This window comes from Mesorhizobium sp. M0862, from assembly GCF_040319795.1.
Lineage (GTDB): Bacteria > Pseudomonadota > Alphaproteobacteria > Rhizobiales > Rhizobiaceae > Mesorhizobium.
Genome location: NZ_JAMYOJ010000009.1, coordinates 55,447 through 110,311 on the forward strand (window position 1 = coordinate 55,447; position 54,865 = coordinate 110,311).

Genomic DNA, 54,865 nt, shown 5'->3' on the forward strand with positions numbered 1-54,865 from the left:
CATGCTCAATTGAACCGGTAATCTTGTGCGATCTCTTCGCCAAGCTTGGTGTTGTCTTGAATGAACCTGGCCAGGAATTCGTGCAGGCCGGCGTCGAATATGTCCTTGATCGACCCTGCCTGCAGCATCGCCTGTGTCCTGTCGACGGTGGCGTGGCAGGCATGACGGTCGCCATAGTCGTCGCCGAGGAACTTCAGATGCTCGGCGAGAAAACGATAACAGAAGGTCAGCGAGCGCGGCATGCGCACATTGAGGATCAGATAGTCGGCAATGTTGGTTGGTTTGTAGTCGGCCTCATAGACCCAGCGATAGGAACGGTGCGCCGACACCGAGCGCAGGATCGATTCCCACTGGTAGTTGTCGAGGCTCGAGCCGACCCAGGAGATCGACGGCAGCAGCACGTAGTATTTCACGTCGAGGATGCGTGCCGTGTTGTCGGCCCGCTCGACATAGGTGCCGAGCTGCGAGAAGTCGAAGATCTCGTTGCGCAGCATCGTGCCGTAGAACGAGCCGCGGATCAGCGCCGTCTCGCGTTTGATGGCGTCGAGCACACTCGGCAGGTCGCGCTCGTCGATCGGCTTTGCCAGCATGCGCTTCAGGGCCATCCAGGCTTCGTTGATGCTCTCCCAGGTCTCGCGCGTCAGCGCGGTGCGCACCATGCGGGCATTGTTGCGAGCGGTCTCGATCGCCGACATCGTGCTCGACGGGTTCGAGGTGTCGCGCAGCAGGAAGTCGGCGACGTTGGCGGCGGTATAGTCCTTGTATTTCTGCGTGAAGGTGACGTCGGAGCCGGCGCTGAGCAGCACCGAATTCCACTCTTCCGACGCGCTCTGGGTGCGGGTCAGCGCCATGCGAAGGCCGGCATCGACCAGACGCGCCATGTTTTCCGCCCGCTCGATATAGCGGTTCATCCAGTAGAGCCCGTTGGCGGTGCGGCCGAGAAGCATGTGAAGTGGCCCTTCGGGCTAGTGAGTAGGGAATAGTGAGTAGGGATTAGTAAGCATTTGAATCTCTGTGGAATATGGCATTTCTTGTCCCTCTACTGCCTACTGCCTACGGCCTACTGCCTACTGCCTACTGCCCTATTCCCTACCTAATCGTCCAACACCCACGTATCCTTCGTGCCGCCGCCTTGCGAGGAATTCACGACCAACGACCCCTCCTTCAGCGCCACCCGCGTCAAGCCGCCGGGAACGATCTGGATTCGGTCGGAGACCAGAACATAGGGCCTGAGATCGACATGGCGCGGCGACAGGCCTTTTTCGGTCAGGATCGGGCAAGTCGACAGCGCCAGCGTCGGCTGGGCGATGTAGTTGGAGGGCTTCGCCTGCAGCTTCTTGGCGAAATCCTGGCATTCCTTCTTGGTCGCAGCCGGGCCGACCAGCATGCCGTAGCCGCCGGAGCCGTGCACTTCCTTGATGACCAGCTCATGGATGTGTTCGAGCACGTATTTCAGGCTGTCGGGCTCCGAGCAGCGCCAGGTCGGGATGTTGCCGAGGATGGCCTTGCGGCCGGTGTAGAACTCGACGATGTCGGGCATGTAGGAATAGATCGCCTTGTCGTCGGCGATGCCGGTTCCCGGCGCGTTGGCGATGGTGATGTTGCCGGCGCGGTAGACGTCCATGATGCCGGGCACGCCAAGGGCCGAGTCCGGCCGGAAGGTCAGCGGATCGAGGAAGGAATCGTCGACGCGCCGGTAAAGCACGTCGATCTGCTTGTAGCCTTCGGTCGTGCGCATGGCGACGTGGCCGTCTACAACGCGCAGATCCTGGCCTTCGACCAACTGCACGCCCATCTGGTCGGCGAGGAAGGCATGTTCGAAATAGGCGGAGTTGAAGCTGCCCGGCGTCAGCACGGCAATGGTCGGTGCGCCCTTGGTGCTTTGCGGCCGCACTGCCGCCAGCGACTGGCGCAGCAATTGCGGATAATTCTCCACCGGCCGCACCTTGATCTGCTGGAACAGTTCGGGAAAGAGCTGCATCATCGTCTCGCGGTTCTCCAGCATGTAGGAGACCCCCGACGGCGTGCGCGCATTGTCCTCCAGCACGTAGAACTCGTTCTCCGAGATGCGGACGATATCGACGCCGATAATGTGGGTGTAGACGCCGGCCGGTGGCCGCACTCCGATCATTTCCGGCAGGAACGCCTCGTTCCTGGCGATCAGCTCCCTCGGCACGCGGCCGGCGCGCAGGATTTCCTGGCGGTGGTAAATGTCGTCGAGGAAAGCGTTCAGCGCCTGCACGCGCTGCTCGATGCCTTGCGTCAGCCTTCGCCATTCATTGCCGGAGATGATGCGCGGCACGATGTCGAAGGGGATCAGCCGCTCGGAGGCTTCCTGCTCGCCATAGACGGCGAAGGTAATGCCGGTCTTGCGGAAGACGCGCTCGGCGTCCTGCATCTTTTCGGTAAGCCTGGCCGGGTCCTGCTCCTTCAGCCAGCGGTCGTAAGCCGTATACGGTTGTCTAAGCCCGGAAACTTCCGGAAGCATTTCATCGAACGCTGCCAATCGCATACTCCCCTGTGACGCCATTTCACTGGCGTCGTGGGAGAAAATCAAGCGCAATCGGTGATTTGGAGGATATCGGCGATCAGTATGTTCCGACTGCCCAAAATTCGGGCAGTCGGAACAGGACCTTAATCAGGCTCTGCCTTGTCGCCGGGCAAGTGCCTGATGCGGCCATAGCAGTTCACCGTTTCATGGAAACGGCGACCTGCCATGGCTTTTTGCTTTGACGCAATTCCGGACGGAAAACCGCTTCACACTTTTCCTGGAATTGCTTTAGAATGCGCGGAAAGTGACGACCGTGAAGGTGTCCTTGATTCCGGGAATAATCTGCACTTTCTCGTTGACGAAGTGGCCGACATCTTCCTCGTCGTCGACGTAGAATTTGGCAAGCAAGTCGTAATTGCCGGCGGTCGAGTAGATCTCCGAGGCGATTTCGGCATCGGCGAGCGCGCTGGCGACCTCATAGGACTTGCCCAGATCGCACTTTATCTGCATGAAAAACGTCTTCATTGCCGGTCCCGATCAAGCTTCAGCACTCAAGCGGCCCTTGTGGCAGACTGCCGCCCGGCTTTCAAGCATCAGGCGGAGCGGGCCTTGGCGACGGCTTGCCTCAGTTCAGACACCGGCATGCCGCGCCGGTACAGGTTGCCGCCGATGACCAGGGCTGGCGTGCCGCGCAGCTTGAACGCCGTCGCCTGGGTTTCAGTGCGGACAAGGGCAGCGTCGATGTCGGGTTCACGGATGGCGAGGTCGGCACGCACCATGGCCACATCGACACCGACGGAAGAAAGGATGTCGTTGGTGCGGCGTTCCGAAAGGCCGCGCTGGTTGGTCATCAGCGCATCGACCGCCGCGGCATAGTGTTCGCCGCTCAACAGCGCCACCCGCGCCGCGTCGCGCGACACGTCGCCGAAGATCGGCCAGTCCTTCATCACAAGCCGAACGCCGCTGTCCTCTTCCATCAACTTCTTCAGCTCGACGAAGACGAGCTTGCAGATCGGGCACTGATAGTCGACGAATTCGGCGATGGTGACGTCGCCATCGGGGTTGCCGAGCGCTGGAATGGCGGGATCGAAGGCGACTTCCGTGACGGTCGGCCCAGTGCTTGCCCAGGCGGGCAAGGGAGCCAAAACTGCGAGGCTTGCCGCGCCCTTCAGCAAAACGCGCCGGTCGATCGGCTGCTTGAACATGGTCGTCCCCTGGTTGCGCGAACGGGTCCCCACCCGTCCCTACGATGCGCGCCCCGCGTTAAAGGAGGCTTAAGCATGATCTTGTGGCACTTGCGTGGCAAATATTGCGGTTGCTGAAACCGTGAGGCTCCGCCAAGCGTATGGTATGATGCGTCCCGGGACAGGTTTTGTTGAGGACAATGGAGACAGGCCATGCGCCGCACCGCATTCGCAGTCGTTTCATTGCTGTTCGCGTTGTTCGTCTCGGCAGCCCTTGCCGGCGACGCCGAAGTCAAGGCCGGCCAGGCCGTCATCGATGGTCAGTTGAAGGCGCTCATCGCCAATGATGGCGCCAAGGCGTACAGTTTCGCCGCTCCGAATGTGAAGCGCATCTTTCCGACCGTCGACACCTTCATGAACATGGTGACCAACGGCTATCCGCCGGTGCGCCAGCCGCAGAGCTATTCCTTCGGCAAGGTCGAGCAGATGGGGCCAACTTCGATAATCCAGCAAGTGCTGATCGTCGGACCCGACGGTAAGGACTATGAGGCGGTCTACACGCTGGAACAGCAGCCCGACGGCAGCTTTCAGATCACCGGCTGCAGCTTGCGCGCAGCGAATTCGCTCAGTACCTGAGGCCCGGCTACAGCACCGGAATATCACCCCTCGCCCATCCCTCTGAAATGTCTGATGTGCGCGCCTCGAAGGCCTTTGCCTCGATCGCGGCGCGAACGTCCTGCATCAGCTTCTGATAGTAAGACAGGTTGTTCCACGTCAGAAGCATCGCGCCCAGCGCCTCCTGCGAGCGCACGAGATGATGCAGATAGGCGCGTGAATAGTCGCGTGCCGCCGGGCAGTCACTCTCCTCGTCCAGCGGCCGCGGATCGTCCGCATGGCGGGCATTCCTGAGATTGACCTTGCCGCGCCTGGTATAGGCCAGGCCATGGCGGCCGGCGCGGGTCGGCATCACGCAGTCGAACATGTCGATGCCGCGCGCCACCGATTTCACGATGTCGTCCGGCGTGCCGACGCCCATGAGATATCGAGGCTTGTTGTCAGGCAATTCCGGACAGGTGATCTCCAGCATATCCAGCATCACCGCTTGCGGTTCGCCGACGGCCAGGCCGCCGACCGCATAGCCCTTCAGCTCCATCGCGCTCAGCGCCTGCGCCGAACGCACCCTGAGAGCTGCGTTGTCGCCACCCTGGACGATGCCGAACATCGCCTTGCCGGGCTGATCGCCGAACGCTGTCTTGCAGCGCTCGGCCCAGCGCAGCGACAGCTCCATCGCGCGCTCGATCTGCTTGAGGTCGGCCGGCAGCGCTGTGCATTCGTCGAGCTGCATCTGGATGTCGGAATCGAGCAGGCCCTGGATCTCGATCGAGCGCTCCGGCGACATCTCGTAGGCAGCGCCGTCAATGTGCGAGCGAAAGGTGACGCCCTTCTCGGTCAATTTTCTGAGCTTCGACAGCGACATGACCTGAAAACCGCCACTGTCGGTCAGGATCGGCTGCGGCCAGCGGGCGAATTCATGCAACCCACCAAGCCGCGCCACGCGCTCGGCGCCGGGGCGCAGCATCAGATGATAGGTATTGCCCAGGATGATGTCGGCGCCGACGCCGCGCACCTGGTCCATATACATGGCCTTGACCGTGCCGCCGGTGCCGACCGGCATGAAGGCCGGCGTGCGGATTTCGCCGCGCGGCATGGTGATGGAACCGCGCCGCGCCTTGCCGTCGGTGGCGAGGATCTTGAAGGTGAATGTCTCAGCCATTGAATTCCTTGTCATGGACAGGCGCGCCTGGCGCCTGCCTGTCGAGCGACTGGCGGTATTGGATGCAGCCGCGCATGAATTTCGGCCATGGCGGCACGGCAATCGATGGATCGGTCCTTTCCGGCAGCAGATCCCACAAGTTGGGGGGATGCCAGTGGCCGGTGGCATCTCGATGCTGGCGAATGCCGGCACGCAATTTCTTCACTTCGGCGATCAGGCTTTCGCGATCAAAGGCCTGCAGGTCATCGTCCATCGCTCATCTCCGCTCGATAAAGCAGGCTTGCATCTCCGTAGGAATAGAACCTGTAATCGTTCCCGATGGCATGAGCATAGGCCGCACGCATCGTATCTAGGCCGCTGAAGGCCGAAACCAGCATGAACAGCGTCGAACGCGGCAGATGGAAATTGGTCATCAGCAGGTCGGCGGTCTTGAACCGATAGCCCGGCGTGATGAAGATGTCGGTCGGGCCGGACCAGGCGGTCAGCGAGCCATCAGGCCGTGCCGCGCTCTCCAGCAGGCGCAGCGAGGTCGTGCCGACAGCGATGATGCGCCCGCCCCGCGCCTTGGCGCCATTCAGAGCGTCGGCTGTTGCTTCGCTGACCGAGCCGGTCTCGGCATGCATCTTGTGGTCAGCGGTGTCGTCCGCCTTGACCGGCAGGAAGGTGCCGGCGCCGACATGCAAGGTGACGAAGCGGCGTTCGATGCCTTTTGCATCCAGCGCGGCAAACAGCTCCGGCGTAAAATGCAGGCCTGCGGTGGGGGCAGCGACTGCGCCCTCCTCCTTGGCATAGATTGTCTGGTAATCCGTCAGGTCGCGTGCGTCGTCGTCGCGCTTGGAGGCGATATAGGGGGGCAGCGGGATGTGGCCGACGGCGCGCAGCGCTTCGTCGAGAAATGGGCCGGAGAGGTCGAAGCCGAGCAACGCCTCGCCGGCGTCGCCCTTCTCGATGACCGTGGCGTCGAGTTGGCCGAGAAAACAGGAATTGCCGTCATGGCCGAAATGGATGCGGTCGCCGGCGGCGATGCGCTTGCCCGGCCGCATGAAGGCCAGCCAGCGGTCCGGCGCCATGCGCATATGCAGCGTGGCGTCGACCTGCGCCTGCGCTTCGCCGCGCCGCCTGATGCCTCTCAACTGGGCAGGAATGACCTTGGTGTCGTTGAAGACCAGCACGTCGCCCGTTCTGAGCAAGGACGGAAGGTCGCGCACCGCGCGGTCCGCAAAGTCTTCGCCTGGCCTGACCACCAGCATTCTGGCGCTGTCGCGCGGCTCGGCCGGGCGCAGCGCGATGCGCTCCTCCGGCAGGTCGAAGTCGAAGAGATCGACGCGCATCAGTAGAGCCGGACGAGCAGCGCTCCGGCCAACAGCAGCACCGCGCCGGCGATGCGGCCGAGCGAAATCTCGCGCACCGCCACGCCGAGAAAGCCGACGCGATCGATCAGCATGCCGGCCAGCAACTGGCCGGCAACCAGGAACGCCATCAACGCGGCTGCACCAATGCGCGGCGTAAGAATGGTTGACAGGGTAACATAGAAACCGCCGAGCATGCCGCCGGCGATGAACAGCCAAGGCGCCGGCGCCTTCCAGTCGAGCGAGATGTCCTGCAGCCGCACAACGGCAATGGAGATGATACCAAGCACGATCGCGCCCGACAGGAACGAAAACGCAGCAGCCGCGACCGGGAGCCCCAGGCCGCGCGCCAGCTGCGAGTTGATCGGCGCCTGGACGGCGATGAAGGCGCCTGACAGGATGCCGAGCAGCGACCAGACCAAGCCCATCATCTTCGTTTGTCCTTACCTGACGTCGGCCGCGACCTTCAGCGACACGATCTTGTCGGGATCGACCACCGGCTCGCCGCGCTTGATCTTGTCGACATTGTCCATGCCTTCGATGACCTGGCCCCAGACCGTGTACTGGCGGTTGAGGAAAGCGGCATCGTCGAAGCAGATGAAGAACTGCGAATTGGCCGAGTTCGGGTTCTGCGAACGGGCCATCGAGCAGGTGCCGCGACCATGGTTGGCGTTGGAGAACTCAGCCTTCAGGTCCGGCTTTTCCGAGCCGCCCATGCCCGCGCGGGAGGGGGCAAAAGTGGGCTTGGTCGAATTGCCGAACTTGACGTCACCGGTCTGCGCCATGAAGCCTTCGATGACGCGGTGGAAAACCACGCCGTCATAGGCGCCTTCGCGGGCCAGTTCCTTGATCCGGGCGACGTGGCCCGGGGCCAGGTCGGGGAACAGTTCAATGACGACCTTGCCCTTGGTCGTTTCCAGGATGAGCGCGTTCTCGCGGTCCTTGATCTCAGCCATGTCGGATATCCTTTATCTCAGAAAACAGAATGATTTGATAGGTTTACTTGTCGGCGGCGATGCGTACCTTGATCATGCGGTCGGGCTCACTGACCGTGCCGTTGTCCGCCTCGTTGCCCTTCTTGATCTTGTCCACCAGCTCTATGCCGCTGACGACATTGCCGACGATGGTGTACTGGCCATCGAGGTTCGGCGCCGGCGCGAACATGATGAAGAACTGCGAATTGGCGGAGTTCGGGTCCTGCGAACGGGCCATACCGAGCGTGCCGCGCTTAAAATGTTCGCTCTGCGAGAATTCCGCCGGCAGGTCGGGCAGGTCTGAACCGCCGGTGCCGACGGCCTCGGGGCTGAACCCCTTCTTCATGTTGCCGAACTTGACGTCGCCGGTCTGCGCCATAAAGCCGTTGATGACGCGGTGGAATGCGACATCGTTATAAGCGCCTTCGCGCACCAGCTTCTTGATCTGGGCGACATGCTTGGGTGCCAGGTCGGGGCGTAGCGCGACGGTGACGTCGCCGTTCTTCAAGGTGATGACCATGGTGTTTTCCGGTTCGGCGGCGAAGGCCGAAACGGATGCGGTCACGAGACCGGCAAGCACGACGAGGAACGAGGCGAGCTTTTTCAGCTGCATAAGGGATCTCCGAAGGTCTTTGTTAGGGTGCATGTCGTTGCCCCAAAACCGGCATCCACTTTTGGGCGACATGCACTATTTCGCGAATTTGGCGGTGAGCGCGCCGGCAACGGCGGCCGGTACGAAGGGACGGATGTCTCCGCCCATCGAGGCTATCTGGCGCACAAGTGTGGCGGTAATGGTGCGTACCGATGGACTGGCGGGCAGAAAAACCGTCTGCAGTTCCGGCGCCATGGTCTCGTTCATGCCGGCCATCTGCATCTCGTAATCGAGATCGGTGCCGTCGCGCAGGCCGCGGATCATGATCGAGGCGCCATGCTTGCGGGCCGCGTCGATGACCAGCCCGTCAAAGGCGACGACCTTGATCCGGGCTCCGTCGCGGCCGAATTCGGCGTTCGTCGCGGCCTCGATCAGCTTCACCCGTTCGTCGAAGGAAAACAGCGGCGTCTTGCCGGGATGGGTGCCGATCGCCGCATATACCGTGTCGGCGACAGCCAGCGATGCCTTCAGCACATCGAGATGGCCGTTGGTCAGCGGGTCGAAGGAGCCGGCATAAAGGGCGATGCGATCGGTCATGGGAGGTGCTTCTAGCGGGGCATTGGGCGGAAGGCAAATGCGATTGGGAACATCTGCGTGAACCTTTTCGCAGACATGAACGACAGATGAATGCCTTGATCACGAAGACTTCACGCCGCGTTCGCTAGTTTGCACTTCGGAAGATGAAACCAAAACCCGATCTAACCGTTGGATAGGCGCAGGAGAACACGCACATGCTGATCTACATGCTCGCCACCGCAATGACCGTCGCCATGCTGATCGCCACCGCATTCGGATTGCATAGCGAGGCAGAGCGCGTCCGTGTCCGCACAAAGCGGTTCGAAGGTTTCGGCGCTCGCTGGCCCCACCATCGCCCCTGATTTATTGCTAGTTTCTTGTTTGCGCCGGCCCATCGGGCCGGCGTTGTTGCTCAAACCTATTCGGTGCTGTCCGGTACGGCATCTCCGGCGCCGGCCTCAATGACACCCTCTTCGACATCCTCGTCGGCCTGCGGCTCCGAAATCCGTTCGACCGAAACCACCTTCTCGCCTTCGGCGGTGTTGAAGATGGTCACGCCCTTGGTCGCGCGGCTGGCGAAACGGATACCGTTGACCGGCACCCGGATGACCGTGCCGCCATCCGAAACCAGCATGATCTGGTCGTCATTGCCGACCGGGAAAGTCGCCACCAGCTGGCCGATCTCGGCCACCTTCGACACGTCGGTGGCGCGGATGCCTTTGCCGCCGCGTCCGGTCAGGCGGAAATCGTAGGATGACGAGCGCTTGCCGTAGCCATATTCGGTCACCGTCAGCACATACTGCTCATGCGCCTTGAGCTCTTCGTAACGGCTGTCGGAAAGCTCAGTCTCCTCGCCAATCTCCTCATTGGTGAGTGCAATCTCTTCTTCCTCGCCGGTCACCTCGGCGGCAAGCCGCCGCTCCAGTGCTGCCCGCTTGAGGTAGGCGGAGCGTTCCGCCGGTGAAGCATCGACATGCTCGATGACCGACATGGAGATGATGCGGTCGGTCTCGGCCATGCTTATGCCGCGCACGCCGACCGAATTGCGGCTCTGGAAGACGCGCACATCGCCAACGCGGAAGCGGATGCACTGGCCGGAGCTGGCGGTCAAAAGCACATCGTCATTGTCTGTGCAGGTCTCGACGCCGAGAATCTCGTCGCCCTCCTCCTCCAGCTTCATGGCGATCTTGCCATTGCGGTTGACCTGGACGAATTCGGACAGCTTGTTGCGGCGCACGGTGCCGCGCGTGGTGGCGAACATGACGTCGAGTTCGCCCCAGCTGGTCTCGTCCTCGGGCAGCGGCATGATGGTGGTGATGCGCTCGCCCTGCTCCAGCGGCAGCATGTTGATCAGCGCCTTGCCGCGCGACTGCGGATTGCCGATTGGCAGCCGCCAGACCTTTTCCTTGTAGACGATGCCGCGCGAGGAGAAGAACAGCACCGGCGTATGCGTGTTGGCCACAAACAGCCGGGTGACGAAATCCTCTTCCTTGGTCGACATACCGGAGCGGCCCTTGCCGCCGCGGCGTTGCGCCCGGTAGAGCGACAGCGGCACGCGCTTGATGTAGCCGGAATGGCTGACGGTGACGACCATGTCCTCGCGCTGGATCAGGTCCTCGTCTTCCATGTCGGCGCCGCCGTCGGTGAGCTCGGTGCGGCGCGGCGTGCCGAACTCGTCGCGCACGGCGGCAAGCTCGTCCTTGACGATCTGCTGGATGCGGGCGCGGGACGACAGAATGTCGAGGTAATCCTTGATCTCGTCGCCGATCGTGTTCAGCTCGTCGGCGATTTCGTCACGGCCGAGCGCGGTCAGGCGCTGCAGGCGCAGTTCGAGGATTGCGCGCGCCTGTTCCTCGGAGAGGTTGTAGGTGCCATCCTCATTGAGGCGATGGCGCGGATCGTCGATAAGCAGAATCAATGACTCCACGTCCCCGGAGGGCCAGCGCCGCTCCATCAACTGCTCGCGCGCCGTCTGCGGATCGGGCGCGGTGCGGATCAGCTTGATCACTTCGTCGATGTTGGCGACGGCGATGGCGAGGCCGACCAGCACGTGGGCGCGGTCGCGCGCCTTGCGCAGCAGGAATTTCGTGCGCCGGCTAATCACCTCTTCGCGGAAGCTGACAAACGCCTTCAGCATGTCGGTCAGGTTCATCACTTCCGGCTTGCCGCCGTTCAGCGCCACCATATTGGCGCCGAAGGAGGTTTGCAGCGGCGTGAAGCGGTAAAGCTGGTTGAGAATGACGTCGGCGACAGCGTCGCGCTTCAGCTCGATGACGACGCGGTAGCCCTGGCGGTCGCTTTCGTCGCGAATGTCGGAAATGCCTTCGATGCGCTTGTCGCGCACCAGCTCGGCCATTTTCTCGATCATCGAGGCCTTGTTCACCTGGTACGGGACTTCCGTGATGATGATCGATTCACGGTCGTTGCCGCGCTGCTCGACATTGACCTTGCCGCGCATGACGATGGAGCCACGACCCGTCGCATAGGCGCTGTAGATGCCGGAACGGCCGAGCACGATGCCGCCGGTCGGGAAATCGGGACCCGGAATGATCTCCATCAGCGCCGGCAAATCGATCGCCGGATTGTCGATGATGGCGATGGCGCCGTTGCAGATCTCGGCCAGATTATGCGGCGGAATATTGGTGGCCATGCCGACGGCAATGCCGCCGGAACCGTTGACCAGAAGGTTGGGGAAGCGAGCCGGCAGCACCTTCGGCTCGGTGTCGGAGGCGTCATAAGTCTCCTGGAAATCGACGGTTTCCTTGTCGATGTCCTCCAGCAGCTCATGTGCGACCTTGGTCAGCCGCGATTCGGTGTAGCGCATCGCCGCCGGCGGATCGCCGTCGATGGAGCCGAAATTACCCTGCCCGTCGATCAGCGGAACGCGCAGCGACCAGTCCTGCGCCATGCGCACCAAGGCGTCGTAGATCGAGGCGTCGCCATGCGGATGGTATTTACCCATCACGTCGGCGACCGGGCGGGCCGACTTCACATATTTGCGGTTCCAGTGATAGCCGCTCTCATGCGCCGCATAGAGAATGCGGCGGTGCACCGGCTTCAGGCCGTCGCGCACATCGGGCAGCGCACGGCTGACGATCACGCTCATGGCATAAGAGAGGTAGGAGCTCTGCATCTCCTCGATGATGGAGATGGGCTCGATGCCGGTGGGGCCGCCGTCGGCGCCGCGCGGGGGTTTTTGGTCGGTCAAATCGGATCACAATCTAATCAGGAATCATTGACCGCTTATATAGGAAGCACGGCCGAAACTCCAATATTCGTGGTGCTTTTCCAATGACGATTTCAGCGGTAAATTCAAATGGATACCTCTGATTGCGACGATTTGGCCATAACGCATTCGCCGCCGCCAGGGGCAAAAGCCTGCGAAGGACAGTTTTCCAAGCCAGAACGTATCAGGAGGCAGGCGGACGCATTAGCGGGTAGCCATCCGCCGGGCGCGATAGTCGCCGGGCGTTTCGCCCATGACGCGCCGGAAACGGCGGTTGAACGTCGACAAATCGTTGAAACCGGCCTCGAAGGCGATTGCCGAGATGGCATCGCCTGACATGCGCAGCCGCACCGCCGCGCGGTGCAGCCGGGTTCTCAGCAGAAACTGATAGGGCGTCATGCCGGCGACCTGCCGGAAGGTGCGCAGGAAATGATACGGGCTGGTCGCCGTCGCGCAGGCAAGCTCGGAAAGCGAGACCGGCCTGTCGGCATTGAGCTCGATCTGCCGCACCGCCTCGGCAACCCGTTTCTGGTCGCGGCGGCTCGGCGGTCGAACGCCAGGCACCGCATCGCTGGCGACGGGCAGTGCTGCGCCGGCAACTGCCAGTGCTGCACCGGCAATTCGCAGGCCAAGCTCTTCAAAGGCGTCGATGTCGACCATCTCGCGCGCCGCTTCCGCCTCGGCCAGCAGCGATGCGAGCGCCGGCAAAGGCGGCATATGCGGCACGCCGAAGGCGAGCTTGCTCGCGCCGGGCACGTCGCTGGCGATGCGGTCGAGATAGGCCGGAGCGAAGTGGAAGGACAGGCAACGGTCGCCGGCGCCATGCTCATGCCCGCATTCATAGCAGGCGCCGACATTGCCTAGCAGGATTGCGCCCGGCGCCAGCATGGCGGCGCCTTGCCTGGTGCGGTAGCGGAAGGTGCCGCTGGTGACAGCGGCAACGCAGAAGGTGTCGTGCGCCTCCTCGAACGGGCGGTCGCCGGCGCCGGCCGTGCACAGCACGTCGGACACATGCCAGCCCTGCCCCGATGCCAGGTTTTGTTCGCTCGTCGTCATGGCTTGAAAGATAGCAATTTTTCCCAAGCGCGACACCCTGCCGGGGCCTATCGCTTGCAGCCTCCTGACACAACGAAGGCAGCAAGTATGATCGGTACATCCTCCTTTGCCGAAGCGCTCCACAGCGACGGCCCCAACCCCGGTCTGGCTGACAAGCTTGATCTCTACGGCCGCTTCGTCGGCGCCTGGACATTCGATGCCACGCGCCATCTCGAGGACGGCACGGTTCTCACCGGACGCGGCGAGGTGCATTTCGGCTGGGTCCTGGAAGGCAGGGCGATCCAGGATGTATGGATCCTGCCCGCGCGGGATGCCGGCCCCTCGCCTTCTCTCGGCAAATGGACTTTCTATGGCACAACGCTGCGGGCCTATGATCCCGGCTCGGATGCCTGGCACATCTTCTGGAGCGACCCGCGCAACCAATACTACAGCCGCCAGCTTGGTCGCGCCGAAGGCGACACGATTGTGCAGGTCGGCGCCGACGGCACTGGTTCCTCGGTCCGCTGGAGCTTTTCGCGCATCACGAAAGACAGCTTCCGCTGGCTCGGCGAGCGTTCGCACGACGATGGCAAGACATGGCGTCTCGAAGTCGAGTTCCTGGCGCGCCGCGTCGCCCACGACTGATGACGCAACATATTGCAAAAAGGTGACCAAAAGCATGCTTGACCATGTCTCGATCGGCGTCCGCGACACCAACGTTTCGAAGCCCTTCTACGATGCCGCGCTAAAGCCGCTCGGTTATTCCTGCCTCAGCCAGTCGCCAGGCTCACTGGGTTATGGTGCGCAAGCCGTCGCGCTGTGGGTGAACGACGCGGAGCGGCCAGTGCCATCGGACGAGAAGTCCGGTCTGCATTTCTGCTTTGCCGCGCCGACGAGGCAGAGTGTCGTCGCCTTCCATGCCGCCGCCTTGCGTGCAGGCGGCAGCGACAATGGCGCGCCGGGCCTGCGCGCCGAATATGGCGAGAACTATTACGCTGCCTTCGTCGTCGATCCCGACGGCTATCGCCGGGAGGCCTATTGCAACGCTGCCGCCTAACACTGACGCCGTCTCCGGTATCGCCATGTCAGACGGTTCCCACCGGTCGGGCTTTGCTCTACCACTATGGTGGCGCAGGGGTCCGGCCCGGCGGGAGGGGTCAGCGATGCCGAGTTTCGACAGCCTGTTCAACGCCTTCGTCACCATTCTGGTGACCATCGACCCGCCAGGTCTCGCGCCGCTCTTCCTCGCGGTGACACGCGGCATGAACCGCGAGGAACGTCAGCAGGTTTCGGTGCGCGCCTCGATCATCGGCTTCCTCGTGATGGCGTTGTTTGCGGTGGCCGGGGCGTCCATCCTGTCGGTGTTCGGCATCACGCTGCCGGCTTTCCGTGTCGCCGGCGGGTTTTTGCTGTTCTTCATCGCTTTCGAAATGGTGTTTGAGCGCCGCCAGGACCGCAAGGAGAAGATCGGCGACGTCGCCATCACCAAGGACATGATCCACAACATCGCGGCCTTCCCGCTGGCGATCCCGCTGATCGCCGGCCCCGGTGCGATTTCGGCGACTGTGCTACTGTCGGGCTCGTTTCAGGGTTTTGCAGCACAAGCGGCGCTGGTCGGCATCATCTTCGTCTGCCTTGCCATCACCTATCTGGTGTTCGTGCTGTCGGAGCGCATCGACCGCATCCTCGGCCAGACCGGCCGCTCGATCCTCACCCGCCTGCTCGGCGTCATCCTGGCCGCGCTTGCGGTTCAGTTCGTCGCGGATGGCATCAAGGCGCTGATGGCGGGGTAAGCGGCAGCCCCTACTCCACCGCCGTATCGACGACCTCGAAATCGTGAGTGATGACAGCCGTCTTGGCCAGCATGGCCGAGGCCGAGCAGTATTTCTCGATCGACAGGTTGATGGCGCGCTGGACCTTGTCGCGCGACAGCGCGTGGCCCGTGACGATGAAATGCATATGGATGCGGGTGAAGACTTTGGGGTCGGTTTCGGCCCGGTCGGCGTCGAGTTCTACAACACAGTCCTCGATCGCCTCGCGGCCTTTTTCGAGGATGTGGACGACATCATAGGCCGAGCAGCCGCCGGTGCCGATCAGCACCAGCTCCATCGGGCTCGGACCTGGCGTCTTGCCTTCCGGCCCGGGGGCGGTCCCCAGCACCAGTTTGTGGCCGCTGCCGGACTCGCCGACGAAGGTGCGCTCCTCGACCCATTTAATCCGTGCTTTCACGGCAATCTTCCTTTCAGAAAGCGTCACTGGCCGAAGACGACCGTGTGCATGATCCGCCCCGGCAGCAGCGTGAACACGCCGGCGCCGATCAGGGCGAAAACATACAGCGATATCATCACCCTGCGATGTTTGGCGACCCGATGCATATGCGCGTGCCAGACCGCAAGCGGCACGGCGATCAACACTAAAATCGACAAGAGATGGATCGGGCTGAACGGACCGACGAGGCGTATCTGCTGGATCCAGAAACTGGAGATGGCGACGACCATCATCAGCGCCGCCCAGGCATAGCCGACGACACGATGACGCGTCGTGCCTTTCGGCAGCGCCAGTTGCGTAGCGCCAACGGCCAGCGCGGCAAGGGCCGCGAAGGCGTGCCATGGAATGGGAGGGCGCGCCGATAGAAGCGGTCCGAGCGACATCGCACCCTCTCCTCAGATATCGCTGACTATCGTCAGCTCAGAACGGGATTTCGTCGTCCAGTTCGCGCGACGAGCCGCCGCCACCGCCGCCCTTGGAACCGCCGCCACCGCTATTGCCGCCGCGGTTGAAGCTCTCATTGGGGCCAGACTGGCCGAAATCCGAGCCACGGCTCGCGCCGCCGCCGGCATAGTTGCCGACCTGACCGCCGCCCTCGCCGCGAGAATCGAGCATCTGCAGCTCGCCGCGGAATTTCTGCAGCACGACTTCGGTCGTGTACTTGTCGGCGCCGGTCTGGTCTTGCCATTTGCGTGTCTGCAGCTGGCCTTCGACGTAAACCTTCATGCCCTTCTTCAGGTACTGCTCGGCGACCTTGGCGATCTGGTCATTGAAAATGACCACGTTGTGCCATTCGGTCTTTTCCTTGCGCTCGCCGGAGTTCTTGTCGCGCCAGCTTTCCGACGTGGCGATGCGGATGTTGACGACCGGATCACCGGAATTCAGGCGGCGGATTTCAGGGTCCGCGCCGAGGTTACCGACCAGAATGACCTTGTTGACGCTACCCGCCATGACACTTCTCCGTGCTCATCCGAAACAAATTTCAAGTCGTTCACCTTACAGGCCGCGCACAATCCTGGCTTGCCGCGGCTGGCTTTTCCCACAAGGTTTTTGTTCCCTTTTCGTTCCTATACTGTTAACCACGGATTGTCAAGGAATGGCAGCAATCGCCGACGCGGGCGCGTGGATTTAGCTGACACGCAGGGGCGAGAAGCGGTGTCGTCAGCGCCGTTTTTTAGCTGGTGGCAACGGACCGGAAAAGCCGCTCCACTCCATGCCCATGCATGGGCGCGCTGTGCGATCACGGTTGGCGCCGACATCAGCCCGACTGCAGGTTCAGATTTCAGAGCCGGGTCATTCAGCAATTTCCCGATCGCGCGCCCGTGCCACCACACCTGAGCGACGAGCGCCGCTACCACCGCGATCAGGCCCCAGGTCCCCAATCCTTCGCCGAAGATGTAAATCCCGTATGGCGGGGATAGCGCCGTACCCAGCTTGGCCAACAAGATCACGGCCACGAAACCGATGACGGCGATCGCTCCTATACCGAGTACGAGGCGGCGATAGAGCCTCAGAGCCTCGTTGAGGTTCTCGGCGGACGAAAGATCGACGTTGGAATTCATAAATACTACTCCTGCCTCGCGATGATCGGCCCATCTTGTTCCCCACGGCTTAGAGGCCCGGCAGGATCCAATCAATACGCGGCATTCAAAACACCCCTTGCCAAATCGATAAGTATCGACTTATGCTTTTGCCATGATCGAAGCAGAGATTTTTCGCGCCCTGGCCGACCCGACGCGACGCGCCGTCTACGAGCGGCTGACTTCCGGCGAGATGAGCGTGTCGGAGTTGCGCACCGGCATGAGCGTGTCGCAGCCGGCGGTGTCGCAGCACCTTGCCGTGCTGCGCGGCGCAGGCCTGGTCAGCGAAAGACGCGCCGGCCGCAACGCCTACTATCGCGCCGATCCGCAAGGGCTCGAGCCGCTGCTCGGCTGGATCGAACGCTACCGCGCATTCTGGCCGGAGCGCATCGAAAGACTGAAGGCCGTTTTGAAGGACATGGACCAATGACCGACGAAAAGCAGACGCAGACCGCCAAGGATGCCCTCGCCTTCGAATGCGATCTGCCGGACGCACCGGAAAAAGTGTGGCGGGCACTGACCGTGCCGGACCTCTTGGCGGAATGGATGATGCCGAACGACATCAATCCGGAAACCGGCAGCCGCTTTGCCTTTGCCGGGCCTGAGAAGCCGATCGAGTGCGAAGTGCTCGATGCCGAACCGGGGCGCCTGCTGCGCTATTCCTGGCGCGAGCGTTCCGGCGACGCCAACCGCGAGGAGCTGGAGAGCATCGTCACCTTCACACTCGCCCGCACCGTTTCCGGCGGCACGCATCTGCGCATCGTCCATGACGGGTTTGTCCTGACGCCTGCGGTCGCGATGGCCGGCGCCGGCTGCCGGCTCTGGCTGCGCGCATACAAGCCCAAACCGCCTGTCGCCGCCAACGCGCCACGCCTGTTGCTGCGCGCTGCCTGACCCGGAAAAATCAAAACGGAGACAATGAGATGAGCGGCTTTGCCAATCTGGTGCCGATGGTGATCGAGCAATCGAGCCGCGGCGAACGTGCCTTCGACATTTTCTCGCGGCTGCTGCGCGAGCGCATCATCTTCGTCAATGGCGAGATCAATGACGGCATGTCGGCGCTGGTCTGCGCCCAGCTCCTGTCGCTGGAATCGGACAATCCCGACAAGGAGATCTCGCTCTACATCAACTCGCCGGGCGGCGTGGTGACCAGCGGCTTCGCCATCTACGACACGATGCAATATGTCAGCTGCCCGGTGTCGACCGTGTGCATGGGCTTTGCCGCGTCGATGGCCTCCTTCCTGCTGATGGCGGGAACGCCGGGGCGGCGCATCGCGCTGCCCAATGCCAGCATCGTGCTGCACCAGCCTCTGGGCGGCTTCCAGGGCCAGGCCTCCGACATCCAGCGCCATGCCGAAGGCATTTTGCGCACCAAGCGGCACATGGCCGACCTCTACGCTCACCATTGCGGCCGCACCCACGAAGAGGTCGAACGCACACTCGACCGCGATTTCTTCATGACCGCGAAGGAGGCCAAGGACTGGGGCCTCGTCGACCACGTCTTCGACACCCGCAAGCAGGCAGCGGCCTGATCGGCGGATTGAATGCAGGCCGGTGTTCCCTCAATTTCAACGCCGCTGGTCTGGCCTCGCCTTGAGCGCGGCACTATAGTCTTGCCATGCGCTACCACCTGAACAGACTGACCATAGCCATTGCCATCACGGCGGCGACATCGAGCATGGCCTTTGCCGGGGGCAGCACCAGCACGTCGCGGAAAGGCGCCCTGCCCGGCGTGACCGGCGACTACCGCATCGCCAAGCCCGCGCCGCAGCCGGAGCCGGACGACGCGCTGTCTGCCGGCGAGAACGGCACGTTCAAGATCGGCGGCACCGATGTCAGGATTTCCGGCAGCATCACTGTCGATGTCGGCACGGGTGGGATCAAGCCGCCGCGCCGGTAGCCCCTTCTCCCAGCTACTATACGGGAGAGAAAGCCTGCGCCGACGACTTCCTCGCAAAAGAACAGCCCCGCCGTTGCTTCCGCTAACGGTCGGGGCTTTTTTTGGATTCCAAATCCAAACTGCCGGTAGTGTTATACCGACTTTGATTTCGGATGCTTCGCGGCGTTCAGCCGACGATCCGACTAGCCGTCTCTGATTTTTGTGGGATTCGGCAGGTCACGGTTTGTCGGGTGGTTTGTTGGATTGTCGCGATGCGTCCATTTGGACACATACACTTCAATGCCTCGAAACTACCTGGCACTTATGCCCGCCGCGGCTCCACTAGCAGGTGGAGCCTCAAGGGACTATCCGGTGGCGTCATGCTCCGCTCCTATGTCCGTTGCGACAGGTGTCAATCCGAAGCACAAATCGCAAAAACCTGCGGCGTCTCGCAGGCCGCTATGGGCGGCGAGGCCATCAAAGACGGCCGGCTCCGTTGACTCCGGCAGAGTGCGCCCCTGATTCGACGGCGTCAACCTTGAATAGCCGGTTACGGAAAATGTGATCGTCGGGAGCTTACGTTAGGGTCAGTTTCTGAAACACCCTTGTCAGTTTCTGCACAGCTTTGTCAGGAGCGTGTTCGGTCTTTGTTCTTTCCGCTTGCCCGTTCGCGCGAAAGACGGTTAAACGGCTTTGGTCGAGAAGTGTGGCGTCTCTCGACGTGGCGGCAAAAATACCTACATAGGGAATGGCCGGGAAAACCCGCCGATCCCACTGACACCAGACCTGAGGCGGCGACCGGCGATGGCCGACCATAAATACCTTTCCATTCGCGGGGCACGCGAACACAACCTAAAGAATGTCGATCTCGACCTGCCGCGTGACAGCCTGATCGTCATGACCGGCCTGTCGGGCTCCGGCAAATCGTCGCTTGCTTTCGACACCATCTATGCCGAGGGCCAGCGCCGTTACGTCGAGAGCCTGTCGGCTTATGCGCGCCAGTTCCTCGAAATGATGCAGAAGCCGGATGTCGACCAGATCGACGGCCTGTCGCCGGCCATCTCGATCGAGCAGAAGACCACGTCGAAGAACCCGCGTTCGACGGTCGGCACCGTCACCGAGATCTACGACTACATGCGCTTGCTGTTCGCGCGCGTCGGCATCCCCTATTCGCCGGCGACCGGCCTGCCGATCGAGAGCCAGACGGTTTCACAGATGGTCGACCGGGTGCTGGCGGTCGAGGAAGGCACGCGCCTTTTCCTGCTGGCGCCGATCGTGCGCGGCCGCAAGGGCGAATATCGCAAGGAACTGCTGGAGCTGCAGAAGAAGGGCTTTCAGCGCGTCAAGGTCGACGGCGTCTTCTATGAGATCGCCGATGTGCCGGCGTTGGACAAGAAGTACAAGCACGACATCGACGTCGTCGTCGACCGCATCGTCGTGCGCGGCGACCTGGCAACACGGCTTGCCGATTCCATCGAAACGGCGCTGAAGCTCGCCGAAGGGCTGGCGGTGGCCGAGTTCGCCGACCGGCCGCTCGACGCCAGCCAGACCGGCGAGGACTCGGTCAACAAATCGAAGAACGAGACGCATGAGCGCATCCTGTTCTCGGAAAAATTCGCCTGCCCGGTTTCCGGCTTCACCATTCCGGAGATCGAGCCCAGGCTGTTCTCGTTCAACAACCCGTTCGGCGCCTGCCCGACCTGCGACGGCCTCGGCAATCAGCGCGCCATCGACGCCAGCCTGATCGTGCCGGACGAAAACGTCTCGCTGCGCGACGGCGCCGTCAGCCCGTGGGCGAAATCGACCTCGCCCTATTATGCGCAGACGCTGGAAGCGCTGGGCAAGGCATACGGCTTCAAGCTCGGCGACAAGTTCAAAGACCTGACCGAAGAGGCTAAGGATGCCGTCCTGCGTGGCACCGGCGAGCGCGAGGTCACCTTCCAATATGATGACGGCCTGCGCTCCTACAAGACCACCAAGACGTTCGAGGGCGTCATTCCCAATCTCGAACGGCGGTGGAAGGAAACCGAATCCGCCTGGATGCGCGAGGAGATCGAGCGCTTCATGTCGGCGACGCCCTGCCCGGTCTGCAAGGGATACCGGCTGAAGCCGGAAGCGCTGGCGGTGAAGATCGCCGGCAAGCATATCGGCCAAGTCACAGAGCTGTCGATCCGCAAGGCCGACCAGTGGTTCACCGAACTGCCGCCACATCTCAACGACCAGCAGAACGAGATCGCGGTGCGCGTTCTCAAGGAAATCCGTGACCGCCTGCGCTTCCTCAACGATGTCGGCCTCGACTATCTGACGCTGTCGCGCAATTCCGGCACGCTGTCGGGCGGCGAGAGCCAGCGCATAAGGCTGGCGTCGCAGATCGGCTCCGGCCTCACCGGCGTGCTCTATGTGCTGGACGAGCCGTCGATCGGCCTGCACCAGCGCGACAATGCCCGCCTGCTCGACACGCTCAAGCAACTGCGCGACATCGGCAACACGGTGATCGTCGTCGAGCATGACGAGGACGCCATCCTGCATGCCGATTATGTCGTCGACATGGGTCCGGCCGCCGGCATTCATGGCGGCGAGATCATCGCCCAGGGCACGCCGCAGCAGGTGATGGCCAATCCCAACTCGATCACCGGTAAATATCTGTCGGGCGCGCTCGAAGTCGCCACGCCCGGTGTCAGGCGCGAGGCCAAGAAAAACCGCCGGCTGAAGATCGTCGGCGCGCGCGGCAACAATCTCAAGAACGTCACTGCCGAAATCCCGCTCGGCACTTTTACCGCCGTCACCGGCGTGTCTGGCGGCGGCAAATCGACCTTCCTGATCGAGACGCTGTTCAAGGCGGCGTCGCGCCGCATCATGGGCTCGCGCGAGCATCCGGCCGATCACGACCGCATCGAGGGCCTCGAATTCCTCGACAAGGTCATCGACATCGACCAGTCGCCGATCGGCCGCACACCGCGTTCGAACCCGGCCACCTACACCGGCGCCTTCACACCGATCCGCGACTGGTTCGCCGGTCTGCCCGAAGCCAAGGCCCGCGGCTACCAGCCGGGGCGCTTCTCCTTCAACGTCAAGGGCGGCCGCTGCGAAGCCTGCCAGGGCGACGGCGTCATCAAGATCGAGATGCACTTCTTGCCCGACGTCTACGTCACCTGCGACGTCTGCCATGGCAAGCGCTACAACCGCGAGACGCTGGATGTCGTGTTCAAGGGCAAGTCGATCGCGGACGTCCTGGACATGACGGTCGAGGAAGGTGTCGATTTCTTTGCCGCCGTGCCCGGCGTGCGCGACAAGCTCGACACGCTGAAGCAGGTCGGCCTCGGCTACATCCATATCGGCCAGCAGGCGACGACGCTGTCGGGCGGCGAGGCGCAGCGCATCAAGCTCGCCAAGGAATTGTCGCGCAAGGCAACCGGCAAGACGCTCTACATCCTCGACGAGCCGACCACCGGCCTGCACTTCCACGACGTCGCCAAGTTGCTGGAAGTGCTGCACGAGCTGGTCGACCAGGGCAACACGGTGGTGGTCATCGAGCATAATCTCGAAGTCATCAAGACCGCCGACTGGGTGCTCGACCTCGGCCCCGAAGGCGGCGATGGCGGCGGCGAACTGGTTGCACAGGGCACACCGGAAGCCATCGTGCGCGAAAAGCGCAGCTACACCGGCCACTTCCTGAAGGAGCTTTTGGAGCGGCGGCCCGGAGGCAAGCGCGAAGCGGCGGAGTGACTGGCAGACCGGCCGGGCGCCTGGAGAGCTTTGAATGACAGTCCGACAGGCGCTTGCAGGTGATCTCGACGGAGTCGTTTCGCTGACGGAAGCCGCCTATGGGCATTACACCGCCTTGTTCGGCGCGCCGCCGATCCCAGTCACCGAGGGCTATGCGCCACGCATCGAGCGAGGCGAGGTCTGGCTGCTGGAGAGCGACGCTGAGCTCGCCGGGCTGATCGTTATTGAGCGCCACCCCGATCATGCGATGATCTTCAGCGTCGCGGTCTCCCCCGCTTTTCAGGGGAGGAAACTCGGTACCGCGCTGCTCGACTTCGCCCAGGAACAGGCGCGGCTATGGGGTGTGCCGGAGGTGCGGCTCTACACCAATTCGCGCATGGAGCGGAACATCGAGATCTATACGGCCTATGGCTTCCACGAAACGGGCCGCCGAGCCAATCCCCACCGTCCCGGATGGACCGTGGTCGACATGATCAAACCGGTTGGAAAAATAGCCTGACCGCATTTTTAGAACTGGGAGGAAGACGATGATCAGCCAAGGAACAATCCGCGCCGGGATGGGCGGCTGGACTTTCGAACCCTGGGATACGTCTTTCTACCCGGACAAGCTTTCCAAGGCCAAGCAGCTGAGTTACGCCACCCGCCAGGTACCGAGCATCGAGGTCAACGGCACCTACTATTCCAGCTTCAAGGAGCCGACCTTCGTCAAATGGGCGGGAGAGGCGCCGGACGGTTTCGTCTATTCGCTGAAGGGCAATCGCTTCGTCACCAACCGCCGCGTGCTTGGCGAAGCCGGCGAGTCCATGACGCGCTTCCTCGGCTCCGGCATTGCCGCGCTGGGCGACAAGCTGGGCCCGATCCTGTGGCAGTTCGCGCCGACGAAAAAGTTCGACGCCGACGATTTCGAGGCCTTTCTGAAGCTGCTGCCGGAAAAGCAGGATGGCGTCGCGCTGCGCCATGCGCTGGAAGTGCGCAACGACAGTTTTAGCGTGCCGGAATTTGTAGGCCTGGCGCGTAAATACAAGGCGGCGATCGTCTATGCCGACCATGCCAAATATCCTGGTATCGCCGACATCACCGGCGATTTTATCTATGCGCGGCTGCAGACCGGCAGCGACGACAATCCGGATTGCTACACGCCGAATGGCCTGGACGAATGGGCAGCGCGGGTGAAGACCTGGGCGCAAGGCAAGCAGCCGGCAGATCTGCGGCGCGCCGATCCGACTTTCGACGCGCCGGTGAAACCGCGCGATGTGTTCGTCTACTTCATCACCGAGGGCAAGGTGCGCGCGCCGTTCGGCGCCATGGCGCTGATGAAGCGGGTGAGCTGATCGGTTAAAGCGCGTCGCGATTTAAGTCTTTGTCTTGATGCACGCCGTTGTGCCAGAACCGCGGCACACTTCTGGGCGACATGCATTAGGAGCAATTCCAGGAAAAGTGCGGACCGGTTTTCCCGGAAAACCGGGTAGCGCTTTCCCTTGAAAAGGGTTTCAACCCAGAATTGCTACGATCAACCGAAGCGTGATAGCTTATGCGCATCGTAACCTTATCGATACCTCCTTCCTGCATAAATCCGGTGCGGGTCCTTTCTAGAGGCCGGCCGCCGCGCGCAAGGACGAGGGCATGTCGCTCGACTACAGTTCCCTTCTGTTGGCTGTCGGGTTTTCCGCCGCTTGCCTCGGCCTGACGCTGTTCGGCATTTGGCTTACCGCGCGCTCGGAAAAATTCCTGCTGACCTGGGCGGTCAGCGTGCTTCTGATCGTCGCCGACGTCTTCGCCTACCAGGCCTATATCGACGCGCCCGGACGCCTGCTCGGCCTCGCCAGCTTCACGTTCCTGCTGCTCGGCTTCGCGACCATGCTGGGCGCTGCCCATCAGTTCACGACAGGGAGGTCACCGCTGCCCCGCATTGCTGTCGGCGCCGGCGTCTCGCTGGCAGTCGCCTTGCCGCCGATGGCGCTTGGCTATGACGGGCTGGGCTTCATGCTGGAGAATGCCTTCGCCGCGCTGCTTTTGTTTGCGACGGCCTATGAATACTGGAAGGGCCGCACCGAATTCCCTGCCCCGATCCTCGGCATTGCCGGGCTCTACACAGCCACCGCAATTTCCTTCGTGCTGTGCTCCGGTGCACTTGTCTGGGATGGCAGGCTGGTGCTTGGCCATGCGCCGAGCAACTGGGCCGAGGATTTCAGCCTCATCGTCGTCATCGCGTGCATGACCGGCATCGGCGCGCTCTCGCTGGCGCTCAACCAGGGACGCCTGGCGCAGTATCATCGCCGCGAAGCGCTGACCGATCCGCTGACCGGACTGCTCAACCGGCGCGCTTTGTTCGATCTGCACGGCAAAACACCTGTCCGGTCCTTCACCGCCGTGATCGTGTTCGATCTCGACGGCTTCAAGGCGATAAATGACGAGTTCGGCCATGCCACCGGCGACGAGGTGCTGAAACTGTTCGCCAAGGATTTGACCGCCAATCTCCAGCCGGGCGATGTCGCCGCGCGCATGGGCGGAGAGGAATTTGCATTGGTGCTCGATCGCACCTTGCCTGAAAAGGTGGAATTCATAGCCGAGCGGATCCGGGCCAGTTTTGCCATGCGCCGGATCGATACCGAGACCCGCCTGCTGTCCTGCACGGTCAGCGCCGGCTACGCCTTCGGCAGCGAGGGCGGCACCAAATTCGACAAGGTGCTCAGCGCCGCCGACAAAGCGCTTTACGGCGCCAAGCGCGGCGGCCGCAACCGTGTGCTCGCCTTCCGGCGCGCCGGGTAGGCTGGGCTGATATTCAGCCGGCCTGAACCTCACCACACGTAAAACAACACCCCAAAGCGCGTCGCATGAGGCCGTTCAGGCGCGACGCGCTTTTAGGCCGCTATGACGATCTCGTTGTAAGTGTCGAGGTCGACGTAGAAAACCTTGGTGATTTCGCCGATCAGCTCATCCTGCTGGTAGCCTTGCGAGCGCAGAATGTTGATGGCGGTGATGATGTCGACACGCTCTGTCAGCCGTCGTTTCTGGTGGTCCTCGACGAACCGTTCCATAGCCCATTCTCCTGGCAAGATTATCTGAACGCATTGACCGACAATCAGAACTGCGAGGGAAGCTAGGGTGGCTTGCTTGCGTGGAACTTGCAGGCTGAGCCAGCATATTCCCTCGATCTGCTACAGAACCAGACTGATACGGAAGCGGCCGACTCACCGAGGCCTAGGAAAGACTAGCATGTAGTATTCGGCGTGCCAGAGTGTGGCGGCCTCGGACGAAAGTCCGACGCAACGGGTGCGGACCTTCGCGACTTCATCATCCTTGGGCGTAGCGACGCGAAGCGGAGCGAAGACCCAGGGATCCATGCCGGGACGAAGAAGCGTCATTAACGGTGCAGAATGTGGAATGGCCAATGTGCCGCAGAAGCGATCTTGTTCTGCATCGCGGCACTCTTTGGCTGATGTCGCGGCATGGATTCTAGGGTCTGCGCGCGTCGCTCCGCTCCTTGCTCCGCCCTAGAATGACGAAGTGATTGTGGGCATTTCAGCCAATCTTCGACGTGTACGATCCGTGCAGCCGTCGACCTGCGTTAAACCGTCAGAAACTTCCTGACGTCCGCCCGGTCGAGATCTTCGGCCGGGCCGGTGTGGACGATCTGGCCGCGGTCCATGATGTTGACCTCGTCGGCGAGCTCGCGGCAGAAATCGAGATATTGCTCGACCAGAAGCACCGCAATGCCGGCCTGATCGCGCAAATAGCGGATGGCGCGGCCGATGTCCTTGATGATCGAGGGCTGGATGCCTTCGGTCGGCTCGTCGAGCACCAGCAGTTTCGGCCGCATGACGAGCGCCCGGCCGATGGCGAGCTGCTGCTGCTGGCCGCCTGAGAGATCGCCGCCGCGCCGCCCCAGCATCTGCTTCAGCACCGGAAACAGTTCGAAGACATGCGCCGGCACGTTGCGGTCGGCGCGCTTCAACGGCGCAAAGCCGGACTCCAGGTTTTCGCGCACCGTCAGCAGCGGAAAGATCTCCCTGCCCTGCGGTATGAATGCGATGCCCGACCGGGCGCGATCATACGCCGCGCTCCGGTCGAGCGCCTTCCCCTCGAAGGCAACGCTTCCGCTCGTCAGCCGGTGGTGGCCGACGATCGATCTCATCAAACTGGTCTTGCCGACGCCGTTGCGGCCGAGCACGCAGGTGATCTTGCCGGCACCCGCCGTCAGCGACACACCGCGCAACGCCTGAGCAGCGCCGTAATGGAGCGTGGCGTTGGAAACTTCGAGCATGTCAGCGCCTTCTCCAGAAGCGGAGGAACGAAAAGTCGAAGCGATGGAATTGCACCCGCCAGACCATGCTCATCTCCCGAGATAAACTTCGACGACCCGCTCGTCGGCCGAGACGAAATCGAGCGAGCCTTCCGACAGCACCGAGCCCTCATGCAGGCAGGTGACCTTGACGCCGAGTTCGCGCACGAAATGCATGTCGTGCTCGACGACGATGACCGAATGGTCGCGCGCTATGTCCTTGAGCAGCCGCGCGGTTTCCTCGGTCTCGGCATCGGTCATCCCTGCGACCGGCTCGTCAACCAAAAGCAGCTTCGGGTCCTGCGCCAGCAGCATGCCGATCTCCAGCCACTGTTTCTGGCCATGGCTGAGATTGGCTGCCAGATCGTGGCGCTTGTCGCCCAGCCGGATGATGCCGAGGATGTCGTCGATCTGTCTGGCTTCGGCGGCCGAGCGGCGATGGAACAGCGCCGGAAAGATCGAGCGCGGGCCCTTCAGCGCCAGCATCAGATTGTCTTCCACGCTGTGGCTTTCGAAGACAGTCGGCTTCTGGAATTTGCGGCCGATGCCCATCATGGCGATCTCCGCCTCGTCGTGCCGGGTCAGATCGACCTGGCCGTCGAAGAACACTTCGCCCTCGTCGGGCCGGGTCTTGCCGGTGACGATGTCCATCATCGTCGTCTTGCCGGCGCCGTTGGGACCGATGATGGCGCGCATCTCGCCCTTGTCGAGCACCAGCGACAGATTGTTGATGGCACGGAAACCGTCGAAGGAGACCGAGACGCCGTCGAGATAGAGGATGGTGTTGGACTTCGACATCGCTCTATTCCGCCGGCTGCGGTTCAGGCCCGGACGCGGACCAGGCACCGGGCGTTGTTGCTGCGCTGCGCACGATCTTCGATGGCGGCGGGGCATCAGGGTCTGTGCCCGCTTCCTCTGCAATCGCTGCAGCCCGCATCGCCCGAGCGTTACCGCGCCAGGAATCCCACATGCCGACGATGCCCTTGGGCAGGAACAGGGTTACGGCGACGAACAGGCCGCCGAGCGCAAACAGCCAGAACTCCGGCAGCAGGCCGGTGAACCAGGATTTGCCGGCGTTGACCAGCAGCGCGCCGACGATCGGGCCGACAATGGTGCCGCGCCCACCGACGGCTGCCCAGATCACGACTTCGATGGAATTGGACGGCTCGAATTCGCCGGGATTGATGATACCGACCTGCGGCACATAGAGCGCGCCGGCGATGCCGGCCATGACAGCCGAGACGGTGAAGGCAAACAGCTTCACGTTCTCCGCCCGCCAGCCGAGGAAGCGGGTGCGACTCTCGGCGTCGCGCACCGCCATCAGCAGCTTGCCGTATTTGGAGCCGACGATCGCCCAGGTGATGAAGACGGCGAGCGCGAGTATGATGGCGCTGGCGGCAAACAGGGCCGAGCGGGTGGCGTCGGCCTGCACGTTGAAGCCCAGAATATCCTTGAAATCGGTCAAGCCGTTGTTGCCGCCGAAACCCATGTCGTTGCGGAAGAAGGCGAGCAGCAGCGCGTAGGTCATCGCCTGGGTGATGATGGAGAGATAGACGCCGGTGACGCGGCTGCGGAAGGCGAACCAGCCGAAGACGAAGGCGAGCAGGCCGGGCACCGCCAGCACCATGATGGCGGCGAACCAGAAGTGGTCGAAACCGGTCCAGAACCAGGGCAATTCCTTGTAGTTCAGGAACACCATGAAATCGGGCAGGATCGGATTGCCGTAAACGCCGCGCGAGCCGATCTGGCGCATGAGGTACATGCCCATCGCATAGCCGCCGAGGGCGAAGAAGGCGCCATGGCCGAGCGAGAGGATGCCGCAATAGCCCCAGACGAGATCGAGCGCCAAGGCAAGCAATGCATAGCAGAGGTACTTGCCCGTCAACGCGACGATGTAGGACGGAATATAGAACGCGCTTTGCGGCGACACTGCGAGGTTGAGCAGCGGCACGATAATGGCGGCCGTCAGCAGGATGAAAATAGTGATGGCGATGCGACGGTCGGCACCCGCGGCGAAGAAGCGTCCCGTGATCATGTTTCCACCGCCCTGCCCTTGAGCGCGAACAGGCCGCGCGGGCGCTTCTGGATGAACAGGATGATCAGCAACAGCACGACGATCTTGCCGAGCACCGCGCCAGCATAGGGTTCGAGAACCTTGTTGACGATGCCGAGCGAGAAGGCGCCGACCAGCGTGCCCCAGAGATTGCCGACGCCGCCGAAGACCACGACCATGAAGCTGTCGATGATGTAGCCGCGGCCGAGATTGGGCGAGACATTGTCGATCTGGCTGAGCGCGACGCCGGCAATGCCGGCAATGCCGGAGCCGAGCGCAAAGGTCAGCGCATCGACCCAAGGCGTCCTGATGCCCATCGAGGCGGCCATGCGGCGGTTGGCGGTGACGGCGCGCATCTGCAGGCCCCAGGGCGTGCGCTTCATAACAAAGAGCAGCACGCCGAAGACGGTGAGCGCGAAGACCAGGATCCAGAGGCGGTTCCAGGTGACGGCGAGTTGGCCGACATCGAACGATCCCGACATCCAGGAGGGGTTGCCGACCTCCTGGTTGGTCGGTCCGAAGATCGAGCGCACCGCCTGCTGCAGGACAAGCGAGACGCCCCAGGTTGCGAGCAGCGTTTCCAGCGGCCGGCCGTAGAGGAAACGGATGACGCCGCGCTCGATGATCAGGCCGACGGAAGCGGCAACCAGGAAGGCGAGCGGCAGCGCGATCACCAGCGACCAGTCGAACAGGCCGGGGAATGAGGTTCGGATCACCTGCTGGACGACGAAGGTGGTGTAGGCGCCGAGCATCACCATCTCGCCATGCGCCATGTTGATGACGCCCATGACGCCGAAGGTGATGGCGAGGCCGATGGCGGCCAGCAGCAGCACCGAGCCAAGCGAGATGCCGTACCATATGTTCTGGCCGGCATCCCACAGCGCCAGGCTCGAATTGATGCTGGCGATTGCCGCCGTCGCGGCATCCTTGACCGCGCCTTGCGCATTGGCCTCGACCGCGGTGAGCAGCGAGACCGCGTCGCGGTCGCCGCGCGCGCCGATCAGGGCAATGGCGGCAAGCTTGTCGGCCTCCGGCTTGTCGGAGACCAGCACCGATGCCGCGCGCGCCTGTTCGAACAATGCCTTGACCTTGGCGTCGGTCTCGGCGGCAATGGCTGCATCGAGCGGCTCGATATTGGCGGCATCGGGGGTCTTGAACATGGTGTCGGCGGCGGCGATGCGGACAGAAGGATCTTTCGCGCGCAACGTCAGCGTTCCCAGCGCATCTCGGATGACACGACGCAGCGTGTTGTTGACCTTGATCTTGGTGATGTCGGCCTTGGCGGCGTCGCCGGCTTTCTCGCCGCTCAGCGGGTCGAGCAGCGTGACGCTGTCGGCGGCCTCACTGCCGACGAAGACGGCTGAATCGGCTTTACGAATGTAGAGATTGCCTTCGGCGAGGGCTGCAAGCGGCCGTTCAACCAGCGGATCGCCGGTGGCGGCAAGTTCGCGCACAACAGCCTCAGTGGTGGCAAAGCCCGTGCCCGTGGCGAATTTGGCGACGATGGCGCGCAGATCGGCTTCGGCTGCGTTCGACGGCAATAGGCTTGCCACCAGGAACACCAGCATGAGGCCGAGAGTGCGCAACAGGATCATCCGTTCAGACTCTTCTGTGGGGAAATTCCGCGTCCGGGCGGGCTGAAGCGCCCGGACGCTTGGCGGTACCGATCGTGGACGCGTCCACGATCGGTCAGTCCCGGGAGGGATCAGTTCGTGCCCTTGCCGCCGCATTTGCCGGTGGCAACGTTGAAGTTGCCGCAGGACAGAGGCGCGCGCCAATCCGAAATCAGGTCCTTGGAATCGGGCAGATAGTCGGACCATTCGTCGCCCATCACGAGGCCGGGCGTCTGCGACACGGTCTCGAACTGGCCGTCGGCCTGGATCTCGCCGATCAGCACCGGCTTGGTGATGTGATGGTTCGGCATCATGGTCGAATAGCCGCCGGTGAGGTTCGGCACGGACACGCCGACCATGGCGTCGATGACCTTGTCGGGATCGGTGGTGCCAGCCTTTTCGACCGCCTTCACCCACATGTTGAAGCCGATATAGTGAGCTTCCATCGGGTCGTTGGTGGTGCGCTTGTCATTCTTGATGAACTTATGCCAGTCGGCGATGAACTTCTTGTTTTCGGGTGTGTCGACGCTCTCGAAATAGTTCCAGGCAGCGAGATGGCCGACCAGCGGCGCGGTATCGAGACCGGCCAGTTCTTCCTCACCGACCGAAAAGGCCATGACCGGGATGTCCTCGGCCTTGATGCCCTGGTTGCCGAGTTCCTTGTAGAACGGAACGTTGGCGTCGCCATTGACGGTCGAGACGACGGCGGTCTTCTTGCCGGCCGAGCCGAATTTCTTGATTGCGGAGACTTCGGTCTGCCAGTCGGAGAAGCCGAACGGCGTGTAGTTGACCATGATGTCTTCGGCGGCGACGCCCTTGGCCTTCAGATAGGCCTCGAGGATTTTGTTGGTGGTGCGGGGATAGACGTAGTCGGTGCCTTCCAACACCCAGCGCTTCACCGAGCCACCGTCTTCGCTCATGAGATAATCGACAGCGGGAATCGCCTGCTGGTTCGGGGCGGCGCCGGTGTAGAACACGTTGCGCTCGCTTTCCTCGCCCTCATACTGGACGGGGTAGAACAGGATGTTGTCGAGTTCCGAGAACACCGGCAACACCGATTTGCGCGACACCGAGGTCCAGCAGCCGAACACGGCGGCGACCTTGTCCTTCGAGATCAGCTCGCGCGCCTTTTCGGCAAAGAGCGGCCAGTTGGAGGCCGGATCGACAACGACCGCCTCGAGCTTCTTGCCGAGCAGACCGCCCTTGGCATTCTGCTCTTCGATGAGCATCAGCATGGCGTCTTTCAGCGTCGTCTCCGAAATCGCCATGGTCCCCGATAGCGAATGCAGAATGCCGACCTTGATCGTGTCTTCGGCGGCCTTGGCCGGAGACGACATCGACAGGCCGGCGGCGATCACGCCCGCCGAAAACATTTTTGTTATTGTGGAGAAATTACCCCTCATACCGAAGACTCCCAAGCTGTTTGATTGCACCGCGACAATGCAAAGCAACTGCCGTGCCAAACGCGAAGGCGCCGCTCATAAAGATGTAATAGCCGAGCGTTATCAGGCCGTTGGTATATTAGCCTGGAGAGACAACAAGGCAGCCGGTAAAAATTGATTGAGGCAAATTTGCGCAGCGCACACGACTTTTGCCTAATTTTCGCCCAATTGAGACAAATGCCTAGTTTTTGATCTCCGGCCGTGGTTTCCGGGCGAACAATGTTGCGGCACCGCGCAAAAATAGGGCAAGCTCGCCCTTCAAAAGAGAGACGTCATGACATCTCGCATCTCACGCATTTCCGGCATCCTGCTGCTGATGGCAACGAGCGGCGCCGCGCGCGCCGATTTCAGCGAGGGCAAGCTTCCGGACGGCACCTATCATTGCGAGGTCTACCTGCTCGGCGCCTTCCTCAACCTCGGCGACATCACCATCAAGGGCAATGTCTATACCGGCCCGGTGACATTCGGCACCGCGACGCAAGGCTACAACTATCAGATGAATGCCAATGGCGAGATAACCTGGCTCGGGCCGCTGGGCGGCTATACCACCGGTGGCAACTCCGTCTCCATGACACAGGCAACACTGGACGGCGAGACCGCCCCGTCATTCGACATCATTCTGAAGCAGCCCGACGGCGCCTTCACCGCCTCGACCTGCACCAAGGGCTGAGCGATGCGTAGTGCCGCGCCCAGTTGCGGCAAAACCTTCCTCTTATGTCATGTGAATGTTGCCTAAGCAGACTAGGGCAACGGTGCGCCGTAACATCCACCCTGAGAGGCAGACACCATGGCCAATACACCGTCTTCATCCTCCCCCGTCATCCGCGAAATCATTGCCGAGCGCGTCTCGCGCCGGTCTCTTTTGAAAGGCAGCCTCGCCTCCGGCGCGCTGATTGCCGGCGGCAGCTTTGTCGGCTCCTTGTTTGCCGGCGAAACGCATGCCGCCGCAGCGCAGTCGACGCTCGGCTTTCCCGAGCTGAAGCGGGTCTACGACAAGACCCATGCCGCCGCCGAAGGCTATGAGACGACCATCGTCGCGCGCTGGGGCGATCCGCTTGCAGCTGGCCTCGCCGAATTCGACGGCAACAAGGTCGCGGCGGAGGAACAGGAAAAGCGCTTCGGCTACAATTGCGACTACATCGCCTTCATGCCGCTGCCGAAGGGCACGGTGAATTCCGATCATGGCCTGCTCTGCGTCAACAACGAATACATCTCGCCCAATGTGATGTTTCCGGGGATGACCGAGGGCGATGCCGGCAAGACGATGACCAGGGAACAGGTCGATCTCGGCATGGCCGCGATGGGCCATTCGATCGTCGAGGTGCAATTGAAGGACGGCAAGTGGGAAACCGTAGCCGACAGTCCGCTGAACCGCCGCATCACCGCCAACACCGAAATGACCGTTTCCAGACCGGTTGCCGGCCATGCGCTGATGAAGACCTCGGCCGACGCGACTGGCACCAAAGTGCTCGGCACCAGCTACAACTGCAGCGGCGGTTTCACCCCCTGGGGTACGGTGCTGACCTGCGAGGAAGGCGTGTCCGACATTTTCGGCGGCGACCCGAAAAAGGCGCCGACTAGCGACCTGCTCGACCGTTACGGCTTCGACGGCTCCGACATCTATGGCCGCGGCCGCTTCCATGACCGCTTCAACCTCGACAAGGAACCGAACGAGGCCAACCGCTTCGACTGGGTGGTCGAGATCGACCCTTACGATCCTCAGTCCAAGCCGGTGAAGCGCACGGCACTTGGCCGCATGTCGCATGAGGCCTCGACCGTGGTCCTCAACAAGGACGGCCGCGTTGTCGTCTATATGGGTGACGACGACTATTTCGAATATATGTACCGCTTCGTCTCGGCCAAGGCCTATGACAAGGCCAACCCGGCCTCCGGCGCCGATCTGCTCGACGATGGCGTGCTGTCGGTCGCCCGCTTCGATGCCGATGGCTCGATGACGTGGCTGCCGTTGGTGCACGGCCAGGGCAAGCTTACCGTCGAGAACGGTTTTGCCGACCAGGCCGAGGTGCTGTTGAAGACGCGGTTTGCGGCAGATGCGCTCGGCGCCACGCCGATGGACCGGCCCGAGGACATCGAGACCAATCCGGTGACCGGCCGCGTCTATGCGGTGATGACCAAGAACAAGAAGCGCGACCAGTCGAAGGTCAATCCGGCCAACACGCGGCCGGAGAACCTGTGGGGCCATATTGTCGAACTGATCCCGCCCGGCGGCCGCGGCGCGGATGCCGACCACACGGCGGAAAAGTATGCCTGGGACCTGTTCGTGCTCTGCGGCAACCCGAAAGATGCCAAGGTCGGCGCCACTTTTCATCCGGATACGTCGGACAATGGCTGGTTCGTCTGCCCCGACAACATCACCTTCGACCCGGCGGGGCGGCTGTGGGTGGCGACGGACGGCGCCAATGATTTCGACCTGCCGGACGGCGTCTATGGCGTCGACACCGAAGGTGCGGCGCGCGGCCTGCCGAAGCTGCTGTTCACCTGCCCGCACGGCGCCGAAGCGACCGGCCCGTGCTTCACGCCGGACGGCACGACTTTGTTCCTGTCGGTGCAGCACCCTGCGGAAGATGCCGAGACGCTCGACAAGGTGCAGACGCTATGGCCCGATTTCAAAGACGGCCAGTTGCCGCGACCTTCCGTCGTCGCCATCCGCCGCAGGGACGGACAGCCGGTCGGCGCATAGTGAGTCCTAGGAAAAACGGGCGGAACGCGCCATGCGCGTTCCGCGTAGCGATCCGGGAGGACGGCTCAGATCGTCTTGGCCGACATTTGCGAAGCGATGTATTCGGCCTGGCGGATAGCCAGCGACACGATCGTCAGCGTCGGATTTTCAGCCGCACCGGTCGTGAACTGGCTGCCGTCCGACACGAACAGGTTCTTGATGTCGTGCGCCTGGCCGTGCTTGTTGACGACGCCGTCTTCCGCCTTTTCGCTCATCCGGTTGGTGCCGAGATTGTGGGTTGAGGGATAGGGCGGCGTCGGGAAGGAGCGCGTCGCGCCGACCGCATCGTAAAGCGCTGTGGCCTGCTTGTAGGCATGATTGCGCATCGCCGTGTCGTTGGGATGATCATCGAAATGCACGTCGGCGATCGGCATGCCGTGCGCGTCCTTCTCGTCCTTGTGCAGCGTGATGCGGTTTTCCGCGCGCGGCATGTCCTCGCCGACGATCCACAGGCCAGCCATGTGATCATAGTGGTCGAGCGCGGTGGTGAAGGAACGGCCCCAGCCGCCGGGATTGAGGAAGGCGGCCATGAAGGGCAAGCCGAGCGACAGCGTCTCGAATTCATAGCCGCCGACAAAGCCGCGTGAGGGATCGTGCCGCGCCTCGTCGCGGATAATGCCGGCCATGGTGGTGCCGCGATACATATGCACCGGTTGGTCGAAGATGGCGTAGACCGAACCGGTGGTGTGGCGCATGTAGTTCTTGCCGACCTGCCCCGACGAATTGGCAAGCCCTTGCGGAAACTTCGCTGACTCGGAGTTCAGCAGCAGGCGCGGGCTTTCGATCGAGTTGCCGGCGACGGCGACGATGCGGGCCTTCTGCTCCTGCAGATTGCCGTCCTTGTCGGCATAGACGACGCCGGTCACTTTTCCGCTAGCGTCATGGTTGATCTTGATCGCCATGGCGTTTGGCCGGACCTCGAGATGGCCGGTCGCCTCACCTTTGGGAATCTCGGTGTAGAGCGTCGACCATTTGGCGCCCCATTTGCAACCCTGGAAGCAGAAGCCGGTCTGTTGGCAGGAGTTGCGGTCGTCGCGCTCGACCGAATTGATTGCCATGTTGCCGGTATGACATTCCTTATAGCCGAGCTTGTCGGCGCCGGCCTTGAGCACCTTGAAGTTGTTGTTGCCGGGCAGCCGCGGCCAGCCATTGGTGCCGGTGACGCCCATCTTGGCTTCCGCCTTGGCGTAGTACGGCTCCATCTCGGCCAATGTGACCGGCCAGTCCAGCAGGTTGGCGCCTTCCAGCTTGCCGTAGGTCGAGAGCGTCCTGAACTCATGCTCCTGGAAGCGCAGCGAGGCGCCGGCCCAGTGCGTGGTCGAGCCGCCGACCGATTTGACGATCCAGGCCGGCAAATTGGGGAAATCCTTCGACACCCGCCAGTCGCCTGAGGTTGTGCGCTTGTCCGTCCAGGCGAGTTGGCTGAAGGAACCCCACTCGTCGTTGATGAAATCCTCGTATTCGTGGCGCGCGCCGGCCTCGAGGATGACGACATCGACGCCTTTCTGGGCGAGTTCGTTGCCGAGCGTGCCGCCGCCGGCGCCGGAGCCGATGATCACGACCACGCCATCGTTGTTGAGATCAAATGATGCTGCCATGGTTTCCTCCCATGAATTCCTGTTTGCGGGGTTTCAGAACGACGGAGGGCTCAGAGCCACTCTATGTCGTCGAAACCGCGCGCGATGTAGCCGCCCTTGGAGTAGGATTCGCCTTCGTAGCCGAAGATCGGCCACACCTCCTGCTGGTTGTAGAGGCTGACGACGAGGCCGCCGCGGACGGACTGGAAGAACGGCGTCGCCTCGATCTGCTGCAGCACGGCAACGCGCTGCTCCTCCCAGCCGAGGCCGCGATAGCCGCCCTCGCCCGACTTCTTGTCGAGGTCGGCGATGCCGTCTTCGATCATCGTCTTGTAGGCAGCGTCCTTGCCGGCCTGCTCGTCATGGCCTTTTACGGCGGTGGCGTAGTATTTGTCGGGCACCTGATCGTGCGGATAGATGTCGCGCGCCATCTGGATCAGCGTCGCCATGGTTTCGGGCTTGAGCGCCGATGTCTCGAGCCCCCAGGCATTTTCAGGGCTGATGACGGCGCTGCCGGAAATGACGAGCAACGCGCCGATGCCGCCGCGTTTGAGAAGTTCACGACGTGAGAGCCTCGCGTCATAGATCGTGACCATTTTGTTCCTCCCTGCTTGCTGTTTGCGCCCTTGAACAGCGCCGTTGCTGGCGTTGCGCGGCTGAATGCGGCCGATAATCCCCTACTGGAAGCGGCCTCCACGCTGCAGAACCTCGATCTTGTAGCCGTCGGGGTCCTCGATGAAGAAAAAGCGGGCGATCAGCGATCCGTCGCGGTTGAATTCGACGATCTTCTTGGGGTTGAGGCCGAGCGCGCCGATCCGGTCGTGTTCACTGTCGAGATCGGACACCGAGACCGCCAGATGGCCGTAACCATCGCCTAGCTCATAAGGCTCGGTGCGGCCCTTGTTCACGGTGAGTTCGAGCTCGAACCCCGTTTCGGCGTTGGCAAGGTAAATCAGCGTGAATGTCTCGAAATCCAGCCTGTCGGCGACATCGAGCCCGAAAGCGTTTCTGTAGAAATCGACGGATCTGGCCTCTTGGAGAACCCGGATCATGGAATGGATTGCCTTCGCCAAATCAGTCTCCGCCGCTGCATGCTGGAGGCGATTATGGGCGGCACGCGCGAAAGGTGGTGGCAGCCGGTTACCACGGCTAAATTTGCAATCGCTGCTATGCCTGCGCCTAAAGACGAAAGTCCGATTGCCGATTCGGCCCACAAGGCCGAACATGCAGGGACAACCATAACTTGAAGGCGCGACACGCTGCGCCCAAAACCAACAATATCGGGAGGTAAGGATGTGCAGGGTTTTTGCCGGGCAGGATCCGGAAGGCTATCGACAGATCAACCGGTCGATCCGCATCGACGGTCACTCTACGAGTATCCAGCTTGAAGGAACGTTCTGGGCGCTGCTTGACGAAATTGCCGACAGCCAAGGCCTGACGACGCCGAAGTTCATCTCAAAACTCTATGACGAGGCGATCGAGATCAACGGCGCCATTCCCAACTTCGCGTCGATGCTGCGTACCACCTGCGCGCTCTATCTGCGCGGTCACCGGCCAGACATGGATGAGCTGACGCCGAAGCGCGAAGCGGCCTGAGGAAGCTAGCCTTCCGCCGCAACGTCGAGCCCGAGCCGCGCCATATCGGTGAACAGCGCCTGACGTTCGGAATAGGCAGTCTGTTCGCCGGTCACGATGTTGTCGACGACGGTCAGCAGCGACAGCGCGCGGGCGCCGAAATGCGCCGCGATTCGGTAGAGTGCGCTGGTTTCCATATCGACAGCGAGAGCGCCAAGCGCCTGCGCTTCGGCAAAGCGGTCGCGCCCTTCAGGGTGGTAGAAGACATCGCTGCAGATGGTCAGCCCGGCCTGGTGGTCGATGCCGAGCTGGGCGGCGCAGGCCAAAGCGTGGGCGAACAGGCCGGGATCGGGCCCGGCGGCAGCATCGTAGAGGCCGAAGACCTGGCCGCTTTGGTCGCTTTCGGCGCGCACCGACTGCGAGATCACCAAGGAGCGCAGCGGCACGCGGGGTGTCAGGCCGCCGCAGGTGCCTGTGCGGATCAGCGTTTTGACGCCGTGAACATCCAGGAGTTCATGCGCATAGACCAGGAAGGACGGGACACCGATGCCGGTGGCCTGGATGCTGATGGGACGGCCGCGATAGAGACCGGTGAAGCCGAGTACGCCCCGGCGGCGGTTGACGCAGCGCGGCGCCTCAAGAAATGTCTTTGCCATCCACTCGGCGCGTTGCGGATCGCCCGGCAACAGCACCGTTGCGGCATAGTCGCCCCTGGCAGCCTCGTTGTGCGGCGTCACGACATGCTCCCCAAAACCCGCCGCCCGTTTCGCCTGCAATCATGGCAGTGTCACGTCATTGCGCAAGCTTTGAATTAGGGCGCCCTAGGACTCCAACACATCCTTGACCACGGTGGCCAGCTGCTTGAGGGAGAACGGCTTCGGCAGGAAGCCGAATTGCGCGTCCGGCGGCAGGTTTCTGGCGAAAGCGTCTTCCGCATAGCCGGACACGAAGACGAACTTGATGTCGGGCTGGCGCTTGCGCAGTTCGCCGAGCAGCGTCGGTCCGTCCATTTCCGGCATCACCACGTCGGACACGACGATATCGACCTTGCCGCCGAGTGCTTCGAAGACTTCCAGAGCCTCGACGCCCGAGGAGGCCTCATGGACGGTATAGCCGCGCGAGGTCAGCGCCCGCGAGCCGCCCATGCGCACGGCGTCTTCGTCCTCGACGAGGAGCACAGTGGCCGAGCCCGACAGGTCCTTGGCGCTGTCGGCGGCTTTCACCGGCGCAGCCGGCGCCTCGCTGACGTCGCCGGGCTTCTTCGCCTCCACGATATGGCGCGGCAAGAAGATGCGGAAGGTCGAGCCCTTGCCGACTTCGGAATCGCAGAAGATGAAACCGCCGGTCTGCTTGATGATGCCATAGACCATCGACAGGCCAAGGCCGGTGCCTTTGCCGACTTCCTTGGTGGTGAAGAACGGCTCAAAGATCTTCTTCAGCACGTCCGGCGCAATGCCCGAGCCGCTATCCTCGACCTCGACCACGACATAGTCGGCAGGCGTGAGCTCGCGGTAGGAGAAGCTCTTGCATTGTTCGGCGGTGACGTTGCGGGTGCGCACGGTGAGGTCGCCGCCGGCCGGCATGGCGTCGCGCGCGTTGACGGCCAGGTTGACCACCACCTGCTCGAACTGGCCGATATCGACCTTGACCGGCCACAAATCGCGGCCGTGGTCGACCTTCAGCTTGATCTCGTTGCCAACCAGGCGGGCAAGCAGCATCCGGAGATCGGCAAGCACGTCGGTCAGGTTCAGCACTTCCGGCCGCAATGTCTGCTTGCGCGAGAAGGCGAGCAACTGCCGCACCAGCGAGGCCGCCCGGTTGGCATTCTGCTTGATGTTCATGATGTCGGGGAAGGACGGGTCCGACGGCCGGTGATTGGTCAGCAAAAGATCCGACGCCATGATGATGGCGGTCAGCACATTGTTGAAGTCGTGGGCGATGCCGCCGGCGAGCTGTCCGACCGCCTGCATCTTCTGGCTCTGCGCCATCTGGCCCTCGAGCGCCTTCTGCTCGGTGGTCTCGACGGCATAGACGATGGCCGATTCCTCGGCGCCCTCGCCGGTGCCGTCGGCGACGGCGTTGACGTAGAAGCGGATGTGACGCTCCTCATTGCCGGGCAGCAGCGTGTCGATCGGCTCGATGTCGGCCTGCCTCAGCCGCGCCTTCTCGAAGGCGGCGGCAAAGGCCGGCCGGTCGCGCTCATGGATCACGGTGTCCAGCCGCACGCGGCGGTCAACCGCGTCGCCGTCGACGACAGAGGAAAACAGCGACAGGAACGGCGCGTTGGTGCGCAGGATGCGGCCGCCATTGTCGACGGCGGCAATGGCCATCGGCGTCGAATTGAAGAAGCGAGTGAAGCGTACCTCCGAAGCCCGAAGATCGGCCGATGCGTCCTCGCCCTGGGTGCGGTTGAGCACGATGGTGCGGGTGGGACCGTTGGTCCCCTCGCGGCTGGCCGAGACCCGATGCATGAAGCGCACCGGCAGCGCCTCGCCGGTCGTCGTCGTAAGATCGAGATCGATGACGGCGTTGCGGGTGGTGCCGGGATCGGCCTTGACCGAGCGCACCAGCGCCATGCCGTCGCCGGCGACGATTTCCGGGAGTGTCACGGCGCCAGGGGTGAAGCTCGCCAGATCGATGCCCAGCCATTCGGCGAGCGTGGCGTTGATGTAGGTGACACGGCCTTCCTGGTCGGCCGAGAAGAAACCGGCCGGCGCATGGTCGAGATGGTCGATGGCCTTCTGCAAGTCGAGGAAGAAACGCTCCTGCTCGGCCCGTTCCTGCGAGATATCGGCAAGCTGCCAGGCAAGCATCGGCAGGCGCTGACCGGGAACGCTGAAGGTCCGGGCCCGCGCCCGGTACCAGCGCGCGCCGGGTTCGGCGCCCGGCCGGATCGACTGTGCCAGCCGGAACTCACCGTCGCCGGCCTGGCCATCGCGCAAGCCCGAGGCCAGCCGGTATATGGTCACCGAAGCTTCGGGGACATCGGAAAGCAGGCCTTCGACCGTCTTCAGATCGGCGGCCGACGCAGCACCGGTCATCTCGGCGTAGGCCCGGTTGGCGTAGACGACGCGGCCCTTGGTGTCGGTGACGATCAAGCCCTGCGACATCGAATCGACGAAGGCCTTCGACAGTTCGTCCCCGGTCGAACGCGGCGCGATCTGCACGAAGCCGATGGCCGTGGCGAACAGGAAGCCGACGCCGATCATGGCAAGCACGCCCAGCATGCCGAGCAGGAACGGATCGCCAAGACGCTCGCGGAAAATGCCGAAAACGATCGCGGCCCCAGTCAGGACGATGATGAACACGATGAGCCGGGTAACCGCGCCTGGCCGCGTGTTCTGATCGACGATCGGTACCGGATAGAAATCGCCTCGCGTTTCCCTGGCCATATGCCCCCTGCTCGTGAGTTGTCCGACACCGCCCCCGGCCGGTTGAATCACATTCTCCTAATCCGGAAAAGGCCTTGGCGGCAAATGTCGGATAAAAATGACGCGTCGGTGTTTTCAAGCTGTTCACGAAGCGTGAAGGCAACTTGCGGTGGCTGGCCGCAACGGTCTAGTGTCCCTCCACTTCAAAAGCCGATTGGGGGCACCGATGCAGTGGCTGGATAATGTGGCGGGTCCCGGATATGCCGCAGCGCTGCTGTGGACGTTTGCCGCGCTTGTCCTGCTGGTCATCGTGCTCATCATCATCAGGCTGGTCCGCAACCTGACCTTCGGCACCTTCGTTGCCGGCGGCAGGAACCGCAAGACACGGCTGGCGGTCATGGACGCGACGGCGGTCGACAGCCACCGCCGGCTGGTGCTCATCCGTCGCGACGACATCGAACACCTGCTTTTGATCGGCGGCCCAACCGACGTCGTCGTCGAGCGCGATATCAGGCTTGCAGCGCCACGCCGTCCGGCATTGACCGGCGATGGCGGTGTTGGCCAGCAGCAACAGGCGCCGCGGCCGCGCGCAGCACAACCCGCTCCCACCGCGCCCGCAAGGCAGGCGCCACCGCCGCAACCGGTAAGGGCTGCTCCAGCCGCCGTTCCGCCGCGCCAGGCCGCACCGGCGCCGAAACCGGCTCAAATCTACCAGGCGAGCAATGTGACACCGCTGCCGGCCTATGGCTCCGCCGCCAATACTGCCCGGCAGGCCCCGCCACCGAAGCATGAGTCCATCGACGATACCCTGATGCGGGAGCTCGAGGTCTCGCTCGACGATTCGCACCCCAAACCGGCAAGCAAGCCGGCTGCGAAGGCACCGCAGTCTCTCGACGACGAGATGACCAAGCTGCTCGGCGAACTCGCCAGCCAGAAACGGTAAAGCCCGGCGAACCGTCACATCTTGCCGATTGCCGATCGAACGCCGCTTAAGCGTGTCGTCCGTTTCAGCGCGACGCGCTTTAACTTGGGGGCGGACTAAACCCTTCGGCCAAAAACAGAAATGGCCGGGAAACCCGGCCATTTCTGATGAAACAGTCCTGCCTGACGGCAGCGGCTCAATCGTCGCGATAGACCTTCTCACGGCGTTCGTGGCGCTCCTGCGCTTCGATCGACAAGGTCGCGATCGGACGCGCATCCAGCCGCTTCAGCGCGATCGGCTCGCCGGTTTCCTCGCAATAGCCGTATGTGCCTTCATCGATGCGCTGCAGCGCCGAATCGATCTTTGAAATGAGCTTGCGCTGGCGGTCGCGGGCCCGAAGCTCGATGGCGCGGTCGGTTTCCGAGGAAGCGCGATCGGCGAGATCGGGATGGTTGGCGTTTTCCTGCTGCAGGATTTCGAGGGTTTCGCGCGCTTCGCGCAGTATGTCGGTCTTCCAGGTGACGAGCTTCAGGCGAAAGTAGGATTTCTGCCGTTCGTTCATGAACGGCTCGTCTTCGGAGGGTACGTAATTGGCTGTAACGATATCGTTCATTCGACTCACCCAACAACCCCAAATTTGGCGCCTATATATTCGCGCAGAGAAGGCTGCACAAGCGTAATCCGCGCGCGTTTCACGCAATTGTTAATGCCGCGCGGGCGATCCTCAGCAAAGCCTTCCATAGCAAGGGCGCGGGCGAATTCGCACATGATTCGCTGCGCTTGGGCGTCGCCGCCCATTGTGCCTCAGGCCTTTCTCGTGGCTAATCCAGTTGTGTCATTGGTGGGCAGCACACCATTGGGGGTCCGGTGAGCAGACTGTATCTGTTGAGGCATGCGAAGGCTGGCTGGGCCCTTCCCGGCGTGCGCGACTTCGATCGCCCGCTCGACGCATCCGGCATTGCCGATGCCGAAATGATGGGGACTGCGATGCGTGCCCGCAACTACATCCCCGATATCACGCTCTGCTCCAACGCCAAGCGGGCGCGCCAGACGCTGGAAGGCATCGCCGGCCACACCGATACCGGCCGGGTGCTGTTCTTCGACACGCTCTACAGCGAGGATGCCGCCGGCTACCTCGCCATCATCCGCAGCAATGGCGGCCCCGGCTCGCTGCTGGTCATCGGCCACAATCCGATGACGGAAGACCTTGCCATGGCGGTCTCGGGCGATGGCGACGAGGCCGCGCGGGCCATCATGAACCATGGTTTCCCGACCTCCGGCCTTGCGGTCGTGCGCTTCGACGGTACCCTCACCGACGCCGCGCAAGGTTCGGGCTATCTCGAAGCCTTCCTGACGCCCGCCGATCTCTGAGCGGAAACCGGCCAGGTCCAGGCGCCATTTCAAACTGGAGATGCAAAGCCTATATCGGGCGAACGGAAGCCTCGAGAGAACAGATTTTGGCATCATCGCTGACCACTTTCACCGACGAAGCGAGAATTGCCCTGGATACGCTGTCGGGGCGTGCGAGCGGGCTTTTTTCGCCGTCGCTTCGGCTGGGCGTTACCGGCCTTTCGCGCGCCGGCAAGACAGTGTTCATCTCCGCCCTTGTCCACAATCTCATCCATGGTGGGCGCCTGCCGCTGTTCGAGGCGCAGAAGTCGGGACGGATCGCTCGCGCCTTCCTCGAGGAACAGCCGGACGATGCCGTGCCGCGTTTTCAGTACGAGGACCATATCTCCGCCCTGGTCAACGACCGTGTCTGGCCGGACTCGACGCGCGCCATTTCGGAACTCAGGCTCACCATCGAATATGAGTCTGCCTCCGGTTGGAACCGGATGTTTTCCAGCGGCCGATTGTCGGTCGACATCGTCGACTACCCCGGCGAATGGCTGCTCGACCTGCCGCTGCTCGGCAAATCCTTCGCCGATTTTTCGCGCGAGGCGTTCGAGATGGCGATGCTGCCGGTGCGGGCCGACCTGTCGCAGGACTGGCGGGCGCTGTCGGCGAGGATCGAACCCAATGCCGAAGCCGACGAGATGACGGCGCGGCGCCTCGCCGAGAGTTTTGCCGCCTACCTCAAGGCCTGCAAGCTCGACGAGCGGGCGCTTTCGACCTTGCCGCCCGGCCGTTTCCTGATGCCTGGCGACCTCGAGGGATCGCCGGCGCTGACCTTCGCGCCCTTGCTGCTCAAGGGTGAGAAACGGCCGCGGTCCGGCTCGCTGCAAGCGATGATGGAGCGCCGCTACGAGGCCTACAAGACGCATGTGGTGAAACCGTTCTTCCGCGAACACATCACCCGCCTCGACCGCCAGATCGTGGTGATCGACGCCATGCAGGCGCTGAACGCCGGCCCTGGCGCGATGGCCGACCTGGAACGCGCGGTGACCGAAATCCTCTCCTGTTTCCGTCCTGGCCGAGGCAATTTCCTCACCGACCTGTTTTCACGCCGCATCGACCGCATTCTGGTTGCCGCGACCAAGGCCGACCATTTGCATCACGAAAGCCATGACCGGCTGCAGGCAATCGTGCGGCGGCTTGCCGACCGCGCCGTGGCGCGGGCAAATTTCACCGGTGCCGATGTCGACGTGGTCGCCATGGCGGCGGTGCGCGCGACGCGCGAAGGCACGGTCAAGCAAGGCCGCGACACCCTGCCGGTGATCATCGGCACGCCGCTGAAAGGCGAGAAGATCAACGACGAAACCTTCGATGGCAAAACCGAAACCGCGATATTTCCGGGGGACTTGCCGGAAAAAATTGATGAGGTTTTCGACGTTTCCGAATCTGACCATCGGCAGAGCAGCGACGATCCGGCGATCCGTTTCGTGCGCTTTCGCCCGCCAAAGCTCGAACGCACCGCCGAAGGCGTCACGCTGTCGCTGCCGCATATCAGGCTCGACCGCGCCTTGCAGTTCCTGATCGGAGACCATCTGGCATGACCGCGCCCCGCAGACCGGCAGCTTTCCGCATCGAGCCGGAGGCCGGACCGAAGCAGGAAACGCGCCGCCCCCATGCCGAGCCGCCGCGCAAGCCGCGCGCCGTCGTCGTGCCGGCCGAGATCGATGTCTTCGACGAACCCGACATTGTCGCCGCCGAACCGCCGCCGGCGACCGCACCGCGCAGGCGCTCGCTGTTTTCCAGCCTGTTTTTCGGCGCGGCCGGCGTGCTGGTTTCGCTCGCCGTCGGCCTGTGGACCGACCAGCTCATCCGCGACCTGTTCGAGCGCGCAGAGTGGCTGGGTTGGCTGGCAGCGGCAATGGCCGCAATTGTCGTGTTGGCGCTCGCGGTCGTGCTGGTGCGGGAATTCCTGGCTATTGCCCGGCTGGCCGAGGTCGAAAAACTGCAAAAGCGGGCGCTCGATGCCGTGGCGCGCGACGATCCGAAGGCTGCAAGGGCCGTCGTCGAAGAGCTTTCGGCCTTTGTCGCTGCGAAACCCGAAACCGCGGCCGGCAGGCGCTCCCTGGCCGAATTGCGCGGCGAGATCATCGACGGCGGCAATCTGGTGCGACTGGCCGAGGCCGAGATTCTCGGGCCGCTCGATGCGAGAGCCAAGGTGATGATCCTCGAAGCAGCCAAACGCGTGTCGCTGGTCACCGCCGTCAGCCCCCGCGCACTCGTAGACGTTGCCTATGTCGTGTTCGAGGCCGGGCGCCTGATCCGCCGCTTGTCCGAACTCTACGGCGGCAGGCCGGGCACGCTGGGCTTTTTCCGGCTGGCGCGCAGCGTTCTTGCCCATCTGGCGGTGACCGGCTCGATCGCCGTCGGCGACAGCTTCGTCCAGCAGATCGTCGGCCATGGCCTTGCCGCCCGACTGTCGGCGAAACTCGGCGAAGGCGTGGTAAACGGCATGATGACGGCGCGTATTGGCATTGCTGCCATGGAGACGGCGCGGCCCCTGCCCTTCATTGCCGGCAGGCGGCCGGGTATGGGCGATTTCCTGTCGGCGCTGACCTCGTTTGCGGCCAAAAAAGAGAATGAAGCACCCGCCTCAAGCAAGTGAACGCCCTCTCGCGGTCACCAAGCATTAACCAATCTTGTTCATGGTCGTCCAACAACAGCCTCCTTGTTGCCGGGTGTCGTCTATGAAAAGCGTAATCTTGTCCTGCGTCCTGCCCCTGGTCGCGCTTGCAGCACCTCTGGGCCCGACCGGGAAAGCCTTTGCAGCCGAGCCCGACAAGCAGTTCTTCCGCACCGTTGAAGGCAAATGGGTCGGCCCGGGCGAAATCATCGCCGGCAAATACAAGGGCACGAAGTTCACCTGCAGCTTCGACGGCTCGACGCCGGACAACAAGACCGGCATGACGCTCGATGGCGACTGCCGCGTCGGTGTCTTCACCCAGAAAATGTCGGCGACCGTCGAGCGCAAGGGCCGCGACTACAAGGGCAATTTCATGGGCGGCGCCGCGGGGTCGGGCCTGGACATCATCGGCGGCAATGTGGTCGATGCCCGCAAAGTCGTCTTCACCATCAACCGCAACCAATTGCGCGGCGTCATGCAGGCCCGCATTCCCGACGACAATTCGATGACGGTGACTATCGCCGTGCGCGTCGACCAGCAGCTGGTGCCGGTCATCGGCATGAGCCTCAAGCGCGTCGATGCCGTCGAAGTTGGCTCCATCGCCAAAAACTGACTCTCAAGCGGTTCCCCCAAAATGCGCGGAACGGGGTTGCACTGCGCGATAGCTGTTCCGCTCAGCTCGATGTCGGGAAATGACAGGCCACCTTGCGGCCGGGTTGGCGCTCCTCAAGCACGGGCCGCTCGGTGCGGCACCTTTCTGCCGCGATCGGACATGTGGCGCGCAACCGACGATGTCAGCGTCTCCGACGGCCCAAGCCACAGCAAGGCCAACGTGTCAGGGTCCTGTGCGTGCCGGCCGTCCTTCGTGTCAGCGCGATGCGCTTTAAGAACGCCAGCAAAAAAGGCGGCGGCTACTCGAGCCACCGCCTTTCTCAATTTCCGAACGAAGAATCAGCCCTTGATGGCGGCCGTCAGCTCGTCATAGGCCTTGCAGGCGTCGGCCGGCGTGGTGGCGCCCTGATATTTGGTCGTCACAGCCTGCACCTTGGCGGTTAGGTCGGCGGCCTTGGACGGATCCTTGGTGATCGCCTCCTGCAGCGCGGCGGTCATCTCCTGCGCCTTCTTGGCGGCAATCTCCTGCGTGCATTCAGGCGCCTTCGAACAGGCCGATGCGGCAAGCATGGCGACACCCACGCCGACGAGCAAAAACTTCTTCATGTCAGTCATTCTCCTCACGAAGGCAGAACTTGATCGTCGCTGCCTTCCAACGGCCGAAGCCTGGCGTCCCATAGCCGCCGATTGCGGCAAAACGCAACGTGTGCGGCGCATAAACTTGTGCAGCGCTGCTGCAACGGCGCGGACGGCCTGATTGAGGCCGTCCGTGTCAGACGAAGCAAGGTTTCAGCCACGAGGCTGCAGCAGCGCCAGTGCGGCCGTCGCCGCGGCAAGGACGGCGGTTAGGGTCAAAGGCCCCGTAGCGCCATAGGTGTCCACGACATAACCGCCGATAACCGCACCGACGGTGATGGCAACCTGGAAGGAAGTGACCATCAGGCTGCCTGCTGCTTCCAGCGCATCAGGCGCCGCGCGGGACATATTGGTCGGCAGCACCACCGGCGCCATGCCGAAGGCGAAGCCCCACAGCGTAACAAAGCCGAAGGCAACGCCGGTTTGCGCGCCCCAAAGCACCAAAGCGAGTGCCGCAAACGCCATCAACGCGGCGGTTACTGCGAGGGCCATGTGGATGTTGGTGTCGGCCAGGCGGCCACCGGCAATATTGCCGATCACAGCGGCGATGCCAAACCCGAGCAGCGCCAGGGCAATCGGCCCGGTTGTGAGGAGCGTCACCTGTTCGAGGAACGGGCGCACATAGACCGAGCCGGCAAAATGCCCGGTCATCAGCAGAACAATGGCAAGCATGCCGAGTTGGATGCCACGCCGCCGTGTCAGCCGAAAGACGTCTGCAAGGCTGTTGCTTGCCGCCGCAGGCAAGGTCGGCAGGCTGAGAAGCTGCAGCAGCATGGCAAGCGCGGCCAGCCCCGCCGTCATGGCCATGGCGCTGCGCCATCCCAGCCAGTCACTGATCAACGCACCCATCGACGGCGCGGCAATGGTGGCGAGTGAGACGCCGAGGGTCACGATCGCCATGCCGCGACCTGTCGCATTGGCGCCAACCAGCCGCGCCACGACGGCAACGGAAAGTGCCCAGAAAGCGCTAAGAGCGATCCCCAACCCGGCCCGGCCCAGCAACAGCAGCCAGAAATTGGGCGCCAGCGCCGCAAGAATATTGGAACCGACCGCCAGGGCCATGAGGCCAACCAGCACCGCCTTGCGGTTCAATCGACCGATGAGAACATTGCTCAACATGGCCGTCACGGCGCCAACGGAAGCGGTGGCGGTGACGACCTGTCCGGCCGTTCCCTCGCTGATGCCGAGATCGCGCGCCATCGGCGTCAACAGACCTGCCGGCAAGAATTCGGCAGACACCAGGGCAAAGCTGGTGGCCGCCAATGAAAGGACCGCGAACCAGGTGGCCGCGCTCCACGCGGCTGGTGCATCGGCATCAAGGCCAATGGCGGCGTCTTCAAGCTGTAATGTTGTGTCAGTCACGGGAAGATCTCCACAGTTTGGAGATCTTAGATAGGCGAGTCCGCCCGGATGTTATGTACCTTAAAATCCGAAATTCATATCCATTCGTCCGGGAATTGTGCGGCGCACAACGCCTGGCGAGACATTGGTGATGCGCTTGAACGCGCGGGCGAAGGACGCCTCGGAATCATAGCCCAAACGGGTAGCGACTTCGGCAACAGACAAGCCGTTTTGGCCCAGCAATTCGCGGGCAAGCTGCATGCGCAGGCGGGCGAGATAATGTGCGGCGCCCTCACCCAATACCGCGCTGAAGCGCTCGGCGAAAATCGAACGCGATTGGCCTGCCACGCCGGCCAGGCTTCCCAGCGTCCAGTTGTGGCCGGGATCGCGATGCATGGCCGCCAGAGCGCGCCCTATATGGGGGTCGCGGATGGCTGCAAGCCAACCGATGGTCGAGGCGCCGTTGCAATTGACCCAGCAGCGTATGAGCCTGGCTGTCAGCAAATCCGCCATACGCGACAGGATGGTGGCGCTGCCCATCTGCGGTTGCGCGGCCTCCACCGTCATGGCCGCCAGCAAAGGGCCGACCATCGGGTCATTGCCGGCCACGTCGCAACCCTTGATGAGAGGCGGCATCAACGTGATCAACGGATTGAGCGCATAGGAGCCGAGAGACATGGAGCCGCAGAAAAGGGTGCTTGTCGCGCCCGTTCCCTGCCGTATCACTTCGCAAACGTTGCCGCCCAACTTGATCACCTGGCAGCCCTCGAGCGAGTCGCCCACCACGTCCGGCGCACTCGCCAGCCGATGGGCGATGCCTTGCGGCAGCAGCACCAGATCGCCATCGCGCAACTCCTGCCAGCCTTGCGCTTCGGTGTGAATCCAGCATGGACCCTGGCCGACAAAGTGAAAACGAAGCAGTTGTTGTTGCGGAAAGTCTATGCTCCATGGGTGCCGGAGTTCGCAGCGGCCATAGTTGACGCCACTCAAGCGAAAGTCTTGCAGAACTTCGCTGAGCGCATCCATCGGGATATGTGGCAGCGGCGACGGCCGGGACGAATAATCAGGCATTTGCCAGATATAGATACCAGCCGTCCGACAGGCAAGCGCAGACTGTTGTTCCACGGGGGAATCGCTGCCACGGCACCCTACCCATTCTGGCAGGCTTCCCGCCCTTGCCTCCCGCTCCCAGTGCATGCAAGGAGTGCTGTCGGACACAGGGACAAGAGGCATGGCAGCGGAAGCATCGGGCAGCGATCTCATTCAGGTGGTGGCGCTGCTTGCCGCAGGCGTCGTCGCCGTTCCGATCTTCAAACGCATGGGGCTGGGCTCGATCCTCGGCTATCTCGCCGCGGGCGTGGTCATCGGCCCGTTCGGTATTGGCATTTTTTCCGAATCGGAAGCCATCCTGCATGTCGCCGAACTCGGCGTGGTCATGTTCCTGTTCATCATCGGGCTGGAGATGCAGCCGTCGCGGCTATGGGGCCTGCGCCGCGAGATTTTCGGCCTCGGCGCGCTGCAGGTCGGCGTCTGCGCCTTGCTGCTCACCGGTGTTGGTCTCGCCGGCGGCTTTCCGATCGCGCAATCCTTCGTTGCCGGCGCCGGTTTCGTCCTAACCTCGACGGCTATCGTCATGCAGCTTCTGGAAGAGCGCGGCGAGATGGCGAGCCCCAAGGGCCAGCGCATCGTTTCCATCCTGCTGCTCGAGGATCTGGCAATCGTGCCGCTTCTGGCGCTGGTCGCCTTCCTGGCGCCGGGCGGCGCCGAGATGACCCTGCAGCAGAGGCTGGCCGAAATCGGCATCGGTCTTGGCGCCATCGTCGGGCTGGTGGTGGCCGGCCGCTATCTGCTCAACCCGTTCTTCCGCATCCTGGCCGACGCCAAGGCGCGCGAAGTCATGACGGCGGCAGCCCTTCTGGTCGTGCTGGGGTCGGCGCTGGTCATGCAGCTTTCCGGCCTCTCGATGGCGATGGGCGCCTTCCTCGCCGGCGTGCTGTTGTCGGAATCGACCTTCCGCCACCAGCTGGAGGCCGACGTCGAGCCATTCCGCGGCATCCTGCTTGGCCTTTTCTTCCTCGCCGTCGGCATGTCGCTCGACCTGCATGTGGTGGCCGACAACTGGCGGCTGATCGCCGTCTATGTCGTCGCCTACATGGCGATGAATGCGCTCGGCATCTACCTCGTCGCCCGCTTGCTGAAGAGCGGTCATCGTGAAGCGCTGGAACGAGCCGTGATCATGGCGCAAGGCGGCGAATTCGCCTTCGTCCTCTATTCGGCCGCAGCGGCGGTTGGCATCATCGACAGCCGGGCCAACGCAACGCTGACCGCGATCATCATCATCTCCATGGTGCTGACGCCGCTGGCCATCATTGCGCTCAAATATGTGACGCCGCGCGACGAGCAGTCGCTTGAAGGCGTCGACATCGCCGACGGCCTTACCGGCAGTGTGCTGGTCATCGGCTTCGGCCGTTTCGGCCAGATCGCCAGCCAGCCGCTTTTGTTGCGCGGCATCGATGTGTCGATCATCGACAATGATGTCGAAATGATCCAGGCGGCCGCCGATTTCGGCTTCAAGGTCTATTATGGCGACGGCACGCGGCTCGACATTCTGCGCGCCGCAGGTGCAGGCCGCGCGCGCGCCGTGCTGATCTGCGTCGACAAGCCGGACGCCACGGTGCGCATGGCGGAACTGATCAAGGCGGAGTTCCCGTTGCTGACTGTCCTGGCGCGTGCCTTCGATCGCGGCACCGCCCTGTCGCTCATCCGCGCCGGGGTCGACTTCCAGCTGCGCGAGACCTTCGAATCGGCCCTCGTCTTCGGCGGTTCCGCGCTCGAGGTTTTGGGCGTCGAGCCGGAAGATGTCGCCAATGTCATCGAGGATGTGCGACGGCGCGACAATGCCCGACTGGAGACGCAGCTGGCCGAAGGCGTCCGCGCCGGGCAACGTTTCCTCAGGGGCAATACCGGCACGCCGATCCCGACGCCGCTGACGCAACCGCGCCGGCCCGGCCAGGCCCTGAACGAAGAGACCGCCGGCGTGCTGCACAAGCCCGAGCCCGCCGATCAGGGGGAAAGCTGATGACCGCATTGGATGAGCGCGCGCTCGCCGTCACCAAATTCTGGCGCGAGGCCGGCGAAGACGCGTGGTTCGAGAAGAACGACGCCTTCGACGCGGATTTCCGCAGCAGGTTTCTCGACCTGCACTTTGCCGCCGCGCGGCGAGAGTGCGACGCATGGTCGGAGCATGCCGAGGGTTCGCTGGCGCTGATGATCCTGCTCGACCAGTTTCCGCGCAACTGCTTTCGCGGCTCAGGCCATATGTACGCCACCGATCCGCTGGCGCGGTATTTTGCCGCCAAGGCGATCGCTGCCGGCCACGACCTTGCGCTGGAAGAAAACCTGCGCGTCTTCCTGTACCTGCCCTACGAACATTCGGAACTGCCCGCCGACCAGGACAGATCGGTCGAGCTCACCACCGCCAGGGCGCCGGAGTATGTGAAATACGCCATCGAGCATCGCGACATCATCGAGCGTTTCGGCCGCTTTCCGCACAGGAACAAGATGCTTGGCCGCGAGACGACGGCGGACGAACAGGCATTTCTCGATGGCGGCGGCTTCTCCGGTTAACCCAGCCACCAGTCGCGGCCGGAAGCCAGCCGCTCTATGCCTGACGTATCGACGGCGCTGAGCCGCTCGGTCACGCTCCTGCCGCCCACCGCCAGATCCGGCGCGATCTCTGCCAAGGGCGCCAGAACGAAGGCGCGCTCCAGCATCCGGGGATGGGGCACTTCCAGACCGGTCTCGTGGATGATGCGGTCGCCGAACACCAATATGTCGATGTCGATCAGGCGCGGACCCCAGCGCTCCTCGCGCACCCGCTTCAGCTTGCGCTCGGCGTCGAGGCAGAGGTCGAGCAGCGCCCTTGGCGCCAACGCGGTCGAGATTTTGGCAGCGGCGTTGAGGAAATCCGGCTGGTCGAGCTTGCCCCAGGGCGGCGTGCGATAGAGCGAGGAGACGGCGATGACACGCGTGTTCTCGTCGGCGTCCAGCAGGCGCAGCGCCGTGGCCATCGAGGCCGAGGGATCGCCGAGATTGCCGCCAAGGCTGAGATAGACCGTGTTATTGTTACTCTGGCCAGACAACGGTCACCTCGACGAAATCGAGCACGCCGGGCACCGGTGCGTTGGGCTTGCGCACGGTGATCTCGGCCTTCCTGATCTGCGGAAACCGTGAAGTCAGTGCCTTCGCTACTTCGAGCGCCAGCGCCTCGATCAGGAAACGGCGATGTCCAGTGACGATCTTTTCAATCACCGTGAAGGCGATGCCGTAATTGACGGTGTCCTCGATGGAATCATCCTCCAGTGGGCGGCTGGGCTCGACCGTCAACTCGGCATCGACATAAAAACGCTGGCCAAGCGCCTCTTCCTCATCCAGCACGCCGTGCCGGGCAAAGAAGGCGCAGTTCTTCATGCGGATGACGTACATTTCTTAGTGTCCTGGCATTTCTTAGTGTCCTGGCATTTCTTGGTGTCCTGGGCTCAGCGTCCTGGCTTTTCACGCGCCAGCATAGCATCGGCGACGGCCAGTGCGTCCATGTTGATTGCGACATCGTGAACGCGAAACAGATCGGCGCCCTTCAGCCTCAGAATGACACTGGTGGCTGCCGTCCCGGCGGCGCGCGCGCCGGCTTCGCGGCCGGTGACGGTGCCGATGAAGCGTTTTCTGGACGTGCCGGCCATCAAGGGAAAACCGAGCTCCTTAAGCTCGGAAAACCGCGCCATCAGGTCGAGGTTTTCCTCAGCCGTCTCCTTGGCGAAGCCGAAGCCGGCATCGAGTACGATATGATCGTCCGCAACGCCGCTGCGCCTGGCGATTTCCAGCGAAGCCTTGAGGAACAAAAACTGGTCGGCGATGACGTCGGGCAGTTTTTGCCGCTCGCGCCCGGTATGCATGATGACCAGTCCGGCGCCGGTCTCGGCGGCGACGCGGGCGATGCCGGGTTCACGCTGCAAGCCCCAGACATCGTTGACGATATGCGCACCGGCGGCGACGGCGAGGCGCGCGGTTTCCTCGCGATAGGTGTCGACCGACATCAGGGCTTCGCCTGAACCGGCAAGTGCTGCAATCACCGGCAGGATGCGGGCCTGCTCTTCTTCAGGCGCTACGGGAGAGGCGCCGGGGCGTGTCGATTCCCCGCCGATATCGATGACGGCGGCCCCCTCTTCGACCATGCGGTGCGCCTGAACCACCGCCTGATCATGTGTGATGAACAGCCCGCCGTCGGAAAAACTGTCCGGCGTGACGTTGAGAATGCCGACCACAATAGCTTTCTCGCCAAGGTCGAGATGGCGCCCATGCGCCAGTTGCCATCGCCTTGTCGTCATTGTCCTTCAACCATGTGTCTCATTGGCATGTGGCTCATTGGCATGTGGCTCATCGAGCGCTTGCAATCCATCAACGATGCGTGATCGGTGGAAGATCAATTCCGTTGCGCCGGCAACGGCCGTAAAGCAAGGTGAGTGAAGAGGCAACATGATGAAACGACCCCTGCTCTGCGCCATGATGCTGGCTTTGACCGCTCTGCCGGCGAATGCTGCCAATCTGGTGAAGACTTACAGCTATTTTGCCATCGGCGGCAGCACGCTCGATGACATCGAGACGCAATTGTCGAAACATGGACCCGAGGTGAAAAGCACCGGGATGCGGCATCCGGGCGCCACCCAGATGGCGTTCACCACCCGCATTAGCTACGCGCAAACCGCTGACACCTGCCGCATCGCCAAGGCCGCCGTCACCGTCAAGGTCAAGGTCATCCTTCCGGAGTGGCGCAGGCCGCGCAAGGCCGATCCCGATGTCAGGCTGTTCTGGGACACGCTGTCGGCCGACATCAAGCGCCATGAGGAGCGTCATGTCGAGATCGCCAAGAACCACGGCCGTCTGCTCGAAGACGCGCTGAACGCGAGCTTTGCGCAAAAGACCTGCGCCGGGGCCAAGGCGAAGGCGGCGCAGATCACCGCGGCCGAACTCGCCAG

60 protein-coding genes (1 of these 60 cut by a window edge) are annotated in these 54,865 nt (G+C 62.8%); 24 read left to right on the forward strand and 36 right to left on the reverse strand.

Annotated elements, in window-relative coordinates; all coding sequences use genetic code 11:
• Positions 1 to 5: 5 nt before the first annotated feature.
• The 4 genes from NKI15_RS15625 to NKI15_RS15640 form a co-directional block, all read right to left on the reverse strand.
• Positions 6 to 947 (reverse strand): alpha-E domain-containing protein, encoded by a 942-nt coding sequence (locus tag NKI15_RS15625; RefSeq protein ID WP_023693403.1) that lies wholly within the window; start codon positions 945 to 947, stop codon positions 6 to 8.
• Between the two features lie 146 nt (positions 948 to 1,093).
• Positions 1,094 to 2,506 carry a circularly permuted type 2 ATP-grasp protein gene (locus tag NKI15_RS15630; RefSeq protein ID WP_023670964.1) on the reverse strand — a complete coding sequence of 471 codons (1,413 nt, stop codon included), beginning with the start codon at positions 2,504 to 2,506 and terminating at the stop codon, positions 1,094 to 1,096.
• A gap of 273 nt (positions 2,507 to 2,779) precedes the next feature.
• Positions 2,780 to 3,016 (reverse strand): Lrp/AsnC family transcriptional regulator, encoded by a 237-nt coding sequence (locus tag NKI15_RS15635; protein ID WP_023670963.1) that lies wholly within the window; start codon positions 3,014 to 3,016, stop codon positions 2,780 to 2,782.
• Between the two features lie 68 nt (positions 3,017 to 3,084).
• The gene (locus NKI15_RS15640; protein ID WP_023834127.1) at positions 3,085 to 3,696 is read right to left on the reverse strand and encodes a DsbA family protein; all 612 of its coding nucleotides are present in this window, start codon (positions 3,694 to 3,696) and stop codon (positions 3,085 to 3,087) included.
• 192 nt (positions 3,697 to 3,888) lie between these two features.
• On the opposite strand from NKI15_RS15640, the gene NKI15_RS15645 reads away from it, so the two are divergent.
• Positions 3,889 to 4,311, forward strand: coding sequence for a DUF4864 domain-containing protein (locus NKI15_RS15645; protein WP_352514073.1), 423 nt, complete (start codon positions 3,889 to 3,891; stop codon positions 4,309 to 4,311).
• A 7-nt stretch (positions 4,312 to 4,318) separates the two neighbouring features.
• Here NKI15_RS15645 and tgt read toward each other — a convergent pair whose 3' ends face one another.
• The 7 genes from tgt to coaD form a co-directional block, all read right to left on the reverse strand.
• On the reverse strand, positions 4,319 to 5,449 hold the full coding sequence (gene tgt / locus NKI15_RS15650) for a tRNA guanosine(34) transglycosylase Tgt (protein ID WP_023706199.1): 1,131 nt from the start codon (positions 5,447 to 5,449) through the stop codon (positions 4,319 to 4,321).
• The gene (locus tag NKI15_RS15655; protein ID WP_352514074.1) at positions 5,442 to 5,702 is read right to left on the reverse strand and encodes a hypothetical protein; all 261 of its coding nucleotides are present in this window, start codon (positions 5,700 to 5,702) and stop codon (positions 5,442 to 5,444) included. The genes tgt and NKI15_RS15655 overlap by 8 nt, the downstream gene beginning before the upstream one ends.
• Positions 5,692 to 6,780 (reverse strand): tRNA preQ1(34) S-adenosylmethionine ribosyltransferase-isomerase QueA, encoded by a 1,089-nt coding sequence (queA, locus tag NKI15_RS15660; protein ID WP_023834129.1) that lies wholly within the window; start codon positions 6,778 to 6,780, stop codon positions 5,692 to 5,694. Before queA ends, NKI15_RS15655 begins: the two co-directional genes overlap by 11 nt.
• A complete protein-coding gene (locus tag NKI15_RS15665) occupies positions 6,780 to 7,229 on the reverse strand; it encodes a DMT family transporter (RefSeq protein ID WP_023684639.1) in 450 nt (149 codons plus the stop codon). The genes queA and NKI15_RS15665 overlap by 1 nt, the downstream gene beginning before the upstream one ends.
• A gap of 12 nt (positions 7,230 to 7,241) precedes the next feature.
• Complete coding sequence (locus NKI15_RS15670) at positions 7,242 to 7,754, reverse strand: peptidylprolyl isomerase (protein WP_023670956.1); 513 nt, start codon at positions 7,752 to 7,754, stop codon at positions 7,242 to 7,244.
• A 43-nt stretch (positions 7,755 to 7,797) separates the two neighbouring features.
• A complete protein-coding gene (locus NKI15_RS15675; protein WP_245259922.1) occupies positions 7,798 to 8,292 on the reverse strand; it encodes a peptidylprolyl isomerase in 495 nt (164 codons plus the stop codon).
• A gap of 168 nt (positions 8,293 to 8,460) precedes the next feature.
• Positions 8,461 to 8,961: a pantetheine-phosphate adenylyltransferase gene (gene coaD, locus NKI15_RS15680; protein ID WP_023696507.1), complete on the reverse strand. Its 501-nt coding sequence runs from the start codon at positions 8,959 to 8,961 to the stop codon at positions 8,461 to 8,463.
• A gap of 194 nt (positions 8,962 to 9,155) precedes the next feature.
• Between coaD and NKI15_RS15685 the strand changes: the two genes are divergently transcribed.
• Positions 9,156 to 9,302, forward strand: coding sequence for a hypothetical protein (locus NKI15_RS15685; protein ID WP_023712381.1), 147 nt, complete (start codon positions 9,156 to 9,158; stop codon positions 9,300 to 9,302).
• A 56-nt stretch (positions 9,303 to 9,358) separates the two neighbouring features.
• Here the strand turns inward: NKI15_RS15685 and gyrA are convergent, their stop codons facing one another.
• The gene (gene gyrA, locus NKI15_RS15690; RefSeq protein ID WP_352514075.1) at positions 9,359 to 12,148 is read right to left on the reverse strand and encodes a DNA gyrase subunit A; all 2,790 of its coding nucleotides are present in this window, start codon (positions 12,146 to 12,148) and stop codon (positions 9,359 to 9,361) included.
• Between the two features lie 222 nt (positions 12,149 to 12,370).
• Positions 12,371 to 13,222, reverse strand: a complete 852-nt coding sequence (locus NKI15_RS15695; protein ID WP_023739981.1) for a helix-turn-helix transcriptional regulator — start codon at positions 13,220 to 13,222, stop codon at positions 12,371 to 12,373.
• An 87-nt stretch (positions 13,223 to 13,309) separates the two neighbouring features.
• Between NKI15_RS15695 and NKI15_RS15700 the strand changes: the two genes are divergently transcribed.
• The 3 genes from NKI15_RS15700 (at position 13,310) to NKI15_RS15710 (ending at position 14,994) form a co-directional block, all read left to right on the forward strand.
• Positions 13,310 to 13,846 carry a hypothetical protein gene (locus NKI15_RS15700; RefSeq protein ID WP_023706193.1) on the forward strand — a complete coding sequence of 179 codons (537 nt, stop codon included), beginning with the start codon at positions 13,310 to 13,312 and terminating at the stop codon, positions 13,844 to 13,846.
• 34 nt (positions 13,847 to 13,880) lie between these two features.
• On the forward strand, positions 13,881 to 14,258 hold the full coding sequence (locus tag NKI15_RS15705; protein ID WP_023715840.1) for a VOC family protein: 378 nt from the start codon (positions 13,881 to 13,883) through the stop codon (positions 14,256 to 14,258).
• A 106-nt stretch (positions 14,259 to 14,364) separates the two neighbouring features.
• Positions 14,365 to 14,994 (forward strand): MarC family protein, encoded by a 630-nt coding sequence (locus tag NKI15_RS15710; RefSeq protein ID WP_023670949.1) that lies wholly within the window; start codon positions 14,365 to 14,367, stop codon positions 14,992 to 14,994.
• 10 nt (positions 14,995 to 15,004) lie between these two features.
• Here NKI15_RS15710 and NKI15_RS15715 read toward each other — a convergent pair whose 3' ends face one another.
• The 4 genes from NKI15_RS15715 to NKI15_RS15730 all read right to left on the reverse strand — a co-directional run bounded on the left by NKI15_RS15715 (position 15,005) and on the right by NKI15_RS15730 (position 17,031).
• The gene (locus NKI15_RS15715) at positions 15,005 to 15,430 is read right to left on the reverse strand and encodes an OsmC family protein (RefSeq protein ID WP_023706191.1); all 426 of its coding nucleotides are present in this window, start codon (positions 15,428 to 15,430) and stop codon (positions 15,005 to 15,007) included.
• Between the two features lie 23 nt (positions 15,431 to 15,453).
• Entirely contained in the window at positions 15,454 to 15,852 is a 399-nt protein-coding gene (locus NKI15_RS15720) for a DUF2306 domain-containing protein (RefSeq protein WP_023726685.1), read from the reverse strand.
• A 37-nt stretch (positions 15,853 to 15,889) separates the two neighbouring features.
• Complete coding sequence (gene ssb, locus NKI15_RS15725) at positions 15,890 to 16,420, reverse strand: single-stranded DNA-binding protein (protein WP_023715842.1); 531 nt, start codon at positions 16,418 to 16,420, stop codon at positions 15,890 to 15,892.
• A 116-nt stretch (positions 16,421 to 16,536) separates the two neighbouring features.
• Entirely contained in the window at positions 16,537 to 17,031 is a 495-nt protein-coding gene (locus NKI15_RS15730) for a hypothetical protein (protein WP_023715843.1), read from the reverse strand.
• A 133-nt stretch (positions 17,032 to 17,164) separates the two neighbouring features.
• On the opposite strand from NKI15_RS15730, the gene NKI15_RS15735 reads away from it, so the two are divergent.
• From NKI15_RS15735 to NKI15_RS15770, 8 genes are all read left to right on the forward strand, one after another.
• Positions 17,165 to 17,479 (forward strand): ArsR/SmtB family transcription factor, encoded by a 315-nt coding sequence (locus NKI15_RS15735; protein ID WP_023670944.1) that lies wholly within the window; start codon positions 17,165 to 17,167, stop codon positions 17,477 to 17,479.
• The gene (locus tag NKI15_RS15740; RefSeq protein ID WP_023696505.1) at positions 17,476 to 17,943 is read left to right on the forward strand and encodes an SRPBCC family protein; all 468 of its coding nucleotides are present in this window, start codon (positions 17,476 to 17,478) and stop codon (positions 17,941 to 17,943) included. Before NKI15_RS15735 ends, NKI15_RS15740 begins: the two co-directional genes overlap by 4 nt.
• A gap of 29 nt (positions 17,944 to 17,972) precedes the next feature.
• Positions 17,973 to 18,581: an ATP-dependent Clp protease proteolytic subunit gene (locus tag NKI15_RS15745; RefSeq protein ID WP_023684630.1), complete on the forward strand. Its 609-nt coding sequence runs from the start codon at positions 17,973 to 17,975 to the stop codon at positions 18,579 to 18,581.
• Positions 18,582 to 18,727: 146 nt separating this feature from the next.
• Positions 18,728 to 18,949: a hypothetical protein gene (locus tag NKI15_RS15750; RefSeq protein ID WP_156932470.1), complete on the forward strand. Its 222-nt coding sequence runs from the start codon at positions 18,728 to 18,730 to the stop codon at positions 18,947 to 18,949.
• A 783-nt stretch (positions 18,950 to 19,732) separates the two neighbouring features.
• Positions 19,733 to 22,654 (forward strand): excinuclease ABC subunit UvrA, encoded by a 2,922-nt coding sequence (gene uvrA, locus NKI15_RS15755; RefSeq protein WP_352886326.1) that lies wholly within the window; start codon positions 19,733 to 19,735, stop codon positions 22,652 to 22,654.
• Positions 22,655 to 22,688: 34 nt separating this feature from the next.
• On the forward strand, positions 22,689 to 23,153 hold the full coding sequence (locus NKI15_RS15760) for a GNAT family N-acetyltransferase (protein ID WP_023726687.1): 465 nt from the start codon (positions 22,689 to 22,691) through the stop codon (positions 23,151 to 23,153).
• A gap of 28 nt (positions 23,154 to 23,181) precedes the next feature.
• A complete protein-coding gene (locus NKI15_RS15765) occupies positions 23,182 to 23,985 on the forward strand; it encodes a DUF72 domain-containing protein (RefSeq protein WP_023693383.1) in 804 nt (267 codons plus the stop codon).
• A 292-nt stretch (positions 23,986 to 24,277) separates the two neighbouring features.
• Positions 24,278 to 25,423 carry a GGDEF domain-containing protein gene (locus NKI15_RS15770; protein ID WP_023688638.1) on the forward strand — a complete coding sequence of 382 codons (1,146 nt, stop codon included), beginning with the start codon at positions 24,278 to 24,280 and terminating at the stop codon, positions 25,421 to 25,423.
• Between the two features lie 92 nt (positions 25,424 to 25,515).
• Here NKI15_RS15770 and NKI15_RS15775 read toward each other — a convergent pair whose 3' ends face one another.
• The 6 genes from NKI15_RS15775 to urtA form a co-directional block, all read right to left on the reverse strand.
• Complete coding sequence (locus NKI15_RS15775; protein ID WP_023670936.1) at positions 25,516 to 25,692, reverse strand: hypothetical protein; 177 nt, start codon at positions 25,690 to 25,692, stop codon at positions 25,516 to 25,518.
• Positions 25,693 to 26,222: 530 nt separating this feature from the next.
• Positions 26,223 to 26,918: an urea ABC transporter ATP-binding subunit UrtE gene (gene urtE, locus NKI15_RS15780; RefSeq protein ID WP_023700798.1), complete on the reverse strand. Its 696-nt coding sequence runs from the start codon at positions 26,916 to 26,918 to the stop codon at positions 26,223 to 26,225.
• 69 nt (positions 26,919 to 26,987) lie between these two features.
• Positions 26,988 to 27,734: an urea ABC transporter ATP-binding protein UrtD gene (gene urtD / locus NKI15_RS15785; RefSeq protein ID WP_023696501.1), complete on the reverse strand. Its 747-nt coding sequence runs from the start codon at positions 27,732 to 27,734 to the stop codon at positions 26,988 to 26,990.
• 4 nt (positions 27,735 to 27,738) lie between these two features.
• On the reverse strand, positions 27,739 to 28,971 hold the full coding sequence (urtC, locus tag NKI15_RS15790) for an urea ABC transporter permease subunit UrtC (protein WP_023670933.1): 1,233 nt from the start codon (positions 28,969 to 28,971) through the stop codon (positions 27,739 to 27,741).
• A complete protein-coding gene (gene urtB / locus NKI15_RS15795) occupies positions 28,968 to 30,584 on the reverse strand; it encodes an urea ABC transporter permease subunit UrtB (RefSeq protein ID WP_352514076.1) in 1,617 nt (538 codons plus the stop codon). Before urtB ends, urtC begins: the two co-directional genes overlap by 4 nt.
• 110 nt (positions 30,585 to 30,694) lie before the next feature.
• A complete protein-coding gene (gene urtA / locus NKI15_RS15800; protein WP_023684621.1) occupies positions 30,695 to 32,005 on the reverse strand; it encodes an urea ABC transporter substrate-binding protein in 1,311 nt (436 codons plus the stop codon).
• A gap of 313 nt (positions 32,006 to 32,318) precedes the next feature.
• Here urtA and NKI15_RS15805 point away from each other — a divergent pair, with 313 nt between their 5' ends.
• Entirely contained in the window at positions 32,319 to 32,714 is a 396-nt protein-coding gene (locus NKI15_RS15805) for a hypothetical protein (protein WP_023706180.1), read from the forward strand.
• A 117-nt stretch (positions 32,715 to 32,831) separates the two neighbouring features.
• Positions 32,832 to 34,745 (forward strand): PhoX family protein, encoded by a 1,914-nt coding sequence (locus NKI15_RS15810; protein ID WP_352514077.1) that lies wholly within the window; start codon positions 32,832 to 32,834, stop codon positions 34,743 to 34,745.
• 65 nt (positions 34,746 to 34,810) lie between these two features.
• Here the strand turns inward: NKI15_RS15810 and NKI15_RS15815 are convergent, their stop codons facing one another.
• The 3 genes from NKI15_RS15815 to NKI15_RS15825 form a co-directional block, all read right to left on the reverse strand.
• Positions 34,811 to 36,382, reverse strand: coding sequence for a GMC family oxidoreductase (locus NKI15_RS15815; RefSeq protein WP_352514078.1), 1,572 nt, complete (start codon positions 36,380 to 36,382; stop codon positions 34,811 to 34,813).
• A gap of 50 nt (positions 36,383 to 36,432) precedes the next feature.
• Positions 36,433 to 36,957, reverse strand: coding sequence for a gluconate 2-dehydrogenase subunit 3 family protein (locus tag NKI15_RS15820; protein ID WP_352514079.1), 525 nt, complete (start codon positions 36,955 to 36,957; stop codon positions 36,433 to 36,435).
• An 81-nt stretch (positions 36,958 to 37,038) separates the two neighbouring features.
• Entirely contained in the window at positions 37,039 to 37,434 is a 396-nt protein-coding gene (locus NKI15_RS15825; protein ID WP_023670926.1) for a VOC family protein, read from the reverse strand.
• Positions 37,435 to 37,654: 220 nt separating this feature from the next.
• Here NKI15_RS15825 and NKI15_RS15830 point away from each other — a divergent pair, with 220 nt between their 5' ends.
• Positions 37,655 to 37,957, forward strand: coding sequence for a ribbon-helix-helix domain-containing protein (locus NKI15_RS15830; protein ID WP_023670924.1), 303 nt, complete (start codon positions 37,655 to 37,657; stop codon positions 37,955 to 37,957).
• 5 nt (positions 37,958 to 37,962) lie between these two features.
• On the opposite strand, the gene NKI15_RS15835 is transcribed toward NKI15_RS15830, so the two are convergent.
• Together NKI15_RS15835 and cckA are read right to left on the reverse strand one after the other, a co-directional pair.
• A complete protein-coding gene (locus NKI15_RS15835) occupies positions 37,963 to 38,673 on the reverse strand; it encodes a purine-nucleoside phosphorylase (protein WP_023693373.1) in 711 nt (236 codons plus the stop codon).
• Positions 38,674 to 38,757: 84 nt separating this feature from the next.
• Positions 38,758 to 41,328 (reverse strand): cell cycle histidine kinase CckA, encoded by a 2,571-nt coding sequence (cckA, locus tag NKI15_RS15840; protein WP_023670922.1) that lies wholly within the window; start codon positions 41,326 to 41,328, stop codon positions 38,758 to 38,760.
• 205 nt (positions 41,329 to 41,533) lie between these two features.
• On the opposite strand from cckA, the gene NKI15_RS15845 reads away from it, so the two are divergent.
• The gene (locus tag NKI15_RS15845; protein ID WP_023693371.1) at positions 41,534 to 42,250 is read left to right on the forward strand and encodes a flagellar biosynthetic protein FliO; all 717 of its coding nucleotides are present in this window, start codon (positions 41,534 to 41,536) and stop codon (positions 42,248 to 42,250) included.
• A 175-nt stretch (positions 42,251 to 42,425) separates the two neighbouring features.
• On the opposite strand, the gene dksA is transcribed toward NKI15_RS15845, so the two are convergent.
• Both dksA and NKI15_RS15855 read right to left on the reverse strand, forming a co-directional pair.
• A complete protein-coding gene (gene dksA / locus NKI15_RS15850) occupies positions 42,426 to 42,842 on the reverse strand; it encodes an RNA polymerase-binding protein DksA (protein ID WP_023673491.1) in 417 nt (138 codons plus the stop codon).
• A gap of 5 nt (positions 42,843 to 42,847) precedes the next feature.
• On the reverse strand, positions 42,848 to 43,027 hold the full coding sequence (locus NKI15_RS15855; protein WP_023696495.1) for a hypothetical protein: 180 nt from the start codon (positions 43,025 to 43,027) through the stop codon (positions 42,848 to 42,850).
• Between the two features lie 69 nt (positions 43,028 to 43,096).
• Here NKI15_RS15855 and NKI15_RS15860 point away from each other — a divergent pair, with 69 nt between their 5' ends.
• The 4 genes from NKI15_RS15860 to NKI15_RS15875 all read left to right on the forward strand — a co-directional run bounded on the left by NKI15_RS15860 (position 43,097) and on the right by NKI15_RS15875 (position 46,857).
• Positions 43,097 to 43,600, forward strand: a complete 504-nt coding sequence (locus tag NKI15_RS15860; RefSeq protein WP_023696494.1) for a SixA phosphatase family protein — start codon at positions 43,097 to 43,099, stop codon at positions 43,598 to 43,600.
• Between the two features lie 86 nt (positions 43,601 to 43,686).
• Positions 43,687 to 45,165, forward strand: coding sequence for a YcjX family GTP-binding protein (locus tag NKI15_RS15865; RefSeq protein WP_352459399.1), 1,479 nt, complete (start codon positions 43,687 to 43,689; stop codon positions 45,163 to 45,165).
• On the forward strand, positions 45,162 to 46,226 hold the full coding sequence (locus NKI15_RS15870) for a YcjF family protein (protein ID WP_023685990.1): 1,065 nt from the start codon (positions 45,162 to 45,164) through the stop codon (positions 46,224 to 46,226). The genes NKI15_RS15865 and NKI15_RS15870 overlap by 4 nt, the downstream gene beginning before the upstream one ends.
• Positions 46,227 to 46,308: 82 nt before the next feature.
• Positions 46,309 to 46,857, forward strand: coding sequence for a hypothetical protein (locus NKI15_RS15875; RefSeq protein WP_023673495.1), 549 nt, complete (start codon positions 46,309 to 46,311; stop codon positions 46,855 to 46,857).
• Between the two features lie 338 nt (positions 46,858 to 47,195).
• Here NKI15_RS15875 and NKI15_RS15880 read toward each other — a convergent pair whose 3' ends face one another.
• The 3 genes from NKI15_RS15880 to NKI15_RS15890 form a co-directional block, all read right to left on the reverse strand.
• On the reverse strand, positions 47,196 to 47,462 hold the full coding sequence (locus NKI15_RS15880) for a hypothetical protein (RefSeq protein ID WP_023688654.1): 267 nt from the start codon (positions 47,460 to 47,462) through the stop codon (positions 47,196 to 47,198).
• 183 nt (positions 47,463 to 47,645) lie between these two features.
• Positions 47,646 to 48,854, reverse strand: a complete 1,209-nt coding sequence (locus NKI15_RS15885; RefSeq protein WP_352459400.1) for an MFS transporter — start codon at positions 48,852 to 48,854, stop codon at positions 47,646 to 47,648.
• A 60-nt stretch (positions 48,855 to 48,914) separates the two neighbouring features.
• Positions 48,915 to 49,904 (reverse strand): AraC family transcriptional regulator, encoded by a 990-nt coding sequence (locus tag NKI15_RS15890; protein WP_023706171.1) that lies wholly within the window; start codon positions 49,902 to 49,904, stop codon positions 48,915 to 48,917.
• 160 nt (positions 49,905 to 50,064) lie between these two features.
• On the opposite strand from NKI15_RS15890, the gene NKI15_RS15895 reads away from it, so the two are divergent.
• Both NKI15_RS15895 and NKI15_RS15900 read left to right on the forward strand, forming a co-directional pair.
• Positions 50,065 to 51,912, forward strand: a complete 1,848-nt coding sequence (locus tag NKI15_RS15895; RefSeq protein WP_352514080.1) for a monovalent cation:proton antiporter-2 (CPA2) family protein — start codon at positions 50,065 to 50,067, stop codon at positions 51,910 to 51,912.
• The gene (locus NKI15_RS15900) at positions 51,912 to 52,460 is read left to right on the forward strand and encodes a DUF924 family protein (protein WP_031196577.1); all 549 of its coding nucleotides are present in this window, start codon (positions 51,912 to 51,914) and stop codon (positions 52,458 to 52,460) included. The genes NKI15_RS15895 and NKI15_RS15900 overlap by 1 nt, the downstream gene beginning before the upstream one ends.
• On the opposite strand, the gene folK is transcribed toward NKI15_RS15900, so the two are convergent.
• Genes folK through folP form a run of 3 tightly spaced genes read right to left on the reverse strand, consistent with a single transcriptional unit; the run spans position 52,457 to position 54,217 of the window.
• The gene (gene folK / locus NKI15_RS15905) at positions 52,457 to 52,975 is read right to left on the reverse strand and encodes a 2-amino-4-hydroxy-6-hydroxymethyldihydropteridine diphosphokinase (RefSeq protein ID WP_023706169.1); all 519 of its coding nucleotides are present in this window, start codon (positions 52,973 to 52,975) and stop codon (positions 52,457 to 52,459) included. The genes NKI15_RS15900 and folK overlap by 4 nt on opposite strands.
• Positions 52,959 to 53,318, reverse strand: a complete 360-nt coding sequence (gene folB, locus NKI15_RS15910; protein ID WP_023706168.1) for a dihydroneopterin aldolase — start codon at positions 53,316 to 53,318, stop codon at positions 52,959 to 52,961. Before folB ends, folK begins: the two co-directional genes overlap by 17 nt.
• Before the next feature lie 53 nt (positions 53,319 to 53,371).
• Positions 53,372 to 54,217 carry a dihydropteroate synthase gene (gene folP, locus NKI15_RS15915; protein ID WP_023706167.1) on the reverse strand — a complete coding sequence of 282 codons (846 nt, stop codon included), beginning with the start codon at positions 54,215 to 54,217 and terminating at the stop codon, positions 53,372 to 53,374.
• Positions 54,218 to 54,365: 148 nt separating this feature from the next.
• Between folP and NKI15_RS15920 the strand changes: the two genes are divergently transcribed.
• Positions 54,366 to 54,865, forward strand: the 5' portion of a protein-coding gene (locus NKI15_RS15920) for a DUF922 domain-containing Zn-dependent protease (RefSeq protein WP_031196576.1). Its footprint extends 121 nt past the window's final position; 500 of the gene's 621 nt are visible here — the first part of the coding sequence; the start codon lies at positions 54,366 to 54,368; the stop codon falls past the right edge of the window.

Coding starts and splice junctions, on each gene's coding strand:
- NKI15_RS15625 (WP_023693403.1), bottom strand. CDS start 947: ATGCTTCTCGGCCGCACCGCCAACGGGCTCTACTGGATGAACCGCTAT.
- NKI15_RS15635 (WP_023670963.1), bottom strand. CDS start 3,016: ATGAAGACGTTTTTCATGCAGATAAAGTGCGATCTGGGCAAGTCCTAT.
- NKI15_RS15640 (WP_023834127.1), bottom strand. CDS start 3,696: ATGTTCAAGCAGCCGATCGACCGGCGCGTTTTGCTGAAGGGCGCGGCA.
- NKI15_RS15645 (WP_352514073.1), top strand. CDS start 3,889: ATGCGCCGCACCGCATTCGCAGTCGTTTCATTGCTGTTCGCGTTGTTC.
- tgt (WP_023706199.1), bottom strand. CDS start 5,449: ATGGCTGAGACATTCACCTTCAAGATCCTCGCCACCGACGGCAAGGCG.
- NKI15_RS15655 (WP_352514074.1), bottom strand. CDS start 5,702: ATGGACGATGACCTGCAGGCCTTTGATCGCGAAAGCCTGATCGCCGAA.
- queA (WP_023834129.1), bottom strand. CDS start 6,780: ATGCGCGTCGATCTCTTCGACTTCGACCTGCCGGAGGAGCGCATCGCG.
- NKI15_RS15665 (WP_023684639.1), bottom strand. CDS start 7,229: ATGATGGGCTTGGTCTGGTCGCTGCTCGGCATCCTGTCAGGCGCCTTC.
- NKI15_RS15670 (WP_023670956.1), bottom strand. CDS start 7,754: ATGGCTGAGATCAAGGACCGCGAGAACGCGCTCATCCTGGAAACGACC.
- NKI15_RS15675 (WP_245259922.1), bottom strand. CDS start 8,292: ATGGTCATCACCTTGAAGAACGGCGACGTCACCGTCGCGCTACGCCCC.
- coaD (WP_023696507.1), bottom strand. CDS start 8,961: ATGACCGATCGCATCGCCCTTTATGCCGGCTCCTTCGACCCGCTGACC.
- NKI15_RS15685 (WP_023712381.1), top strand. CDS start 9,156: ATGCTGATCTACATGCTCGCCACCGCAATGACCGTCGCCATGCTGATC.
- NKI15_RS15695 (WP_023739981.1), bottom strand. CDS start 13,222: ATGACGACGAGCGAACAAAACCTGGCATCGGGGCAGGGCTGGCATGTG.
- NKI15_RS15700 (WP_023706193.1), top strand. CDS start 13,310: ATGATCGGTACATCCTCCTTTGCCGAAGCGCTCCACAGCGACGGCCCC.
- NKI15_RS15705 (WP_023715840.1), top strand. CDS start 13,881: ATGCTTGACCATGTCTCGATCGGCGTCCGCGACACCAACGTTTCGAAG.
- NKI15_RS15710 (WP_023670949.1), top strand. CDS start 14,365: ATGCCGAGTTTCGACAGCCTGTTCAACGCCTTCGTCACCATTCTGGTG.
- NKI15_RS15720 (WP_023726685.1), bottom strand. CDS start 15,852: ATGTCGCTCGGACCGCTTCTATCGGCGCGCCCTCCCATTCCATGGCAC.
- ssb (WP_023715842.1), bottom strand. CDS start 16,420: ATGGCGGGTAGCGTCAACAAGGTCATTCTGGTCGGTAACCTCGGCGCG.
- NKI15_RS15730 (WP_023715843.1), bottom strand. CDS start 17,031: ATGAATTCCAACGTCGATCTTTCGTCCGCCGAGAACCTCAACGAGGCT.
- NKI15_RS15735 (WP_023670944.1), top strand. CDS start 17,165: ATGATCGAAGCAGAGATTTTTCGCGCCCTGGCCGACCCGACGCGACGC.
- NKI15_RS15740 (WP_023696505.1), top strand. CDS start 17,476: ATGACCGACGAAAAGCAGACGCAGACCGCCAAGGATGCCCTCGCCTTC.
- NKI15_RS15745 (WP_023684630.1), top strand. CDS start 17,973: ATGAGCGGCTTTGCCAATCTGGTGCCGATGGTGATCGAGCAATCGAGC.
- NKI15_RS15750 (WP_156932470.1), top strand. CDS start 18,728: ATGGCCTTTGCCGGGGGCAGCACCAGCACGTCGCGGAAAGGCGCCCTG.
- uvrA (WP_352886326.1), top strand. CDS start 19,733: ATGGCCGACCATAAATACCTTTCCATTCGCGGGGCACGCGAACACAAC.
- NKI15_RS15760 (WP_023726687.1), top strand. CDS start 22,689: ATGACAGTCCGACAGGCGCTTGCAGGTGATCTCGACGGAGTCGTTTCG.
- NKI15_RS15765 (WP_023693383.1), top strand. CDS start 23,182: ATGATCAGCCAAGGAACAATCCGCGCCGGGATGGGCGGCTGGACTTTC.
- NKI15_RS15770 (WP_023688638.1), top strand. CDS start 24,278: ATGTCGCTCGACTACAGTTCCCTTCTGTTGGCTGTCGGGTTTTCCGCC.
- NKI15_RS15775 (WP_023670936.1), bottom strand. CDS start 25,692: ATGGAACGGTTCGTCGAGGACCACCAGAAACGACGGCTGACAGAGCGT.
- urtE (WP_023700798.1), bottom strand. CDS start 26,918: ATGCTCGAAGTTTCCAACGCCACGCTCCATTACGGCGCTGCTCAGGCG.
- urtD (WP_023696501.1), bottom strand. CDS start 27,734: ATGTCGAAGTCCAACACCATCCTCTATCTCGACGGCGTCTCGGTCTCC.
- urtC (WP_023670933.1), bottom strand. CDS start 28,971: ATGATCACGGGACGCTTCTTCGCCGCGGGTGCCGACCGTCGCATCGCC.
- urtB (WP_352514076.1), bottom strand. CDS start 30,584: ATGATCCTGTTGCGCACTCTCGGCCTCATGCTGGTGTTCCTGGTGGCA.
- urtA (WP_023684621.1), bottom strand. CDS start 32,005: ATGAGGGGTAATTTCTCCACAATAACAAAAATGTTTTCGGCGGGCGTG.
- NKI15_RS15805 (WP_023706180.1), top strand. CDS start 32,319: ATGACATCTCGCATCTCACGCATTTCCGGCATCCTGCTGCTGATGGCA.
- NKI15_RS15810 (WP_352514077.1), top strand. CDS start 32,832: ATGGCCAATACACCGTCTTCATCCTCCCCCGTCATCCGCGAAATCATT.
- NKI15_RS15815 (WP_352514078.1), bottom strand. CDS start 36,382: ATGGCAGCATCATTTGATCTCAACAACGATGGCGTGGTCGTGATCATC.
- NKI15_RS15820 (WP_352514079.1), bottom strand. CDS start 36,957: ATGGTCACGATCTATGACGCGAGGCTCTCACGTCGTGAACTTCTCAAA.
- NKI15_RS15830 (WP_023670924.1), top strand. CDS start 37,655: ATGTGCAGGGTTTTTGCCGGGCAGGATCCGGAAGGCTATCGACAGATC.
- cckA (WP_023670922.1), bottom strand. CDS start 41,328: ATGGCCAGGGAAACGCGAGGCGATTTCTATCCGGTACCGATCGTCGAT.
- NKI15_RS15845 (WP_023693371.1), top strand. CDS start 41,534: ATGCAGTGGCTGGATAATGTGGCGGGTCCCGGATATGCCGCAGCGCTG.
- dksA (WP_023673491.1), bottom strand. CDS start 42,842: ATGAACGATATCGTTACAGCCAATTACGTACCCTCCGAAGACGAGCCG.
- NKI15_RS15855 (WP_023696495.1), bottom strand. CDS start 43,027: ATGGGCGGCGACGCCCAAGCGCAGCGAATCATGTGCGAATTCGCCCGC.
- NKI15_RS15870 (WP_023685990.1), top strand. CDS start 45,162: ATGACCGCGCCCCGCAGACCGGCAGCTTTCCGCATCGAGCCGGAGGCC.
- NKI15_RS15875 (WP_023673495.1), top strand. CDS start 46,309: ATGAAAAGCGTAATCTTGTCCTGCGTCCTGCCCCTGGTCGCGCTTGCA.
- NKI15_RS15880 (WP_023688654.1), bottom strand. CDS start 47,462: ATGAAGAAGTTTTTGCTCGTCGGCGTGGGTGTCGCCATGCTTGCCGCA.
- NKI15_RS15890 (WP_023706171.1), bottom strand. CDS start 49,904: ATGCCTGATTATTCGTCCCGGCCGTCGCCGCTGCCACATATCCCGATG.
- NKI15_RS15895 (WP_352514080.1), top strand. CDS start 50,065: ATGGCAGCGGAAGCATCGGGCAGCGATCTCATTCAGGTGGTGGCGCTG.
- NKI15_RS15900 (WP_031196577.1), top strand. CDS start 51,912: ATGACCGCATTGGATGAGCGCGCGCTCGCCGTCACCAAATTCTGGCGC.
- folB (WP_023706168.1), bottom strand. CDS start 53,318: ATGTACGTCATCCGCATGAAGAACTGCGCCTTCTTTGCCCGGCACGGC.
- folP (WP_023706167.1), bottom strand. CDS start 54,217: ATGACGACAAGGCGATGGCAACTGGCGCATGGGCGCCATCTCGACCTT.